The following is a 45886-nucleotide window of genomic DNA, read 5'->3' as shown; positions in this document are numbered from 1 at the left end:
CCCGCCCCCCCGCCCCGCCCCGGGGGGGGGGGGGGGGGCGCCGCGGGGGGGGGGGGGGGCCCGCGGGGGGGGGGGGGGGGGGGGCCGGCGCGGGCGGGCCCCCCCCCCCCCCCCCCCCCCCCACCCCTCTGAGCTGGCGGAGGATAGGGGATTTGAACCCCTGATAGGTTGCCCTGTACACGCTTTCCAAGTCTGTGGACCTTCGTTCGCCGCCGGTCATCGGGATTTCCAACTGCGGCATCGGCTCTCATGCTGACCTCGGTGAGGAGCACGTAACGGCCTCGATCTGTCACGTCCTCGATGACCAGGCCGGACAGGTGAGGGAGGAAGATCTCCAGGCGGGCATCGCCCGCTGGTTGCTCGATCTGCTGCACAATGACTCCGCGGCCGTTTGTTGAGCACACACTTTTGCGCCAGAGCCACTTTTACATGGCCACGGACAATCAGTCTCAGTCCGTCAACCCCCGAGAGACTTCCGGGCGGCACCACCTAGCCATAAGGTCAGTCCGGCCACGATCCTGCCCGTCAGAAGGTTGCCGTCCTCCGGATTGCCGTCGGTGGTCTTCCTCTCCCCGCGCACATGCAGTAGGTGCCACCCGTGTCCTTGCCCGGAGGTCGAGCACCGTGGCGTACTCACGCGGGATCAGGAAGGTGGGCGCGTGAACGGCGTTCAACGCGAGGGAGACGCTGACCGTGCGGACCAGCGGCTCGGTCAGCACCGCCGTCGCCGATTCGAACGCGCCCGCGATCGGTAGCTACGGCGGGTCACCTGGCCGCCGGAGACCGACGGCACCATGGAATCACTACTGAAGGTTGGAGGAAATCTCGCCGGAGGGAGTGACGTCGTAGATTTTGTCCGCGGCGGAGGCGGAAGAGGCGGTCGCAGCGCCAAGGCCGAGCGCGAGAAGACCGGCTGCGGCCACAGCGGCGAGCTTCTTGAGCAGTCTGACGTGTGTCACGAGACCTCCCGTGCGATACGAAGACACAAAGGTGATGGTATTGGACACAGAGATCGCGAGACAAACCTCCATACAGGCTGGGGTATGAGCCTGTGTACGGCGAGAATCGGTCTCCGCGTCAAGGGGCGGGCCGTTTGCGGGTGAACACCTTGCTTGACGACTTGCAGGCCGCCTTCAACCGGAGGTGGAAAGTGCCCCGCGCAGTAGAAGCGCTCATGCTGTCTCGACCCGACGGCGACGCATCCGGCGAGCATCGCTCCGAGCGGCCCGCCCGCACTGCGCAGCGCCAGCCCGATCCCGCCGTGTGGTCAGCCGGTACGGATGCCGTGGGGCAGTCCTGCCGTGCTCTCTCCTGGTGATCAGTAGCCTGACGAGTCTGATGCAAGTCACATGTAAGCCTGCACGTCTAGACATGCATATGTGAACCAAGACGCCGGAAGCCTGCACGAAGACGGCGTTCCACTAGCAATCGCCACAAATGGGCTCGATCATCCTGTTCAATGCCGACTTCGTTGAAGGAGGGCAGCGCTCCTCGTGACGCTGGAGATCAGATTCCTCGGCCCGTGGCAGGTCCTGGCCGGTGACGAACCGGTCCGGTTCGCCGGGCGACGACGAATCGGTGTGCTGGCCAGGCTCGCCCTGAACGCCGGGCAGGTCGTCCACACCGAGCGGATCCTCACCGACATTTGGGGAGACAGCTCCGCGGCGACCGCGGGCAAACAACTCCACATCGTGATCTCCAAAATCCGCGAAATCCTTGCACCGCACACCACCGGAGAGATCATCCAGACCGTGCCCGGCGGCTACCGGCTCGCGCTCGAACCCGACCACATCGACGCCCACCTGTTCGCCCGCCTGGCCAAACGCGCCCGCACCGCCCAGGCGCAAGGCGGCAGCGCCGCCGCGGACGCCCTGTTCCGCACGGCCCTGCAGTTGTGGCGAGGCGAACCACTGGCCGGGCTGACCGACCCCTGGGCACGCATCGAAGCCACCCGCCTGGAAGAGGAACATCGCACCGTCCTGGAAGACCACGCCGATCTCCGCCTCGCCGCCGGCGACCACCACGCGCTGGCCGACGACCTGGCCGTACACGTGCGGGCCCACCCACTACGCGAACGCCCCGCCGCCCAGCTCATGCTCGCCCTGCACCGTGCCGGCCGCCCATCCGAAGCGCTCGCCGTCTACCAGGACACCCGCCGGATCATGGTCTCCGAACTCGGCATCGAGCCCAGCGCAGAACTACGCCGCCTGCACCAGGCCGTCCTGGTCAAGGACCCCGCCCTCGACCTGAGCACCCCGGCCCAACAGGTCACGCTCAGCGAGCCGTACATCCCGGCCGAACTGCCCGCCGACATTCAGGCCTTCACCGCTCGCGCCACCGAGATCGGCTGCCTGCGCACCGCGCTCGGCCCCGCCAGCGGACCTACCCGCGGGCCTGCCATCACTGTGATCGACGGACCTGGCGGCATCGGCAAATCCGCCCTGGCCGTTCACGTCGCTCATGCCATGGCCGCCCGATTCACCGACGGCGTCATCTACCTCAACCTGCACGGATCCACCCCCGGCCTCGACCCGCTGACCCCGGCCCAAGCCCTGCGCCACCTGCTGCACTCCCTCGGCCTGGACGGCACCGCCATCCCCGCCGACCCCGGCGAGGCCGCCGCCCGCTACCGCTCCCTGACCGCGACCTGCAACCTGCTGGTCATCCTGGACAACTCCCGCGACGCCCGCCAGATCCGCCCGCTCATCCCCGCCGGCCCCGGCTGCCGGGTCCTGATCACCAGCAGGGACCCGCTGGCCACCCTGGACAACGCCCACCACCTCCACCTGGGCACCCTGAACGCCGCCGACGCCGCCGCGCTACTGTCCCGCCTGGCCGGACCCGACCGAGTCCACGCCGAACCACAGGCTGCCGAGCGGATCGCCCACCTGTGCGGCGGCTCCCCCCTCGCCCTGCGCATCGTCGGCGCCCGCCTGGCCGCCCGCCCCGACTGGACCCTGTCCGACCTGGAAGTACGGCTGGCCGACGCGACCCGCCGCCTGGACGTGCTGGAATACGCCGACCTGGCCGTCCGCGCCAGTATCGCGGTCAGCCACCACCACCTCCGGGAAGAGCCCGCCGGCCGTGACGCCGCGCATCTGCTGCCCCTGCTCGGACTGACAGGTCTGCCCACCCACACCCCGGCCGCCACCGCCGCCCTGACCGGCTGGCCCCACCACCGCGCCGAAGCCGCCCTGGAACGCCTCCAGGACGCCCGCCTCCTCGAACCCGCCGGACCCGACCGCTACCAGTTCCACGACCTGGTCGGCCTCTATGCCCGCGAACGGGCACACCAGGACCTGCCGGAGGAGGACCGCACCACCGCCGTACGGCGCACGCTCCACCACTACCTGACCACCCTCTGGATGGCGAGCACCCTGCTCAGCGGCGATGCCGTGCTGCGATGCCCGGTCGAGTTGCCCGACAGCACCTTCAAGGACCTGGCGGAGGCGGAACGATGGGTCCAGGACGAGCGGGACAACCTGCTCGCCGCCGCGCAGCAGGCGTTGGTCGGCCCGGACCCGGCGACCGCCGTCGGCCTGGTCATCGGACTCCACTGGCCCTTTTGTTACCAGGGCTGGCACACCCAACTGGCCGACCTCTACGCGCACGCCATCGAGGTAGCCGATCGCATCGAGGCATGGGAGGACAAGGCCCAGCTCCGCAGCTTCCTCGGCTGGGTTTACCGAGACCAGGGCCAATACGACGCCGCGATCGCGCACCTGAAGACAGCTCTCACCGACTGGGACCGCGCGGAACTGCCCCGAAGGAAGGCCGGAGCCCTCAACAACCTCGGCGTCATCAACACGATCGTGGGCCGTCTCGACGACGCGCTCGGCTACCTGGAGTCCGCTTTGACGCTCAACGACGACGCCGAACGCCCTGAGGCCACGGTCGTGCTCCGCAACAACCGGGTCCACGTCTACTACCGTCAGGGGCGCTTCGACGAGGCGATCGCTGAAGCACGCCAGTTGGTGGAACTGGGACCGAAGGTGGGCCCGCTCGCCGATGCAGGCATTGCACACGGTTCGCTGGGCGACGCCTACCGTCATGCCGGTCGGCTGACCGAGGCGGTGGAGAGTTACACGACGGCCGTGCGGCTGCTCCGCGAGTCGGGATATCGCCTGAAGGAAGCCGTGTCGCGCTGGTGGTTCGGCACCACGCTGCACGACCTCGAACGGCACGGCGAAGCACGGCAACAGTGGGAGGAGTCCGTCCGCCTCCTGCGCGACGCCCGCCTGCTCACACCACGGGAGGCGACCGAAATCCTCGCCCAGGCCGTGCCGGAACCACCCCAGCCGATCAAGAATATGCTCTGACCCTCACCCCGGCGCGTGTCACCCATGCCCGGCATTTCGAGCTGTACGAATTCTGGGTGACGGCGGCCGGGCTACGAGGACACTCCGCTCGCCACCGGATCAAGTGCAGGTCCAGCGGTCGGAATGAACCTGTACAAGAAGCTTGGGGTCTCCTCTCGAAGAGAGCTCGAACGGGCTTTCCGTCACACTCCGCCTGAGGGGATGTGAGCGTTGTGGGCGGCGCAGGCGATCTCTTGTCGGCCCGGTTGTGACATGTCCTGGGCGCCGCGATGGTGCCAACTGAGACCGGAAAGCCGGAAGGGGTGTGCCATGATCATGGCACACCCCTTCTGAGCTGGCGGAGGATAGGGGATTTGAACCCCTGATAGGTTGCCCTATACACGCTTTCCAAGCGTGCGCCCTCGGCCACTAGGCGAATCCTCCGCCGACGAGCTTACCGGACTCACAAGGGTGTGCGGACCACGATTTCCGCCGTGGCCTTAACCGTGACCCCCACTGTGGCGACAGGGGAGCGAGCACTGCCGGATCCGGTTAGACTGTCCACGGACCCCTCGCGCGGCGTCATCCTGTGAACCTCCCCAGGGCCGGAAGGCAGCAAGGATAAGCGGGCTCTGGCGGGTGTGCGAGGGGTTCTCTTCGTTGTGAGCCCCTCGCAGGCGGGATGGTCGCATGAGCCTTGCGCTTTACCGCAGATACCGCCCTGGGACCTTCGCCGAGGTCAAGGGCCAGGAGCACGTCACCGATCCGCTGCGGCAGGCGTTGCGTACGGGGCGCATCAACCACGCCTACCTCTTCAGCGGCCCGCGCGGCTGCGGCAAGACCTCCAGCGCCCGGATCCTGGCGCGCTCGCTCAACTGCGAGAAGGGCCCGACACCCGACCCGTGCGGTGTGTGCGAGTCGTGCGTGGCGCTCGCCCCCACCGGCCCCGGCCACCTCGACGTCATCGAGATCGACGCCGCCTCGCACGGCGGTGTGGACGACGCGCGCGACCTGCGCGAACGGGCCTTCTTCGCCCCCGTGTCCGCCCGCTACAAGATCTACATCATCGACGAGGCGCACATGGTGACCCGCGAGGGTTTCAACGCGCTGCTCAAGCTCGTCGAGGAGCCCCCGCCACACCTGAAGTTCATCTTCGCGACGACCGAGCCCGAGAAGGTCATCGGCACCATCAAGTCGCGGACCCACCACTACCCGTTCCGGCTGATGCCGCCGGCGACGCTGCGCGCGCTGCTGGAGGAGATCCTCACCTCCGAGAGCGTTCCCTTCGAGCCGAACGCCCTGCCGCTCGTCGTCCGCGCCGGAGCCGGGTCGGCCCGTGACTCGCTGTCCATCCTCGACCAGCTCCTCGCGGGTGCCGACGACGACGGCATCACCTACGCCAAGGCCGTCTCGCTGCTCGGCTACACCGACGGCGACCTGCTCGACGAGGTGGTCGCCGCGTTCGCCGACCGCGACGGCGCCCGGGTCTTCCACACCGTCAACCGGGTGATCGAGGGCGGCCACGACCCGCGCCGGTTCGCCTCCGACCTGCTGGAACGCTTCCGTGACCTGGTGATCCTGGCCAACGTGCCGGAGGCTGCGGGCAGCGGGCTGCTCGACCGGCCGGCCGACGAGCTGGAGCGTCTGGTGGGGCAGGCCGCGTCGATGGGGCCGGCCGAGCTGACCAGGGCAGCCGAGGTCTTCAACGCGGGTCTCACCGAGATGCGCGGGGCCACGTCTCCGCGGCTGCTGCTGGAGCTGATGTGCGCGCGCGTGCTGCTGCCGGGGGCGGCGCAGGGCGAGGAGGCGCTGCTGGCCCGGCTCGAACGGCTGGAGCGCGGCGGCGCCGTCGCCGCCATGGCCGCCCGCGCCGCGGGCCCCGGTGTCCCGCCGCAGGCGCCCGCCCACCAGCCGCCTCCCGCGCAGCCCTCCCCGCAGCCCTCCGCGCAGTCCTCCGCGTCCGCTCCGTCGCCGTCCGGCGCCCAGGGCGGCTCCCCGGCGGGGCCGCCGTCCGCCGCCGTGGGCGCGGCCGCCGGAAGCGGGCCGGGGTCCGACGGCGCGCAGGCCGGGCGCGTCCCGGGCGGCTCCGGAGGGCAGGACGACTGGCCCGAGCCGGTGCGCCCCGGCGCGGCCACCCCGGCCACCCACACCCCGGCCACCCACACCCCGGCCACCCACACCCCGGCCGCCCACACCCCGGCCGCCCACACCCCGGCCGCCCACGCGCCGGGCCCGGTCGCGTCCGGCACTGGCGCGTCCGGCACCGCCCCGTCCGGTACCGCCCCGTCGGGCACCGGCTCGTCGGGCACCGGTCCGTCGGGCATGGGCACGGGGGCGATCCAGCAGCAGTGGCCCGCGGTGCTCGCCGCGCTCAAGCAGCGCAGCATCGTCGTCTGGGCCAACGTGAGCACCAACGCCCAGGTCGTGGGCGTCGAAGGCAACCTGGTGACGCTCGGGTTCACCCAGGTCGGCGCGATGAAGAACTTCACGGGTGGCGGCAAGGACGCCGTGGTGGCCACCGCGCTCGGCGACGTCCTGGGCGGCACCTGGCGGGTGGAGGCCGTGGTCGGCGGCTCGCCGTTGCCCTCGGGCGGCAGAGGCTCGCACACCGGCCCGCCGCCGGGCCCCGCGCGGTCAACCCAGCAGCAGCCGTCGTCGTCCCAGCCGTCGTCCCAGCAGCCGCCCGTCGCCTCCGGGCCGCACGCCGAGGCGGGGCGCACGAGCTCGCACGGGGCGGCGGGGCGGACGAGCTCGCACGGGGTGGCGCCCGTCGAGGGCGGTGGGCAGGAGCCGGGTCCACCGGTCGGCCGGGCGGCGAACCGGCCGACCACCGACGAGTCGTGGCCTGACGCCCCCGACGACTTCGCCCCCGGCTCCCCGCCCACGCCCGACCCCACCGGCACCACGGGCGCCCTCGGCAGAGGCGCGGTCCCGGCCGGCTCGGGCGGCGCCGCCCCTGCGGACGGGCTGGCTGTCGGAGTGGCCGCGGGTGCCGGTGTGGCCGCCGCGGGCGGGGCGGCTCCGGGCGGGGTGGCTGGTGTGGCCGCCGGTGCGGCCAGCTCGGCCGTGGCCGCGGCGCGGTCGGCCGCCAAGGCGGCCGCTCAGGCCGGTCCGCGTGCTCCGGCACCCCGCCAGGGCGGCTCCGCCGGCTGGCCGGCCGCCGTGCCCGGCCGCCGTCGCGGGCCCGACGCCGACGACGTGGACCCGCTCAACGACGCCGACGCCGACGTGGACGAGCTGTCCGGCATGGCCCTCCTGCAGCGCGAGCTGGGCGCCCAGGTGATCGGCGAGATCGACCACACCTGACCACGGCACCCGGCGGGTTTCTGCGAACCCGGGTGGACGAGTCGTGCCCCTTCGCCGCGTGGGATCCGCTTTCGCGGTCATTCGGCGAAGAGGCGGACCCGGGCCGCGACGGCGCGGTGGTCGGTGGAGGGCAGGCAGGCGGCGATGCGTTCGAGGACCTGGAAGTCGGCCCGGCCGTTGGAGGTCTGCGCGTAGGTCCACAGGTCGTCCGGTGAGCCGCGCAGCAGCAGGCAGGTGCGTACCTGGACCTCCAGCTCGTCGCGTTCGCGGCGGATCTCCGGCGACTCCGAGCGCGGCAGCAGCGGGCCGGGGTAGGCGCGGGCCAGCACCGCCGGGTCGCCGGCCGCCAGCAGGTGGCGCACCTGCAGGAAGTCGGCTTCGACGGGTGAGGTGAGCCGGTACGGCTTGGCGCCGATCGTGCCGCGCAACTGGGTGCGCAGGCGGTGGATCTCGGCTCGGATGGTGACGGGGTTGCCGTCGTCGCCGTACAGGTGGAAGGAGAGCTGCTCGGCGCTGAGGCCGCGCGGGTGGAGGGCGAGCAGGGCGAGGATCTCGGCGTGCCGGAGGGAGAGCGGCAGGCGGCGTTCGTCGAGGACGGCCGTCGGCGGGCCGTCGCCGAGGAGGGCGAGCCGGAGCGTGGGGGGCGCGGCCGAGGGGGCGGAGCGCAGCAGGTAGCCGTCGGCGAACGGTTCGAGCACCGCCACCCGGCCGTCGCGCAGCAGCAGGCGCCCGCCGGGCTCAGGGAGGGGCACGCGCTCGCCGGCCAGCCCGCCGGGGTCGCCGGCGAGGACGCGGCCGGTGGCGGAGAGCAGGATGCCGGGCCGCGAGCGCGCCGACTCGTGGCGGCGGCGCAGCCGTTCGTCGTGCTCGTGCATGCGCAGCGTGAGCTGCGCCTCGGCGAGCCGGGCGGTGGCGCTGACCAGCGCCACGGTGGACGGGTGCAGGCGGGACGCCGTGCCGCTGACGTCGAGGCAGCCGAGCACCTCGCCGGAGTCGGGATCGACGATCGGGGCGGCGCTGCACGACCAGACGTGCAGGACGTGGACGAGGTGTTCCTCGGAGTAGACGTGGACCGGCCGCAGCATCGCCAGGGCGGTGCCGATGCCGTTGGTGCCCATGTGTTCCTCGGTCCAGGCGTGGCCGTCGGCGAGCCCCACCCGGTCGGCGCGGCGCATCACGCCGCGGTCGCCGTCGCGCCACAGGACACGGCCCTCGCGGTCGGTGACCACCATGATGTGCTCCGCCTCGTCGGCCATCCCCGCGAGGGTCTCGGTGAGCATCGGCAGCAGGGCCCGCAGCGGGTGGGAGGCGCGTGCGTCGGCCAGGCCCGCGGCGCCGAACGCCTGGGGAGCGGCCGGGGTGGCGGGGTCGACGCCCGCGTCCAGGGAACGCCGCCAGGAGGCGCCGATCAGCCGCCGCGGCCCGGCGGGCCGCGCCTCCCCCGTCGTGGCCGTCTCGTGAGCGCCGCGAAGGACGCGGGAGTACGCGGCGAGGTCGGCGTAACTCATCGGACACTCCAAGTAGTCGGACCCGTATGGCGAGCATCCGTGCCCGAAGGGGTCCGTGCAAGTCGTTAGAGCCGATCGCGAAACGTGATTGAACGATAGCAACCTGTGTGCAACGTGGGCGGGCCTATGGTTCCATCCAGGCGTCGGCATGGTGCGGCCGCTCCGGTCGGCGTTGTGGCCGGGTCTCGGACACTGGAGGGGGGCCGGGATCCGGCCAGCACATCGGGCCGGTGGCATCCGCCGTTGACCCGCCGGACGGGGGCGTCCGGCGGGCCGATCCCGTTCCGGGGCGAAACACCGGCAGGGCTCCAGTACATGACCAGGCCCAAACACCGTAGGCTCGTGGAGTCAAGAACGCGGAGCCACGAGGAGCGCACGACGGTGAACCCAGGGGATGTCAACCTGCAGCAGCTGCTGGAGCAGGCCCAGCTCATGCAGCAGCAGCTCGTGAGCGCCCAGCAGGAGCTCAACGACGCGCAGATCGAGGGCTCGGCCGGCGGCGGCCTGGTCACGGCCGTCGTCAACGGCTCGGGCGAGCTGCTCGAGCTCAAGATCGATCCGAGCGTGATCGACGCCGCCGACCCGCAGGACACGGCCGACACGATCGCCGACCTGGTGATCGCGGCGGTCCGCGACGCCGTGCGGGCCGCGGCCGACATGCAGCAGGAGAAGCTCGGCCCGCTGGCCCAGGGGCTGGGCGGCGGCGGTCTCGGCCAGCTGCCAGGGTTCTAGGCCATGTACGAAGGGGTCGTCCAGAACCTGATCGACGAGCTGGGCCTGCTGCCCGGCGTCGGTCCCAAGAGCGCGCAGCGGATCGCGTTCCACCTGCTGGCGGCCGACCCGGCCGACGTCAAGCGGCTGGCGCACGCGCTGCTGGAGGTCAAGGAGAAGGTGCGCTTCTGCCGGGTCTGCGGCAACGTGGCCTCCGAGGAGGAGTGCCGCATCTGCCGTGACGCGCGCCGCGACACCCACGTGATCTGTGTGGTGGAGGAGCCGAAGGACGTCGTCGCGATCGAGAAGACGCGCGAGTTCCGCGGCACCTACCACGTGCTCGGGGGCGCGATCAGCCCGATCGACGGCGTCGGGCCCGACGACCTGCGCATCCGTGAGCTCATGACGCGGCTGGCCGACGGCCGCGTCACCGAGCTCATCCTCGCCACCGACCCCAACCTGGAGGGGGAGGCCACGGCGACGTACCTCGCCCGGCTGGTCAAGCCGATGGGCGTGAAAGTGACACGATTGGCCAGCGGTCTGCCTGTGGGCGGTGACCTCGAGTACGCCGACGAGGTGACCTTGGGCCGCGCTTTCGAAGGACGGAGGCTGCTGGATGTCTGACCAGTGGACCGCGCTGGCAGAAGAGATCGCCGGGCACGCGCAGAACTATCTCGACGGGCTGACCAGGGTGGCGGGCGGCGAGGGCGGTGACGCCATCTGGTCGCTGCTGCTCGTGGAGGTCGCCCAGGTGAGCCTCGCGGGCGCCAAGCTGGGCGCCAACGAGGACGTGATCCTGTCGGGCAACTACGAGCCGCCGCTGAGCGAGGACCCCGACATCGACGGGGTGCGCACCGCGCTGGCCGAGCGGCTGGAGGCGGTCGACGACTACGCCGAGGTGTTCGACCCGTACAAGGACACGGGGGTCACTCCGTACCGGCTGTCCGACGACCTGACGGCGGTGGCGGCCGACCTCATCCACGGGCTGCGCCACTTCCAGGCGGGCCGGCCGCACGAGGCGCTGTGGTGGTGGCAGTACTCCTACTTCAACACCTGGGGCAACCACGCGGGGGCGGCGATGCGGGCGCTTCAGGCGCTCGTGGCGCACTCGCGGCTGGACGTGGCGGAGGAGACCACGACGGTCTGATCGCGTCCCACATAGTGGTATGAGCCAGCGGTGTCATGAGAGGCCCCCAGTAGACTGGCAGCTCACAGTCCGAACCGGGAGACTCTCGTGGCGCTCGTTGTGCAAAAGTACGGTGGTTCGTCCGTCGCCGACGCGTCCTGCATCAAGCGGGTCGCGCAGCGGATCGTCGCGACGAAAAAAGCCGGCAACGACGTGGTCGTGATCGTCTCCGCGATGGGCGACACGACCGACGAGCTGCTCGACCTGGCCGAGCAGGTGTCGCCGCTGCCTCCGGGCCGCGAGCTCGACATGCTGCTGACCTCGGGCGAGCGCATCTCGATGGCCCTGCTGGCGATGGCGATCGCCAACCTCGGCCACGAGGCGCGCTCGTTCACCGGCTCGCAGGCCGGTGTGATCACCGACTCCACGCACGGCAAGGCGCGCATCATCGACGTGACGCCGAGCCGCATCCGCGAGGCGCTCGACCTCGGGAGCATCGCGATCGTGGCCGGGTTCCAGGGCGTCTCGCAGGACACCAAGGACATCACCACGCTGGGCCGGGGCGGCTCCGACACGACGGCCGTGGCGCTGGCGGCGGCTCTGGAGGCCGACGTCTGCGAGATCTACACCGACGTCGACGGCGTCTTCACCGCCGACCCGCGCATCGTGCCGGCGGCCCGCAAGATCCCCAGGATCTCGTACGACGAGATGATGGAGATGGCGGCCTGCGGCGCGAAGATCCTGCACCTGCGGTGCGTCGAGTATGCTCGCCGATTCGACCTGCCGATTCACGTACGCAGCTCGTTCAGCACCAAGGAAGGCACGTGGGTCGTCTCCGACCCTTACACCGAAGGAACCGAGATGGAGCAGCCGATCATCTCCGGCGTCGCGCACGACCGGAGCGAGGCCAAGATCACCGTTGTCGGGGTCCCCGACAAGGTCGGAGAGGCTGCCGCGATCTTCAAAACTCTGGCGGACGCCGAGATCAACATTGACATGATCGTGCAGAACGTCTCGGCGGCGGCCACCGGCCGCACCGACATCTCCTTCACGCTGCCGACGGCCGACAGCTCGACCGCGCTCGCGGCGCTGAAGAAGATCCAGGGCGAGATCGGTTACGAGTCGCTGCTGTTCGACGACCAGATCGGCAAGGTGTCGCTGATCGGCGCGGGCATGCGCTCCCACCCGGGCGTCACCGCGACGTTCTTCGCCGCCCTCGCCGACGCGGGGGTCAACATCGAGATGATCTCCACCTCGGAGATCCGCATCTCAGTGATCGTCGGGCAGGACGGCGTCGACGAGGCCGTGGCGGCCGCGCATCGCGCCTTCGATCTCGACGCCGACCAGGTCGAAGCCGTGGTGTATGGAGGTTCCGGACGATGAGCAGGCCCAATCTCGCGCTGATCGGCGCCACCGGTGCGGTGGGCACCGTCATGCGCGACATCGTGTCCAGCCGTGACGACATCTGGGGCGAGGTCCGCCTCGTCGCCTCGCCCCGCTCGGCGGGCAAGGTGCTGTCGGTGCGCGGCGAGGACGTCGTCGTGCAGGCGCTCGCGCCGGAGGTGTTCGACGGCATCGACATCGCCATCTTCGACGTGCCCGACGAGGTGTCGGCCGTGTGGGTGCCGATCGCCGCCGAGCGCGGCGCGATCGCGATCGACAAGTCGGGCACGTTCCGGATGGAGCCCGACGTGCCGCTGGTCGTGCCCGAGGTCAATCCGCTCGACGCGCGCCGGCGGCCGCGGGGCATCGTCTCCACGCCCAACTGCACGACGCTGTCGATGATGGCGGCGATGGGCGCGCTGCACGCCGAGTACACGCTCAAGGAGCTCGTCGTCGCCTCCTACCAGGCGGTGTCGGGCGCCGGCGTGGCCGGCTCGGCCAGGCTGTACGACGAGGTCGAGGCGCTGGCCGGTGACCGCTCCGTCGGCCAGGCGGCCGGTGACGTGCGCAAGGCGCTGGCCAACAAGCTGCCCGACGACTCGCCGTTCCCGGCGCCGATCGCGTTCAACGTGGTGCCGTGGGCGGGCTCGTACAAGGACGGCGGCTGGGCGTCCGAGGAGCTGAAGCTGCGCAACGAGTCGCGCAAGATCCTCGGCATTCCTGAGCTGAAGGTCTCCGCCACCTGCGTCCGGGTGCCGGTCGTCACGACGCACTCGCTGGCCGTGCACGCCCGCTTCGAGCGGGAGATCACCGTCGCCGACGCCCACCGGGTGCTCCAGGCTGCGCCGTCGGTGGTGCTCATGGACGACCCGGCCAACGGGATCTATCCGACGCCGATCGACGTCGTGGGCACCGACCCGACCTACGTGGGCCGGGTCCGGCAGGCGGTCGACTTCCCCAACACGCTCGACCTGTTCGTGTGCGGCGACAACCTCCGCAAGGGCGCCGCGCTCAACGCGGCGGAGATCGCCGAGCTGGTCGCGGCCGAGCTGGCCGAAGGTTAGGACGCCCGGGGCCCCGCGGAAGCGGGCCTCGTCCCGGGGTCCCGCGCAAGCGAGCCTCGTCCTGGCGGCCGGGAGCGAGCCTCGTCCCGGGCCGGGAGCGAGCTTCGTCCCGGCGGCGCCGCACGTGATCGTGCGGCGCCGGTCGGCGTCGCGTGGCACGGGAGTCCCCGCAACCGGGTAACCGGCAGCGCGGGACAACGCTCACGGCGACGTGGTTCGCGGGTATGGCGCTGGTCGCCGGCCCGGGTGTGCGGGCATGGCGATTCCGGCACCGGGGGCGTGTCGCGGGCGCGTCCTCCAGGCTTCGGCCGGGGTGCGGCGGAGCCCGGCTATCGGGTGCCGTGCGTCGGTGGTTCCGGGCACGGCGGAGCCCGGTGCTCACGGTGGTGAACGCGGCGGACGGGGCGCGGGGACCGGGTTCGGCGGAAGCCGCTACTTGAACATGATGTCCCAGTGGTCCGACTCGTCGGCGTAGATGGTGCCGGAGGGCGCGCGGTAGAGGCGGGCGCCGTCGCCGCGGACGCCGTCCGGCTCGCTGTGCTGGGCGATGTACCTGTCGATGCAGGCGTTGTGCGAGATGTCGAGCTTGTAGCCCTGGCCGTGGCTGAAGCGGCCCGGGGCGTGGCCGACCTCGGTACCACCGGTGACCATGATCGGGCAGTCGCTGGCGTGCTTGAGCGCGATGATCCGGGCGATGGTGCCCGTCCGGACGGCGTCCAGCGACGTGCAGGTGGGCACGTGCCGGTCGGTGCAGCGGCCGGTGGACCGGTAGCGCAGACCGGCGCCGAGCAGGTAGGTCGCCGCGTGGGCGTGCGACATGCGCACGGTGGCGTGGCGGTGTTCGACGCGAGCGAGGTCGAGCGGGGGCAGCGCCCGGCGGGCGGTCGCCGGTGTCGTGTCCGCCCGCTTGCCGGCGGCCCTGTGCTGCCTGCCGTCACGACGCCAGTGGCCGTGCCGGTCGGTGCGCCGGTCAGCGCGCTGGTCGCCGTGCCAGTCGCTGTGCTGGTGGACGTGCCAGTGGACGTGCTGGTGGGGGGCGAGGTGCCGGTGCCGGGCGACGTGCCGGTCCAGCGGGACGCGCGGGTGCAGCGGGACGTACCGGTGCGAGACCTGGGCGGCCGTCGCGAGGTGGTACGTCCGAGTGATTATTCGTGGCGCCAGCCGCAACCCGCCGTCGGGTGTCATGGGAGCGGCGGCTGAGGCGACGGGCGCCAGCGCGATTATGGAGATCTCAATGCCGAGGAGCATGGCCACCAAGGGCCGAGCGGTTCCACGTATCCACATGTCGATGCCTTTTCGCGGAAATAGCCCTTCCGCCTGAAAACATCAATCCCATCCTTCACACCGGTCCACCCCCGCCTCACGGGTATTTTTGCCCTGTGGCGGCGATCACCGTGCGGCTCCATGACCTAACGCCGCATGAACCCGTAAAGTGACGAACGTGTCCGAAGCCCGAAACCGAGGATCGGAGAGCACCCGAGAGGTCATCGTCGAGACGGCCTTGCGACTGTTCCGGGAGCGTGGCTTCGAGGCGACGACCATGCGCGCCATCGCCGCCGAGGCCGGGGTCTCCGTGGGCAACGCCTACTACTACTTCGCCGGCAAGGAGGCGTTGATCCAGGCGTACTACGACCGCGCCCAGGCGGAGCACGAGGCCGCCTGCCGCGAGCTGCTCGCCAAGGAGACGTCGTTCGCGGCCCGGCTCAGCGGAGTGCTGCGCGAGTGGGTGCGCGTCTCCGAGCCGTACCACGAGTTCGCGGTGAAGTTCTTCAAGCACGCGGCCGAGCCGACCAATCCGCTCAGCCCGTTCAGCGCGCAGAGCTCGCCCGCGCGTGAGGCGTCGATCGCCATCTACCGGCAGGTCGTCGAGGGCTCGGCCGACCGGATGAACGCCGAGTTGCGCGAGGAGTTGCCCGAGCTGCTGTGGCTGCTGTCGATGGGCATGGTGCTGTTCTGGGTGCATGACACCTCGCCCGGCTGCGAGCGGACGCACCGGCTGATCGACGTCACGGTGCCGCTGGTGGACCGGCTGGTCGGCCTGTCGCACCTGCCGGGGCTGCGGGGCATCACCAAGGACTTCATCGCGGCGGTCCACGAGCTGCGCGCCTGACGCGCTCCCCGGCCTGAAGCCGGAGGCCGGAGGGCTGCCGGCGATTCCGGTGGCGGTGCCCGACCATGGCATACCGCCCGGTTGGTATGGTCCCCCTACCGATGCCTAGGTGGAGGCCGCATGACGCAGAACTGGGGCATGACGATCCCCTTCCAGGACCGCTCGCTCGCCGGCTCGCGCGAGCTCGTCGAGCAACTGCCCGAGCTGGGGTACACCGACGTGTGGTCGGCGGAGGTCAGCGGCGTGGACGGCTTCGTGCCGCTGGCCCTGGCGGCGCAGTGGGCGCGGGGGCTGCGGCTGGGCAGCGCGATCGTGCCCGTCTCGACCCGCGGTCCCGGCCTGCTGGCGATGTCGGCGGCGACGCTGGCCGACCTCGCCCCCGGCCGGTTCACGCTGGGCATCGGCTCGTCGTCGCCGGTGATCGTCGAGCGCTGGAACGCGGGCACGTTCGCCAGGCCGTACGCGCGGACCCGTGACACGCTGCGCTTCCTCAGGCGGGCGCTGGCGGGGGAGAAGGTGTCGGAGACGTACGAGACGTTCGAGGTGGACGGGTTCCGGCTGGAACGGGCGCCGGAGGTGCCGCCGAAGATCGTGCTGGCGGCGTTGCGTCCCCGGATGCTGCGCCTGGCGGCCGAGGAGGCGGACGGAGCGATCACCAACTGGCTGTCGCCGGAGGACGTGCGCACGGTGCGCGCCGAGATCGGACCGGACACGGAGCTGATCGCCCGCCTGTTCGTCTGCGTCAGCGAGGACGCCGGGCGGGTGCGCGCGCTGGCCCGCCGGATGCTGGCGGCCTACCTGACCGTGCCGGTGTACGCGGCCTTCCACGACTGGCTGGGGCGCGGCGAGGTGTTGCGGCCGATGCACGAGGCGTGGGCGGCGGGCGACCGGCAGGGGGCGCTGCGGGCCATCCCGGACGAGGTGGTGGACGCGCTGGTGGTGCACGGCGACGCGGCGACGTGCCGGGCGCGGATCAGGGAGTACGTCGCGAACGGGCTGGACACGCCGGTGCTCGCGCCCGTGGCCGGCGGTGAGGTGCCGATCGCCGAGGCCGTCCGGGCGCTGGCACCGGACGCCCGGCGGGCGGACGCGAGCGGCTGAGGGGAGTCGGGCGGTGGACGACGTGCTGCTGATGGACGCGGTCGGGCAGGCGCGGGCCGTGTGCGAGGGGCGGGTGTCGCCGCGCGAGCTGGTCGAGGCGGCGATCGCCCGGATCGAGGCGCGCGACGGCGAGCTGAACGCGGTCGTCCACCGCCGGTTCGAACGGGCGCTGGCCGAGGCGGACGACCTGCCGGAGGGGGCGCCGTTCCGCGGCGTGCCCATCCTGCTCAAGGACCTCGGCTGGCGGCAGGCCGGCGAGCCGTACAGCGGGGGCTCGCACGTCCTCGACGGGCTGCGGGTCGAACGCGACGGGTACGGAGTCGCCCGGCTGCGGGCGGCCGGGTTCGTGGTGCTGGGCCGCACCAACACGCCCGAGCTGGGCAGCACGATCACCACCGAGCCGGTGGCGTTCGGGCCCACCCGCAACCCGTACGAGCCGGGCCACTCGCCGGGCGGGTCGAGCGGCGGGTCGGCGGCGGCGGTCGCGGCGGGGATGACGGCCCTCGCCACGGCCAGCGACGGCGGCGGGTCCATCCGCATCCCCGCGTCGATGTGCGGGCTGGTGGGGCTCAAGCCGAGCAGGGGCCGGGTCAGCTTCGGACCCGACGGTGGCGAGGGGTGGAGCGGGTTCTCCTGCCCGGGGTTCGTGACGCGGACCGTGCGGGACACGGCGGCGGCGCTCGACGTGGTCGCCGGGTTCCGGCCGGGCGACCCGTACGACGCGCCCGCGCTGCCGGGGCCGCTGGCCGGCGAGGTGGGGGCGGATCCGGGACGGCTGCGCGTCGGGTTCGTCACCCGTCACCCGAGAGGCGACGTGCCCGAGGACCCCGAGGTGTCCACGGCCGTGACCCGCGCCGCGGGGCTGCTGGAGGCGCTCGGTCACGACGTGGTCCCGTCCTGGCCGGAGGCGCTCGGCGACCCGCACTTCCCGCGCCGCTTCGGCGCCGTCGTGGCGAACAACATGGCCGCCGAGATCGACAACATCGGCTTCTGGCGCGGCCGGCCGGTCGCGCCGGAGGAACTGGAGCCGCGCAACGCCGAGCTGGTACGCGTCGGGCGGACGCACAGCGCGGCCGAGCACATCCGCGACGTCCAGTGGATCGACGCCTTCCGCCGGCGGATGGCCGCCTGGTGGGAGTCCGGGTACGACCTGCTGCTGGCGCCGTCGCTGGGCGTCGCGCCGTTCGAGCTGGGCTGGCTCCCGCCGCACGACCTGAGCGTGGCGGGCGGCCGGACGGCACGCGCGGTCGCCTACACCTCGCCGGTGAACGCGACCGGCCAGCCGGCCGTCTCCCTGCCGCTGCACATGTCGCGGGCGGGGCTGCCGGTGGGCGTCCAGCTCGTCGCCGCCGCCGGTCGGGAGGACCTACTGGTCCGTGTCGCGGCGCAGGTCGAGGCGGCCCGGCCGTTCACCCACGCGGCCCTGGCCTGACCCGCTGCCTGACCCGCGCGGAACCAACCGCTGACCAAACACGTTATGTCGTGAGAAGCCAGGGTATGGGGGTGGGCATGAAGGCGAAGGCAGCACGCGCGGCGGCGGCCTGGCGCACGTACCAGGACGTGACCAAGCCCGGCACGCCGGGACTGATGGCGCGGGTGCGGGCGATCCCGCGCCTGATCGGAGCCGTGACGCGCGGCGAGTACGGCGAGATGGGCAGGGGCAAGCTGGCCCTGATGGCGCTCGGCGTGGTCTACCTGATCTCGCCGATCGACGTGGTGCCCGACTTCCTCGTCCTGGTCGGCCTGGCCGACGACTTCGGAGTCTTCCTCTGGCTCATGGGGTCGCTGCTGGGCGAGAGCGGGCGCTACCTCGACCACGAGCGCCGGGTCGTCCAGGGCACGCTGGAGGGTTAGATCTCCTTTCTGCGCGGCCCGTCCAGGGCACGCTGGAGGGTCAGATCTCCTCCATCCGCAGCCACGCCCGCGAGGGCAGCGGGTGGCCGAACAGGCGCGCCGCGTTGCCGTAGGCGACCCGGGCGATGTCGGCGGGCGGCAGCGCGCCGAGGTTGCGGGCCACGGCCTGCTGCGTGTCGGGCCAGGTGGAGTCGGAGTGCGGATAGCCGCTCTCCTGGAGCACGTGGTCGAGTCCGACCGCCAGGCGCACCCCCGACAGGGCGTGGTCGTCGAGCGTGCCGAAGAAGAAGTTGCGGCGCAGCACCTCGCTCGGCTTGAGCCCGCCGTCCCACGCCGCGTCGCCCGCCACCGGGTGGTCGAGCGCGTAGTCGGCCCGTTCGGCCAGCAGCGGCAGCCAGCCCACCCCGCCCTCGACGATGAGGATGCGCAGGTTGGGGAAGCGCAGCGGCACGCCCGACCAGAGCCAGTCGGCGCAGGCGAACATGGCGCTCGTCGGGATCAGCGTGGTGATCGCCTCGATGGGCGTGTCGGGCGAGGGCACCGGCGCCCAGCTCGACGCGCCGGTGTGCAGGGCCACGACCGTGCCCGTCTCCTCGCAGGCGGCGAAGAACGGATCCCAGTGGCCGCTGTGGATCGACGGCAGCCGCACCCGGGTCGGGAACTCGGGGAACACCACGGCCTTGAACCCGCGGGCCGCGTTGGCCCGGATCTCCTTGGCGGCCACGTCGGGATCGGGCAGCCAGGGCAGTTGCAGGCCGATGACGCGCTCGGGGTAGGTGCCGGCCCAGACCTCGATGTGCCAGTCGTTCCACGCCTTGACCAGGGCCAGCCCGAGGTCCTGGTCGCGGGTCCTGGCGAACGGCATGCCGGCCTGACCGGCGAGCATGCCGGGGAAGCAGAGCGCGGCCCAGATGCCGGCCAGGTCCATGTCCTCGACGCGGGCCTCGATGTCGTGGCAGCCGGGGCGCATGTGCTCGAAGCGGATCGGCTCCAGGGTGCGCTGCTCGCGCGGCAGCCCGGCGCCCACGTCCATGGCCGCGCACGGGTAGGTGGCCCCGCCGTAGCGCCACACCTGGTGACCGGCCTCCGTCTCCACGACCTTGGGCGCGACGTCGGCGTACTTCTCGGGTAACCGGCCCTCGAAGACGTCCGGCGGCTCGATCAGGTGATCGTCGGCGGAGATGATCACATAGTCGCGCCGCCTCGGATCGGGGTCGGGGAGCAGCGGCGTAGTCACGCAGGTAACCGTACGACGGCGGGATAACGTCGAACAAGCTGCGACGTCTCCGTTGGATATCCCTGTGACGGATATCCCCGTGTCCTTGCGGACCCGGGATCGCCGGGAGGGGGATGGCGGGCGACCCCGGGCCATCGGGGTCCGCCGTGATGAGGATGCTGCTCGTGCGGACCCTGCCGCCCCCTACCCCGTCGTGATCGATGTAGTCAGCCGGCGGACGCTGACGTCTCCTCGGACTCCCCGGCGCTCTCCTCGGCCTCGGTCCGTGCGGCCCTGGTCCGTGCGGGGCCGGTCTCCTCGGACTCCCCGGCGCTCTCCTCGGCCTCGGTCCGTGCGGCCCTGGTCCGTGCGGCGCCGGTCTCCTCGGCCTCGGTCCGGCGGTCGGCCGCCTCGCGCCGGATCAGCAGGATCCAGCCGCCGACGGCCACGCCGATGAACAGCCACCACTGCACGCCGTAGGCCAGGTTGAGCCCGCCCCCCGCGCCCACGTCGGGCGCCGGCACCGGCTCGGGCGCCGGGTCGGAGGCCGGCTGCTGTTCGGTGAGGTCGACGTAGCCGCCCAGCAGGTCGTACGGCAGGAGCTTGCCGATGGAGTCGAGGTTGATCAGCAGCACCTGGCCGGCGGGCAGGCCCTGGCGCTCGCGGATGCCGCTCGACTCCTCGGTCTCGGTCAGCCGTAGCCGTCCGGTGACAGTTACCTGACCTGTGGGGGGCGGTGGCACCTCGGGCGGGCTGTCGGCGGTCGCGCCGGCCTTGACCCAGCCGCGGTTGACGAGCACGGCCCGCCCGTCGGCCAGCACCAGCGGCGTCAGCACGTAGAAGCCGGGCCTGCCCTCCTGGGGCCGGCGGCGTACCAGCAGTCCCCGCGCGGCGTCGTAGCTTCCGGAGGCCGTCACGGACCGGTAGCGGTCGTCCTCCCTGACCGCCGGCCCGGCCAGGCTCTCCACGGGCACCGGGGGAGCGGCCAGGTTGGCGGTGACTCTCTCGCTGTTGGCCGACCTCTCCTCGAACCGCCCGAACTGCCACTGCCCCAGCAGGACGAAGGCGGGGATCACGAGCAGGACCACGACATGCAGCGCGATCCAGCGGGGCGTGAGGAGGAACCGGTACACCCTTCCAGGGTAGGCACCGCACCAGGTGCTCCCTTACGCGGCTCCCGGACCTGCGGTGGTGCCGAGGGCGTGATCAAATCGCAATCTGGTCGAAACCCTTACCAGGAAGCCGTTCATCGCGTACGGTCATGAACCGTGCCGTGAGCCTCCTCCCCGGGCCTCGCGCAGACCCCCGCCGTCGAGAGGCCCTCGAAGAGCTCCATGACCGTGCTTGCCGCGCCCCCCGAGGGGCACGTGTTCGAGCCTCCCCGGCTCGCCGCCCTGGTGCGACACGCCGTGCCGCGGATCGTCGAGAGCATGATCCTGCCGGTCGCGGTCTTCTACGTGGGGCTGCTCGCCGCCGGGCCCGCGGGTGGCGTCGCCGCGGCCGTGGCCTGGGTGTACGGCGGAGCGCTGGTCAGGCTGGTCGCGGGCCGGCGGGTGCCGGGCGGAGTGCTGCTGGCCGCGCTCATGGTGACCGTACGGGCGGTGCTGGCGTTGCTGACGGGCAGCCCGTTGCTGTTCTTCCTGCAGCCGACGCTGGGCGTGTTCTGCGCGAGCGCGGCGTTCCTGGGGACGGCCCGGGTGCGCCGGCCGCTCGCGCGGCGGATGGCGGAAGACCTGGTGCCGCTGCCCGAGGACGTGATGGAACGGCCGGTCATGCGGCGGTTCTTCGCGCGCCAGTCGCTGGTGTGGGGGTGTGCCCAGCTCGGCAACGCCACGCTGAGCCTGTGGCTGCTGCTCAGCCAGCCGATCGAGACGTACCTCGTGGTGCGCACCTCGGCGGTGGCCGTGCTGCTGACGGGGGCGGCGCTGCTCACCCTGGGTGATTTCCGGCGCTGCCTACGCGCTCTTCAGCGCGGCGCCTGAGCCGGGCAGGGCGGTCACCTCGCGGGGTCCGGTGACCTCGTGGCCTTCGGCGCACCGGAAGTGCTGCTCGATGGGCGCGCCGCAGTCGCGGTGGGTGAGCAGCACCGGCGGCCCGTCCTCGTCGGCCAGGTATCTGTCGCCCCAGTGCATGAGTGCGACCAGCAGCGGATAGAGGTCGCGCCCCTTCTCGGTGAGCCGGTACTCGTCACGCTGGCGCTGGCCGGGTTCGCGGTAGGGCTCCTTGCGCAGCAGGCCCTCGTCCAGCAGCCGGGCCAGGCGGGCGCTGAGCACCTGGCGGGGGGCGCCGGTGTTGGCCTGCATGTCGGCGAACCGGCGCACGCCGCTGAACGCCTCGCGCAGCACGAGGAACGTCCACTTCTCCCCGACGACGTTGAGGGTGCGCTCGATCGAGCAGTTGGTGACCCGGAAGGGCACGTTCATGCGCCCCATCATATCTGAGTTCGGTTGACAGACTCAGCTCGGTGAGGGCAGGCTGAGTCCATGCAAGGAACTCAGATCCGGCCGGCCCGGCCCGACGACGACGAGCGCGTCAGAAGCTTCCTGGCCGGACTGTCCCTGCACACCCGGACGCTGCGCTTCTTCACCGGCTTCAGCCGCCCGGCCGCGAGCCTGGTCCGCACGCTCCTCGCCGTGGACGACCGCCGTGACGCCCTCGTCGCCACGCTCGACGGGGAGGTCATCGGCCACGCCATGAGCTATCGTGGCGGCACGGCGGACGTGGAGATCGCCGTGGTGGTGACCGACCGGTGGCAGGGCCACGGGCTCGGACCCCGCCTGGTCGGCGCGCTCCTCCTCCGGGCCGCCGGCCGGGGCGCCACGACGGTCGGCATGGACGTGATGGGCGAGAACCGGCGGGCCCTGCGGATGGTTCGCCGCCTGTGGCCCGACGCCACGATGACGGTCGTCTCCGGGGTGGTCGAGGTGACCGCCGTGATCGACCGGGCGGCGCCATTTGCGGAACAAGGTTCTGCTGCCTCACCATTGACGGTGTGAAGAGTGTCAGGAACGGACGCGACGGGCGAACCCGCATCATCGAGGGTGCCCTGCGCCGATTCAGCCAGGACGGGGTCTCGGCGACCACGCTGAGCGACCTCCGCAAGGAGAGCGGCGTCAGCGTCGGCAGCTTCTACCACCACTTCACCGGCAAGGACCACGTCTTCGGCGTGCTCTACACGGAGATCCTCACGGCCTACCAGGAGGCGTTCCTCGCCGAGCTGGAGAGCCACGAATCGGCCCGTGACGGGATCGAGGCCGTCGTCGCCTTCCACATGCGCTGGGCCGGCGAGCATCCCGAGCGGGCCAGGCTGCTGGTCAGCGAGCGGCCGCCGCGCAAGCACGAGCAGGGCGGCGCCGAGGTGGCCGAGGCCCGCCGCGCGTTCTTCCGCCGCGTGTCCGACTGGTGGCGGCCGCACATGGACGACGGCCTGCTCCGGCAGGTGCACCCGACCATGTGCTACGTCCTGTGGCTCGGACCGGCGCAGGAGATGTGCCGCCTGTGGTTCGCCGGAGCGCACACGCCGACCGACGAGGAGATCAAGGGGCTGGGCGAGGCCGCCTGGCAGAGCCTCCGCCGGCACACCGACTGACGTCCGAGTCTCCTGCCCGGCCGCGGCTAGGCGAGCTGGCGGACGCGGGTGTGCACCCGCCAGCTCGCCTTGTCGAGGGAGATGTCGAGCCGCAGCTCGCCCCGGTGGCGGCGCAGGCCGGGCACGCGGACGCGGTCGTGGACGGCGAAGCGGCCCCGGCGCGTGTAGCCGAAGCCCAGCTCGCCCGGCAGCACGCGCACCTCGTCGTGGTTGCCGCAGCGCGGGCAGGTCCACAGCACGAGATCGAGGCCGCGGTTGTAGGCCGAGCAGGCGCGGAAATACTCGTCGGGGACGAATCGGGACTCACAGGCCAGGCAGGGGATGAGCATGGGGCCGCTCCTCTTCGAACAGGTCCCGACGTCGAAACTGATCCCTCGGACGGGGTCCACCAGAAATACCGCTTACCGGTTGCGAACCGCTTACAGATCGCCGCGTTCCCGGGTAACAGTACGATCACTGTAGGTATTGGATCATGCGCGGGTGTATGCGGTGAAAGGATGGGGTGCGTGGAACGACTGCGCGATCACCTGCACGAAACCGGCTACACGATGGACGGCGTCCGCGACCGGCTGGGCGACGTGGCGGCCTCGGCCCTGGCACGCGAGGAACTGGTCCCGGCCCTGCGTGCCACGGCGGCGGGCGAGCCGCTCGACGCGCTGATCCGGCTGTGGTGGCTGGGCGTGGCCGTTCCGCGGTCGTGGCTGGACCCGGCCGTGCTGGAGTGCGGGCTGGTGACCGTGGCCGGCGAGCAGGTCACCGCCGACGTGCACCTCCAGCCGTGGGAGACCGGGGGCTACGTGGTCTCCGACCGCAAGGTGCGCCCCGGCGACCCCGCGCTGCGCCCCGACCACGTCGTGGGCGCGGGCGGCGCCTCGGCCAACCTGGCCCAGCTCGTCAGCCGCCGCCCGGTGGGACGGGCGCTCGACCTCGGCACCGGCTGCGGCGTGCAGGTGCTCCACCTGGCGGGCCGGGCCGAGGAGATCGTGGCCACGGACCTCAACCCGCGCGCCGTCGAGCTGGCCCGGCTGAGCTGGGAGCTTTCGGGGGTGCGCGGGGTGGAGACCCGGGTGGGCTCGATGTTCGAGCCGGTCCGCGACGAGCTGTTCGACCTCGTCGTCGCCAACCCCCCGTTCGTCATCTCGCCCGCCGGGCACCTGACGTACCGCGAGACGGGCGAGGACGGCGACGCCTTCTGCCGCGACCTCGTCCGGCAGGCGCCCCGCCACCTCACCCCCGGCGGCCAGGCCCATGTGCTGGCCAACTGGCTGCACGTCGAGGGAGAGGACTGGCGCGACCGCGTCGGCGGCTGGCTGGCCGACACCGGCTGCGACGCCTGGGTGGTGGAGCGCGACGTCCAGGACCCCGCCGAGTACGTCGAGCTGTGGCTCAGGGACGCCGCCGAGCAGGGCACCCCCCGCTACGCCGAGCACTACGACCGCTGGCTCGCCTGGTTCGAGCAGCGCAAGGTCGAGGCCGTCGGCTTCGGCTGGATCACCCTGCGCAACTCCGGCGCCCTCGACCCGGTGGTCCGCGTGGAGCGGCTCACCCACCGGGTCACGCTCCCGGTGGGCGACTACGTGGACGACGTGCTCGACTCCATCGCGGCCGCGCACCGCGTCGAGGACCTCACGTCGGCCTGCCTGCGCACGGCCGACGGGCTGCTCGACGAACGCATCGGCCTGCCCGGGGCCGAGGACCCGATGCGGATCGTGCTGCGCCAGACCACCGGCCTGCGCCGCAGCAGGGAGGTCGGCACGGTCGAGGCCGCGCTGGCCGGCGTCTGCGACGGCGAGCTGGCGCTCGGCCCGCTGCTCAACGTGATCGCCGAGCTGGTCGGCAACGGCGACATCCCGCACGCCGACGCGGTCCGCCCCCTCATCGCCGAGGGCTACTTCCACCTCTGACCCCTCCCGCAATCGGCTGTTGATCCGACGGCAAGCCGCCCCGCGGAGACTGGGCACCACGACACGGACCCGGGGGGTTCGAGGCCCGTGTCAGAGTCCGGCCGGCCGTCGACGTGAGGCGGCTAGCCGTCACGTGGAGCAACCGGACAACCGGGCCCCCTGGCGACGCGTGACGGTCACGATGGCCGGCCGGGCTGCACCACCGCCGCAAGGCTCCAGGACCGCAGAGGACAGCCTTGATCAACCACGTGTGGATGACGCCTCTGGACGACGCGCTCTACTCAGGACTCGACGACCTGGGCGGCGTCGAGGAGGACCTTGAGGTCCCCGGCCTCGGGGGCGCCGAGCCGGGAGAAGATGTCGAAGGCCTGGCGTAGGCAGTCGACGCTGCGCGTGGCGCTGCCGAGGCCGTTGAGCGCCTTGCCGAGGACGGTCAGCGACAGCGCCTCGCCGTACGGGTGGCCGATGTTCCGCGACACCAGCAGGGCCTGCTCGGCGTGCCGTACGGCGTCGGCGTAGCGCTCCGCGGCGATGAACGTCTCCGCCAGCCGGGAGCACACCCGCTGCTCCCAGACGCGCTGCTTGCCGGCCCGGAAGAAGGCCAGGCACTCGGCGTGGTGGTGGACGGCCTCGGTGAGCCGGCCCACCCGCGACAGCACGATGCCCAGGTGGTAGCGGGCCCGGGCGGTGCCGGCGCCGCTGCCGAGCTCGGTGAAGATCTCCAGCCCCCGCTCGGCCGCCGCGACCGCCTCCTCGGGCCGGCCGAGGCCGAGGTGGTCACGGGCGGAGTAGCTGAGCACGAGCGCCTCGCCGGCGGGGATGCCCTGGTCGCGATAGTGGCGCATGGCCGCCTCGAACCACGACAGGGCCTCGGTGTGGCGGCGCTGCCTGCCGACGACCACGGCCAGCGCGTTCATCACCTCGCCGGTGACGACCAGCTCGCCGCGGGCCACCGACAGCTCGTGCACGATCCTGAACTGCCTTTCGGCCTCGGTCAGCCGGTTGCCCGCGAACAACACCCGGCCCAGCACGTAGCGGGAGCGCAGCTCGCTGCCGGCGTCGCCGATGCCGCGGGCGGCGGCGAGCACGGCGCGGGTCGCGTGGTCGAACTCGCGGGTATGGGTGCCCGACTCCAGCAGCGGCTCCATGGCCACCAGCAGGTCGGCGGCGGGCAGCAACTGGTCGGCCGTGGGGGAGGCCGCCGCGGCCTGGTTGATCGCGGCGAACAGCGAGTCGCCCTCGGCGATCAGCCACGCGACGGCCTCCTCCGCGCTGCCGAAGCTCCGCCCACTGCCGATCTCCACCAGGTTGTCGGCGATGGAGCTGCCCTCGTAGGCCAGCCGGTGGGCCGACTGCGCGGAGGCGAGGTAGTAGCCGAGCAGCCGCCGCAGCACCGGCGTGCGGGCCTGGGGCTGCTCGGTCTTGTCCATGGTGCGCCGGGCGAACAGCTTGAGCAGGTCGTGGTAGCGGTAGCGGCCCGGCGCCGGCGCCTCCAGCAGGCTGGCGTCCACCAGCGACTCCAGCACGTCCTCGGCCTCGAACGCGTTCATCGCGAGCACGGCCGCCGCGGCGCCGGCCGAGATGTCGGGGCCGTTGGGCAGCGACAGCAGCCGGAACGCCCGCTGCTGGCCGGCATCGAGCTGCCCGTAGCCCAGCGCGAACGTCGCCTCCACCGCGAGGTTGCCGACCCGCAGCTCGTCGAGGCGGCGCTGCTCGTCGGCCAGCCGCGGCACCAGCGACTCGACCGTCCACGACGGCCGGGCGGCCAGCCGGGCGGCCACGATGCGCACGGCCAGCGGCAGGAACCCGCACGCCGCCACCACGTCCATGGCGGCACCGTGCTCGGCGGCGACCCGCTCGGGCCCGGCGACCGCCGCGAACAGCGACAGGGCCTCGTCCGGCTCCATCACGTCGAGGTCGATGAGCCGGGCCGAGGGCAGGTCGGCCAGCTTGACCCGGCTGGTGACGATGGCCGCGCAGCCCGCCGAGCCCGGCAGCAGGTGGCCGACCTGCTGGGCGTCACGGGCGTTGTCCAGCAGCACGAGGATGCGCCGGTCGGCGAGCAGCGACCGGAACAGCGCCGAGCGTTCGGCGAGCCCTTCGGGGACGACGTCGGGCGGGACGCCGAGCGCGCGCAGGAACGCGCGCAGCGCCGACTCGGGCGCGGTCGCCTCGTCGGTGTAGCCGCGCAGGTCGGCGTAGAGCTGCCCGTCGGGGAACAGGTCGTCGGCCGCGTGGGCCACGTGCACGGCCAGCGTGGTCTTGCCCACGCCGCCGATGCCGCAGATGGTGACCACCGGCACCCCCTCGGCCGACGACTGCGCCGACAGCAGGGCGCGCAGCCGTACGGCGATCTCCTTGCGCCCGGTGAAGTCGTTGACCGCGGCGGGGAGCTGCGCCGGGCGGGGCAGCTCGTGGACCGGCTCCTCCACGACCGGCGGCTCCGGTCGCACGGGGCCGGCCGTGGCGGAGCCGGCGGCGACCGGGGCGGCCGCCGCGCGGGCGGGGGAGGGAGCGAGGGCGGGGTCGGCCGCCAGGATGCGCCGGTGCAGCGCCGTCAGCTCGGGACCGGGCTCGACGCCCAGCTCCTCGACCAGCGCCTCGCGGGTCTCGGTGAACACGGCCAGCGCGTCGCCCTGCCGGCCGCATCGGTAGTAGGCGAGCATGAGCTGGGCGCGCAGCCGCTCGCGCAGCGGGTGCTCGGCGGTCAGCGCGATCAGCTCCGACACGACCGCGGCGTGCCCGCCGCGTTCGAGGTCGACGTCCATGAGCGTCTCGATCACGCCGATCCGGCACTCGACGAGCCGGTCGCGCTGGTGTTCGGCGTACGGGCCCACGGTGCCCGTCAGCGGCTCGCCGTCGAACAGGGCGAGCGCGGCCCGCAGCGTGTCGGCGGCTTCGGCGAGGTGACCGGCCCTGCGCGCCGCCTCGGCGTCGTGGACGGCCCGCTCGAAGCGGGTCAGGTCGAGCGCCCCGTCGGTCAGGCGCAGCGCGTAGCCGCGGCCGACGGAGGTGAGGATCTCGGGCCGCGAGCGGGCGCGCCGGTCGGGTTCGAGCACTGTGCGCAGCCGGGAGACGTACGTGCGCAGCGCACCGAGCGCCCTCGGCGGCGCGTCCTCGCCCCACACCGCGTCGATCAGCTCCGTCGGGCTGACCGCCCGGCCCTCCCGCAGCAGCAGCATGCCGAGGATGGAGCGCTGCAACGGCGTGCCCAGATCGAGTTCCTCGCCATCACACCACGCGCGCACGGGACCGAGCACGGCGAAGCGCAACCCGCTTTCGACGCTCTGACCAGCCATGCCGTACGTCTCCAAGGCAATGGAACGATTTGTTACCAAATCATAGAACCTTCCCTGCCGCACACCTAGGCACGGAGCAGGGCGTTAACCGAAGCGTTGATCGGGCGTCAATTCCGCGTTGAGTGTCCCGGCGGATGCTGAGGGCGTCAGCAGGCATGGTCCCAGTCAGCGGGGGCGACCGTGCCCGCCTCACCATAGGGCACCACAAAGACAAAACGGGAGGCCCCGCTCCTTTTCCGGGCGGGGCCTCGACGGATGTTTCTAGGCTGCCTCGACCGCCGCTTCCAGCGGCGCGAGTCTCGGCAACAGCCGTTCGCGGACGGCTGGCCATTCTGAATGCAGAATCGAGTAGAACGCCGTATCTCGGACCGTGTCGTCGGCGCCCCGGCTTTCCGCTCGCCGCACCCCGTCGAAGTGTGCGCCGAGGGCCTCGATGGCGGCCCTGGACCGGACGTTGCGTACGTCTGCCTTGAGCGTGATGCGGTGGACGTTCCACGTGTCGAAGGCGTGCGAGAGCAGCAGGAACTTGCTCTCCCGGTTGACACCCGTGCCCTGGGCGGAAGCGCCCAGCCAGGTGTAACCGATGTCCGCCACGGACGGGATCTCGCCCACCACACCCAGCGAGCCCGGAGGCCACGGCAGGGGCCCCTGCCAGTACTCCAGGTGCATGAGACGGGTGGCACCGACCAGGCGGTCGGTGGCCAGCCACCGGATGGCGAAGGGCAACGTGCGGCCCTCCGCCTGCTCAGCCAGGGCGGCCTCCACATAGGAGACCATCTCGTCCCGACCGTTCGGGACGCGAGTGAAGGCATACGTGGAGCGGTCTTCACTCGCCGCGGCGACGAGGTCGTCGATCGCCGCGTGGCTGAGAGGTTCCAGGCGCACGAGGCGCCCGGACAAGGTGACAAGAGCGGGCATGAGCACATGATGGGGGCTGCCCGCCCCCGCTGTAACCAGGCGGCGACAGAGAACTTTCGCGGCCTGCCACACCACCCGTGTCTGTGCAGGTCAGAGCGGTGATCAGAGGGGTGCCGGCGGTGCGCCGGAGGAAGATTTCGCCTAACCGTGACACACGGTCGGCACGAGCGCCGGCCGGCGTTCACGGGCGGCGCCCGGGCGGACCAGCGACAGCTCCTTCAGCCCCATCGTCAGGTGGTCGAGACCGGCCGAGATCCACGGCAGGTGCAGCGGGTCGGAGCTGTCCAGCGCGGCCTGGCGCTCCTCGGCCGTCTCTCCGTACAGGAGGCTGACGGCGACGCGCACCCGGGCGGCCGACGGGTCGTCGCCGAAGGCGTGGCCCGGCAGCACGCCGATGCCGTGCTCGTCGAGCAGCACGCGGGTGATCTCGGCCGAGCCGCCGAGGCGGAGGTGGCTGAGGTCGGGATAGAGGTAGAAGCCGCCCTGCGGGGCGAGCACGGAGGCGCCGATCTCGGTGAAGGCCGCGTGGGCGGCCCGCGCGACCGCGCCGTGCAGCCGGCGGCTGCGCTCGACCCGCTCGACCAGCTCGGGCGGCTCGGTGAAGGCGTACGCCGCCGCCTCCTGCACCGGCGCGGCGGGCGCCGACCAGATCTCGCTGGCCACCGCGAGGAGCCTGGCACGCAGGTCGTGCGCGCCGTCGGGCAGCCGGGCCACGCCGATCCGCCAGCCGCCCAGCGCGAGGCTCTTGCTGAGCCCGGTGGTGATGACGGTGCGCTCGGGCGCCGGCTCCGCGGGCGAGGTGTACGGCGGAGCGGGGTCGTGCAGCAGGTCGCGGTAGATCTCGTCGGAGATGATGACGAGGTCCAGCTCGCGGGCGACGTCGGCCAGGCGGGCGACGGTGCCGGGCGTGGCCAGCCGGCCGGTGGGGTTGTCGGGCATGGTGACGACCACGGAGTTGACGGTCCGGCCCTGGGCGCGGGCGTGCAGCACGGCCGAGACCAGCCGGTCGGGGTCGGGCGCCCCGCCTTCGCCGGCCGGCGGGGGCACCAGGATGGGGCGGGAGCCCACCAGGCCGGCCTGGGCCGCGTAACTGACCCAGCTCGGCGCGGTCAGCACCACGTCGCCGCCGAGGGCGAGCAGCAGGCCGTACAGGAGCGACTTGCTGCCTGGGCCGCTGACGACCTGGTCGGGGTCGGTGGGCAGGCCACGCCGGGTCCAGTAGCCCGCCGCCGCGTCGCGCAGCGCGGAGGCTCCGGCGACCGGCCCGTAGCCGTTGTTCCCGGCCGCGGCGACCAGCCTGTCGCGCAACGCCGGGTGGACGGGCAGACCGGCTTCGCCGAAGGCCAGGTGCAGCACCCGCGCCCCGGCGCGTCGTCTTCGCTCGATGTCCTCGTTCGCCGCCAGCGTGGCGGACAGCGTCACCGTCATGTTTGTCACGTTCCCAGCGTGGTTGGATGAAGGCATCAGTACAAGCGAGGCTTTTTGTGGGTAGGCGTAAGGAAGTCCGATGCTCGATCTGCGGCGTCTGGTGTTGATCTGCGAGTTCGCCCGGCGCGGCAGCATCGCCGCGACCGCCGAGTCGCTCGGCTACAGCCCCTCCGCGGTCTCCCAGCAGCTCGCCGCGCTCGAACGCGAGGCCGGCACGGCCCTCATCGACCGGACCGCGCGCAGCGCCGAGCTGACCGACGCGGGCCGCCGCCTGGTCCTGCACGCCGAACGCATCCTTTCCCTCGTCGAGGAGGCCGAGTCGGACCTCTCGGCGCACCGGGGCACGCCTGCCGGACGGGTCGTCGTCACCGCCTTCCCCACAGCGGCCGTCGCATTCGCGCCGGCGCTCGCCCGGTCGCTGCGCCGCCACACCGAGCTCACGCTCCGCCTGCGGCAGAGCCGGTCGGGGCGGGGGATGCGGGAGGTGCAGTCGGGCGAGGTGGACATCGCGCTCGTGGACGACTGGTACGGCCGCGCCCGCGACAGCGAGAGCCTGCGGGTCTTCCCCCTGCTGCACGATCCGCTCGTGCTGGTGGTGCCGCGCAGGCACCGGCTGGCCGATCCGGGCGTGCCGTTCGAGCTGGCCGAGCTGCGCGAGGAGCCGTGGATGGCCACGCCCGACGGCGAGCCGTCGCGGCTGGCGGTGGACCGGCTGCTGGCGGACGTGGGCGGCACCAAGCCGCAGCCGTGGGAGTTCGAGGGGCTGGGCACGATCCTGTCGCTGGTGGCCAAGGGGCTCGGCATCGCCGCCGTGCCGGCGCTGGCGCTCGCGGCGGGGGTGCGCGGGGTCGCGGTGCGGCAGTTCCCGGGCAACCCGGTGGGGCGCGACGTGCACGCCGTCGCGCGGGGCTCCAGCGTGCACCGCCCCTCGGTGTCGGTCACGCTGCGCGCCATCCACGTGGCCGCCCGCTACATCGCCGCCGACCTGGAGCCGCTCCGGCTCGCCGACCGCCGGCCGGGCTCCGCGGCGGACGAACGGGTTCCGGTTCCGGGTCCGGAACGGCCCGCGGACCGATAGCGTCTGGGGCCATGGCGCCGACGTACGACATCGAGCACCTCCTGCTCGCGCAGCCCAGCACCCGCACCGTGGCGGGCGTCGACGAGGTGGGCCGGGGCGCCTGGGCCGGTCCGGTGACCGTCTGCGCGGTCGTCACCGACCTGTCCGAGCCGCCCGCCGGGCTGACCGACTCCAAGCAGCTCACGCCCGCCAGACGCGAGACCGTGGCCGCCGAGCTGCTGTCGTGGGCCGCCGGCATCGGCTTCGGCGAGGCCACCCACACCGAGATCGACACCGTGGGCATGACCGAGGCGCTGCGCCGCGCCGCCCGCCGGGCGCTGGAGGCCCTGCCGGTCAGGCCCGACGCGGTGATCCTCGACGGCTCCCACGACTACATCGGCGCCCCGTGGCCGGTGCGCCTGGAGGTCAGGGGCGATGCCGCCAGCATCTCGGTGGCGGCGGCCTCGGTGCTGGCCAAGGTGCGGCGCGACGCCCAGATGGCGGCGCTCGGCTGCGCGGAGTACGGCTTCGCCGACAACGCCGGCTATCCGTCGCCGGCGCACCAGGAGGCGTTGGCCCGGCTCGGGCCGACCGAGCACCACCGGCTGTCGTGGTCCTACCTCGACGACCTGCCGCGCTGGCGGCACCTCAGGCGGCACCGCGATCCGGCGGTGAGCGAGGGGCAGGTCAGCCTGTTCGGATAGCCGCGCCTCGATCCCGTGTCGCCGTCGCGGGCGGCCACGTCGGGCCCGCCGGACCCACGAGGCCCTGTTGCACCGGGCGCTACCTGGATCGTCGGCTGCTCCGCGCCGGTCGACGATCCGCAGTCGGTGTGGTGATGGTGACGGGAATCCCCGAGGGGGCCTGGGCGCCCGTGATACGTCCGAGTTCGGCCTCGCCCGAACGGACCTGGCTGGTCTGCGGGACGATGCCGGCGTGGGCCATCAGGCGGGTCATGTCACGACGCTGGTTGGGCAGGACGAGGGTGACGACGCTACCGGACTCACCGGCGCGGGCGGTGCGGCCGCCACGGTGCAGGTAGTCCTTGTGGTCGCTCGGCGGGTCGACGTTGACGACGAGGTCGAGGTTGTCGACATGGATGCCGCGGGCCGCCACGTTGGTCGCCACCAGCACCGTGACGTGCCCGGTCTTGAACTGGGCGAGGGTGCGGGTGCGCTGGGGCTGGGACTTGCCCCCGTGCAGCGCGGCGGCGCGCACGCCGCTGTTCAGCAGCTTCTCGGTGAGCCGATCCACGGCGTGCTTGGTGTCCAGGAACATGATCACCCGGCCGTCGCGAGCGGCGATCTCCACCGTGGTGGCCTGCTTGTCGGCACCTTGGACGTACAGCACGTGGTGCTCCATCGTGGTGACCGCGCCCGCCGAGGGGTCGACGGAATGGACCACCGGGTCGGTCAGGTAGCGGCGGACCAGCAGGTCGACGTTGCGGTCCAGAGTGGCGGAGAACAGCATCCGCTGCCCTTCGGGGCGCACCTGGTCGAGCAGATGGGTGATCTGGGGCATGAAGCCCATGTCGGCCATCTGGTCGGCCTCGTCCAGCACGGTGATGCCGACCCGGTCCAGGCGGCAGTCGCCGCGCTCGATGAGATCCCTGAGCCGTCCCGGGGTCGCGACGACGACCTCGGCGCCACCGCGCAGCGCATTGGCCTGCCGGCCGATCGACATACCGCCGACGACGGTGGCCAGCCGCAGCCTCAGCGACCGGGCGTACGGGGTGAGCGCGTCGGTGACCTGCTGGGCCAGTTCGCGGGTGGGAACGAGGATCAGGGCCAGCGGTTGCCGTGATTCGGCACGCTGTCCGGAGACGCGGACGAGCAGGGCCAGGCCGAAGGCGAGTGTCTTGCCCGACCCGGTGCGCCCCCGCCCCAGGACATCCCGGCCGGCCAGGGAGTTGGGCAGCGTGGCCGCCTGGATCGGGAACGGTTCCTTCATACCCTGGCTGGTGAGCGTCTTCATCAGCGCGGGCGGCATGTTCAGTTCGGCGAATGTCGCGGCTGCGGGCAGGGCCGGAGTGACGGTGGCCGGCAGTGCGAACTCCCCCTGCGGCGCGGCGGGACGCCGCCCGTGACGACCGGAACGGTTGGGGGCGCCCGAACGGCCCGGAGCCGACGAGCCGAATCGGTCACCCCTCCCGGGGTTCGTGGAGCCGCCCGTGCGGGTGGGGGAGTAGCGGTCGTGCGTGCGAGTTGCCTGGTTCATGCAGAACCTTCCTCGATACGGCACGTGGCAAGTGATTCTCGGGTGCGATGAAGGGCACCAGGAACAGCGAGCACGAACCGAAGAAAAGACGAGCCGCGCCGGCGGCAGAACAGCCTGGCCTCGGTCGTCGAAATGGTCGGCGTCAGCCGCGGACAAGCGGCTGCCATGCCGGTGAGATGGCTGCGGCGGACTCCGTGTCCGAACCGGCGCCATCGGATACCGCGCAAGCAACGCGCTGGGGCCCACACCCTACGGCGCGGGCCCCAGTCGCGTGGTGCCTCGGTGTCAGGCGGAAACGATGTTCTCGGCCTGCGGGCCCTTCTGGCCCTGGGTGACGTCGAAGGCGACCTTCTGGCCCTCGTGCAGCTCGCGGTAGCCGCCCTGGGAGACGATGTTGGAGTAGTGGGCGAAGACGTCGGCGCCGCCGCCGTCCTGCTCGATGAAGCCGAAGCCCTTTTCCGCGTTGAACCACTTCACGGTGCCGGAAGCCATGTTGATCTCCTTTTGATAGGTGCAGAGCCGAAATCCGCATCGGACGGATTTCGCGTCGCCGCGATAGGCCCACACCCGGAGGAAACCGGAAAACAAAAATGCACCTGAGGCTACGTACCGTCAGGTGCACACAAGTTCTTATGGGTACCACAACTGCAACTGGACCCAACGTAGCACACGTTCAGTCGTGCTGCGCGTGCCCAGTCGTGCTGCGCGTGCCGCGCCGTCCCCGCGCCGTCGTCGCGGTCGGCGGCCACGGGCCGGCGCCGCACGGCCGCCCGACGTCCTGATCGCGGGGCCAGGCCGTCTTCAGGGTCCGGCCGGGCGGGCGCGTGCCTCGTTGATGCGCAGCGCCTCGGCGAGTTGGTCCTCCAGGACAATGATCCGGCAGGCGGCCTCGACGGGTGTGCCCTGGTCGACGAGTTCACGGGCTCGGGCGGCAAGGCGTAGCTGGTAGCGGGAGTAACGGCGGTGGCCGCCGCTGGAGCGTCGCGGTTCGATCAGCTTGGCGGCGCCCAGGGCGCGCAGGAACGTCGGGGTGACCCCGAGCATCTCCGCGGCCGCGCCCATGCTGTAGGCGGGGTAGTCCTCATCGTCGATCCGCTCTTCGGCGCCGCCCGTGGATCCGGCGGAAGCGCGGTGGTCGTCGCCGACTGGGGAGGGTTGATCCATAGATGCCTTTCATCACGCGAACAGGGGGCCCCGACGCCTGCTGCGCCGGGGCCCCGAAGAGGTTCAACACCATCTACCGGCCATCCGGCCGGCTTACCCTTTTCCGCACCCGCCGTACTGTGCGGCGGTGATGCGTGGATCGCGGATGCGTGACCGTAGACCACCTTCCTATCTGTGGAACTGCGGTACCCGAGCGGCGAGACTCAGCCGGCGCCGGGCGATCCTGATGGCGTTCAACGCTCCCTTCATCTCCGTCCGGACCGACCGTCCGGCTCCATCTTCAGCAGCGCGTCCACGATCAGGACCCCTACCTACTGCGCTGGCCCATCACGTCCGACCTTCTGCCCTCAACCTTGACTTCGTCCTGTCCCGGGCAGTTCGTCGTGGTGCCAGTGTTGTTCGCTGCCCGGGAGATCTGTTCTTTGCGCTGAGAGAAACAGTAGACCCATCAGCTCCAGATGTCTACTACGGCCACTACAGATTTTCTGGCGCGCGGAGTGAACGTCGACGCGACGGGTCAGGCCTCTTCAGGGCAGACGAGCCGGAGCTTGGGGAAGTAGGTGCGAAAGCGCCGGGCGTCGCGGGTCAGCAGGCGGTAGGACCGGATGGCCGCGTGCGCGCCGATGTAGAAGTCGGGCAACGGCGCCCGCTTCTGACCGCCCCGTCTCTTGTACGCGTTGAACGCCTGTCCGGCCAGAAAGGCCGCCTCGTAGGGAAGATCCTCGCGGCCGAACTCCTCATGGGGCAGTGTGTCCTCGAGTTCTTCGATGCTGGGGAAACGGGGAGTGACCTCGGCGTAGATGATCGGATTGATGACGACGCGACCCGTGTCGCTGGCTCGTTCGAGTTCTTTCCCGGACCACTTGGCCCAGTGGGGGTCCTCGGTGAAGATGTCGAGCAGCACGCATGAGTCGACCAGGGTGATCTCACTCGGAGAGTGGACGGCTCGAAGCATGGGTCAGGCCTCGCCCCAGTCGTCGCCGCGCATCATTTTCATGATCTCAGCGGTTGTCATCGTGCCCTTTCCGCGTCCACGCATGCGCTGGACGAGTCGCTCGCCGCGGGTCTCGCTGCCTTCGCTGCGCACGATCCGCAGGGTGTTGGCGACCTCGATGACCTCGACCTCGTCGCCCTCATGGAGGTTGTGCTTGGCGCGGAGCCGCGCGGGGATGGTCACCTGGCCCTTGCTGTTGATCTTCATGTGATCACCGGTTCGGGTTGTCATGTGTCACTTCTACAAGCCGATACTAAGCACTGTCCTGACTTCGGAGAATCGGTCATTATCGGTGGGGTGCGAATCGGGATCTTTCTGGTCGCGGCCCAGTTTCCGGCTCGGGAATCGGGGCGGGTGCTGGCCGACGCGGTGGAACTCGTCGTGGCGGCCGAGGAGGCGGGGTTCGACGACGCCTGGATCGCCGAGCACCACTTCATGTCCTACGGCGTGTGCCCGTCGGCGACCACGTTCGCGGCGGTGGCGGCCGGGCGGACGACGCGGATCGGGCTCGGGACGGCGGTCAGCGTGCTGTCCACCCGGCACCCGGTCGCCCTGGCCGAGCAGGCGGCGATGCTGCACCACCTGTCGGGCGGGCGGTTCACGCTGGGCGTCGGGCGAGGCGGGCCGTGGGTGGACCTGGAGGTGTTCGGCACCGGGCTGGAGCGGTTCGAGCGGGGGTTCGAGGAGTCGCTGGACGTGCTGGTGCGGGCCCTGTCGGGGGCGCGGGTGTCGGCCGGCGGGGAGTTCTTCAGGTTCCGGGAGGTGCCGATCGTGCCCGCGGCGACCATGCGGCCGGTCGTGGCGTGCACCTCGGAGGCGACGCTGACGCTGGCGGCGCGGCGCGGGCTGCCGATGCTGCTCGGCATGCACGTGGACGACCGGGAGAAGGCCGCGGCCGTGGCGGCGTACGAGCGGGTGCGGGAGGAGCGCGGGACGGCCGGACGGGCGGGCGGGCAAGCTGACCCGGCGCACGGCGGCGCGCCCGGCGGGGCCGTGGAGCACGTGGAGCACGTGGAGCACGTGGCGGCGGCGGTCGGGTTCGTGGCTGATTCGACGCGGCAGGCGGTCGCGGAGCTGACGGAGGCGATGCCGCGCTGGCTGGAGCCGGGCCTGGCCGGCTACCTGCCGGTGGACGGCCGGCCCCGCCCGGCGCGGGACGTCGGCGCGTACGTGGACTTCCTGACCCGCGTCCACCCGGTCGGGTCGGCCGCCCGCTGCGTGGAGACGATCCTCGCCACGGCCGAGGCGACCGGCCTGCGGCACCTGATCCTCATGGTCGAGGGCGGCGGCGACCACCGGCGCACCCTGGAGAACATCCGCCGCCTCGGCGCCGAGGTGCTGCCCGCGGTTCGCGGGCGGCGGTGAACCGGAGCCCCGGCGCACCGCCGCTCGCGGCCGGTCAGCAGTCGACCAGCTCGGGCTTCTGGTTGAGTATCTGCGCCCGCGGGGTCACGAAGTCGCGCAACGCCTCGGTGGCCGCCGGGTCGAAGACGGCGACCCGGTGGCAGTTCTGGAAGGCGAGCCGGACACCGAAGTGCCGCTCCAGCGCGCCGCGCATCGCGTCGCTGGCGAGACAGCGCAGGAGCTGGCCGCGCGCCTCCTCCGACGGCGGCGGCACGTGGTTGTCGGCGAACTCGGCTCCACTCGAGTCACGCTGCTGGACCAGCTCGCTGATCACCGACCACGCGTACGGCAGGGAGTCGCGGACGCAGGCGACGAACGCCGCGTCGTCGATCTCGCCTGCCCTGGCCTGGTCGAGAAGATCGTTCGGAACGGTCAGCGACATGCTGTCTCCTCTCGGAAGGGATCTCACCGACGCTATGCGGCGACGGCGTGGCGCTCCAGATGTCTGGAGGGGGACACTCGTGTGATCAGGGGCCGTAGACGAACTCGGGGTCGATCTGGTCGGCCAGGTCGAGCCCGGTGCGCTCGTTGCCCCAGGCGCGGGCGTTGCGCAGGTGGAACTCCGCGGCCTGGCGGCCGAAGCGCGCCCAGTCCTTGTCCTGGGCGTCCACCTCCTTGAGCAGCACGGCCAGGGCGTCGGAGTTGGCCGGCTCCAGGTCGTCGAGGGCGAACGGGCGGCCCTGCTCCATGGCGCGGACGGCGGCGGAGTGCTCCATCCAGGTGAGCAGGTCGTCGCCCGCGTGGGAGCGGAGGAAACCGACGTCGGCGTCGTCGTGCACCTTGTTGCCGACCACCGCGATCCGCACGCCGAACTCGGCGGCGTAGTCGAGATACTGCCGGTAGACGCCGATGCCCTGCCGGGTGGGCTCGGCCACGAGGAAGGTCATGTCGAAGCGGGTGAACAGGCCGGAGGCGAAGGAGTCGGCCCCGGCGGTCATGTCGACCACGACGTATTCGGACGGCCCGTCGACGAGGTGGTTGAGCAGCAGCTCCACCGCGCCGACCTTGGAGTGGTAGCAGGCCACGCCCAGGTCGTCCGCGCTGAACGGGCCGGTCGCCATGAGCCGGACGCCCTCCGGGGTGGTGACCGCGAACTCGCGTGCGCCGATGCGGGCGGCGGCGAGGTCGTCGAAGCTCAGCAGTCGCGAGCCGCGGCCCGGCGGGGTGGTCTTGACCATGGCCTCGGCCGAGGGGATGCGGGGGTTGTCGCCCCGCAGGTGGTCTTTGATCGAGGTGAGATGGGAGCCGAGCGGCTCCGGCGGCTCCCCGACGCCGAGCACCAGGGCCAGGTGCTGGTTGATGTCGGCGTCCACGGCGACCACCCGGCCGCCCTGGCTCGCCACGTGTCTCGCGAACAGGGCCGACATCGTGGTCTTGCCGCTGCCGCCCTTGCCGACGAACGCCACCCTCACACGCGCTCCCGATGATTATGAAAACCGTTGTCGAATGGATCGCTGGCAATCATGCCACACTCGGTCCGTGCGCGATGACGAATTGACGGAGGCCGTGCGCCTGCGTGCGGCGGGGAGCCTCGATGAGGCTCGCGAGCTGCTGCTGGGTCTGGCCGCCCGGCATCCCGCCGACGCGGAGATCGCCTACCAGACCGGATGGGTGCACGACGCGCTCGGCCTGGAGGCCGAGGCCGTCCCCTTCTACGAACGGGCCCTGGACGGCGCGGACCTCGCAAGCGCGGACCGGCTGGGCGCCTTCACGAAGCTCGGCAGCACGCTGCGGGTGCTCGGACGCCACGACGAGGCGCTGGAGGTCTTCCGGCGCGGGCTCGCGGAGTTCCCCGGCGACCAGGGGCTGCGCACGTTCATGGCGATGGCCCTCTACAACGCCGGGCAGTCCCGTGAGGCGGTCGGCACGCTGCTCAAGGTCCTCGCCGAGACCGACGCGGCGGGCGGCTACCGCCGGGCGATCGCGTACTACGCCGACCACCTCGACGAGATCGTCTGACCCCGGGCCCGCCGCCGGGCTACCCGCAGGCGGCGTCGAGGGCGACGGCCCGGTCCGGGCTCTGCGGCGGCGACGCCGGGGCGGTGGGCGCTCCCGTGCCGGGCGCGGCGCCGCGCGGCGTGCGGTGCGCCGGGCGGTCCGCCAGGGCCTCGGCCACCTTGTCCCTGATCAGGTCCCAGTCGGGGTAGGCGGTGTTGACCAGTGGCGGCACGAAGTTCAGGCTCCTGATCCTGGCGTCCTTGACCTTGTGGGCCAGGTCCACCAGCGGCGGGAGGAGGTCCTGCGGGATGTCGGTGGAGATGGCCCGCTTCGTGGCCGTGGCGAGCTGCTCGAAGCTGTTGATCACGGTGATCGGGTCGGCCTGCTTGGCGACGGCGTTGAGCAGGCACTTCTGCCGGCCCATGCGGACGTAGTCGTCGCTGTCGGTGCGCGAGCGGCCGTACCAGAGCGCCTCGGAGCCGCTCAGCCGCCGCGTGCCCGGCGCCAGCAGGCCCTCACGGTACCTGCCGTAGACGATCGGCTCCTTGATGGTGACCTTCACGCCGCCCATCGCGTCGATGATCTGCGCGAACCCCCGCATGTCCACCAGGGCGTAGTAGCTCACCGGGAGCCCCAGGATGTCGCCGATCGTCTGCTTCAGCAGGGCCGGGCCGCGCTCGCCGCGCCGCACGCCCGGCACCACCTCGGGATGGTCCTCGGCGTACTGGAAGACCTCGTTGAGCAGCCCGGGGGTTTCCGGTCCCGCGCCGGCGAAGCCGCTCGGGAAGCGGTCCCTGGCCGGACCGCTGGGCAGCGGCACCCGCTGCAGGTTGCGGGGCAGCCCGAACAGGACCGCGGCGCCCGTCGCGGTGTCCACGCTGGCCACCGTCATGCTGTCGGTGCGCACCCCCGGCCGGCTGGGCGCCGAATCGCCGCCCAGCAGCAGGAAGTTGATCCGGCCGGCACCGTTCCACGGGTCCTGGGCCACGACCGGCGAGGTGCTGGTGAACAGCGTCTGCACCACGTCCCGCGACAGGTACGCCATCCGGGCCGCGTACGCGGTGGGCGCGAGGACGAGCGCGCACAGCCCGGCCGCCACGATCGCGGTCAGGGCGCGGCCCACGGTGTCGGACGGCGCCGGCCGGACCAGGACGAACGAGCGGACGATCACCAGAGACCAGGCGAGCGCGATCAGGCCGAGCGCCGCCGAGAGCGTGGTCAGCCAGGCCGGCTGCACGGCCAGCGCCAGCAACTGCGGGCCGAACCCGGTGACGGCCGTGATGACCACCGCCAGCATGAGCACGTAGGCGGCCATGAGGGCGAGGCCGGTCCGGCGGCGCTCGGTGGCGAGATGGGCCACGCCCCACAGCAGGGCGGAGCCCAGGGTCAAGGCGATGCTCGAGACGGGGTTGAAACCACGTTCCGTGCCTGTCATCCCTGGTCAACCCCCTGCTTTCGAGCACGACCACTTCAGGTTAGTAACGGTTTGTGGTCGATTGGGATTGGGACAGGGAAGTGTCGCCCCAATTCCCGGGCAAGTCATGGTGGTGAGTGTGCGACGCGGAAACTACGGGTACGACGCGCCCTGGGCCCTGGCGGGCCTCGTCTTCGGCGGCCTGGCGCTGCTGGGGCTGGCCGCGGTCTCCTTCACCTTCGACGTGCCGGCTCCCGGCGCGGTCTTCCTGCTGGGCGGCCTCTACACGCTGGCCAGCGCGGGCAGCCACCTGTACACGACCCGCCGCGGCAAGTTCGCCGTCTGGGCGGGCGAGCTCCACCGGCTCAAGGGTGACGAGCGGGTGCTCGACCTCGGCTGCGGCCGGGGCGCGGTGCTGCTGCTCGCCGCCGGACGGCTGCCCGAGGGGCGGGCCGTCGGCATCGACGTGTGGCGCTCGCGGGACCAGTCGGGCAACGCCGGGCAGGTCACCCGGGCCAACGCCGCCGCCGAGGACGTCACCGCCGATCTGGTGACCGGCGACATGCGCGACCTGCCGTTCGGCGACGGGACGTTCGACGTGGTCGTCTCCAGCCTGGCGCTGCACCACGTGCACCGGGCCGAGGAACGCGCGCGGGCCGTGCGCGAGGCGTACCGGGTGCTGCGCCCCGGCGGGCTGATCCTGCTCGCCGACCTGCGGCACACGGCCGCCTACGAGGACGTCCTGCGCGACCTCGGCATGACGGAGGTGCGCAGGCGCGACCTCGGCTGGCGCTACTGGTACGGCGGACCGTGGGCGGACATGTGGATGCTGGAGGGGAGGAAGCCGGTGCTCACAGCAGCCTCGGCAGACAGGGTCGCATGACACGCAGCACCTGGGTGCTGTCGGACAGGTAGAGGTGGGGCACGTCCACGAAGACCCGCATCGGCCCGGTCTGCACACCGAGCCGGTGCGCCATCCCCGCCTGGACGTCGGCCAGCGGCACGTAGTTCAGGTAACTGGTGAACGCGTTCTGCGAGCGGAACACCGCCGTCATGACCAGCGAGTCGTCGCGCAGCCGGAACGCCAGCCCGCTCAGGCAGGGCACGGCGTCGTACGGCTCGCCCGGCGTGGTCAGCGAGATCCACGCGCTCTTGCTGTACGGCTTGGCCCGGAGCAGGTCGGCCGCCCACCGTAACTGCCCCTTGATTCGGGCCCCGTAGCTGTACTTGAACGGCGGCACCACCGTGTCCTGGGTGAACTTGCGGCAGTAGAGGGCCAGCCGGTCGGCGTCGCCGTACCTGCCGATGATGGGGTCGTCCCGGCGGACCTCGGCCATCTCGAACAGCACGGGCGGCCCTTCCATGACCGGGCCGCGGTCGTCGTCGCCGAGCGCGCCGGTCGTCCACACATGGCGCATCAGCCACAGCCACGCCTCCCCACAGGACGCCCACGCCTCCGGGTCGGTCATCAGGTCTCCACGTTCGGGAACTGGTAGGGGTTGTGCGGCAGCCGGCGGCGCCTGGTCACGTTGCAGCGCACGTAGTAGACGGAGTAGTGCACGAGCGCGACCAGCAGGACACCGGTCAGCAGCAGCGGCGCGTTGGGCTGCTGCCCGCTCAGCCCCGTGACGCCGACGGTCAGGTAGGCCGAGTTGACGACCGCCAGGACCATGACGTTGATCCCCGGCCAGGAGAGTGGCGCGTACGTCTCGGGGAAGCGCGGATCGACCGGCAGGTTGGGCGACCAGGCCAGCTCGTCCTTGAGCTGGGTGGCGTACAGCAGCCGGAAGTTGTTGATCGCGCGGGCGGTCCTGGCGCAGGCGTTGACCGCCTCGATCAGCCGTAGGAACGGCAACACGCTGAGCAGCCCGAACGCCGCCACCAGCGCGAAGAGATACCACGGCACGGTGTGCCAGGCGGCCAGGTCCTCCGGGTTCACCACCTTGGCGCTGGTGAGCGCGATGGTGGCCAGGAACGGTCCGGCGAGCAGGCTCATCGCGAGCCTCGTCATCTTCAGGCGCTCGTCCTTGGCTGCGAGGTGGACGGCGTAGATGCCGGTGAAGTCGACTGCTGCGAGTTGCAGGAACTGGCTCGACGGCAGCCCTTCCTCCGGCGTCATGCGTGGGGGTGTCTTCCGCATGAGGCGCTCCTGTAGGGCCAGCTGACTCCAGTATGAGCACACTTCGGGGACCGTGTCGGGCATTTCTGCCATTCATTCCAACAAATCCCGACTGCGTGCCGTCAACGACCGTGTACGGGCCATCACCGCCAGGCGGCGACCAGGTCCTCCGGCCCCCAGCGCATGTCCAGCGGCAGATCGGTGGCGTAGCCGGCGCGGGAGACGGCGATCTTGGGGATGTCCGGCCCGGCCCCTGGGACGGCGCCGGCGTCGCGCACCAACTCGTCGTAGTCGTGCCGGTCGAACGGGCGGTTGTCGAGCCACTTGATGGACCCGACGAAGTGGATGCGCCCGGCGACCGGTCCCCGGTCGGCGCCCACAAGGTCGATCTCCGGGTTGTTCTGCCGGTTCCACCAGCCGCCGATCTCCTCGGTGTCAGGCCAGGCGTCGTCGGGCAGCGCCCTCGACAGCGACTCGCGGACGACAGGCTCCACGGCGCGTCCCCGCCAGGCTGTCCAGGATCGTTCGATGCGGCGCAGCGCCACATCCGGGCGCCCGCGTTCGCTGTCGGCCACCGCACGCCGTAGGAAGCCCAGCCAGAAGCGCAGGTAGTGGTCGGCTATCCAGTACCGCTTGTTCTTCGTGTCGGCTCTGGTGGACAGGGGCACCTCGGCGGCGATCACCCGCTTGGCGGTGAGGTTGGCCAGGAGCGGCGCGAGTGTCCCCGCAGCCAGCGGGACGTTGCCGCCGGCCCTGGCCGCGATGTTGCCGAAGGTCCGCTCGCCTGCGCCTACGGCTTCCAGCACCGTACGGGCATGCGTTCCGGCGGGGAACTCGCCCATCAGCGACAGTTGCCCGGCGGCCAGAAGAGGCGACAGCGGCGAGTCGAGGCTGTCGCGCAGGAACTCCAGACGGGACCGGCCGGGCTCCCATGACTGGACGATCTCCGGGAAGCCGCCGGTGATCAGGAGCGCGTCGACGGCCGCCTCGGCGGGCAGCCGGGTCAGGGCGGCGACGTCCGCCAGGTGCAGAGGCTGGACCGTCATGCTCGCCGCCCGTCCGAAGAACGGCCGCCCGTACTCCTGCAGGGCCTCCATCATGGTCAGATCGCTCCCCACCAGGATGAGGAGGATCGGCTTGGCGGAGAGGAACCTGTCCCAGACGGTCTGGAGGGCGCCTTCGAACTCGCCGTCCTGCTCGACCAACCACGGCACCTCGTCAAGGACGACGATGCAGGGTGAATCGCCTACGGCTGTGGCGAGCGTACGTAGGGCGTGATGCCAGTCAGTGGGCCGCGTTCCCTGCACCAGGTCGGTGGCGGGCAGGCCGGCGCATACGGTCGCCTCGACGAAGTCGAGTCGCTCTGCGGTCGGAGCGCGTCCGCGTGAGGCCTGGAAGACGACGTACGGGATGTCGGCACGGTCGCAGAACTCCTGCACGAGACGTGACTTGCCGACCCGGCGCCGGCCCGTCACGATCAGCGCCCGGCCTCTTGTCGCGAAGTCCCCGGCCAGCATGCGCCGTAGCTGAGTGTCGAGCGTTCGGAGATCACGAGCCCGCCCGGAGAACGACATCGAACGCTCCTGAGTAAGACATGGCCTTAGTTAGATGTGATCTGACTTTACAGCAATGGGTTGGCCCGCACGCCGTGACAAGTGCTAGTTCTACGGAGGTTGCCGACTGTAGGAGGGATCATGGGGATCGCCGCGCGGATCGACGGGCTGCTCAGCGACGGAGAGGCGCCCGGCCTGCACGGGCTCGTCGTCCTGCGGAGCGGGCGGGTCGTGCTGGAGCGGTACGGCGCGGGGGAGGACTTCCGGCTCGACCAGTCCCTCGGGCACGTCGTCTTCGACGCGGGCACGCCGCATGACGTCCGGTCGGTGACCAAGAGCGTCGTGGCCCTGCTGTACGGCATCGCGCTGGCCGAGGGGGCCGTGCCGGAGCCGGGGGAGAAGCTGCTGGCGCGGTTCCCGGAGTATCCGGACCTGGTGGCCGACCCGGCACGGGCGGGGATCACGGTCGAGCACGTGCTGACCATGACGCTCGGGCTCGAATGGGACGAGACGGCCCCGTACACCAGCACCGCGAACAGCGAGATCGCCATGGAGGTGGCGCCCGACCGGCACCGCTACGTGCTGGAACGGCCGGTCGTGGCGGAGCCGGGACGGCAGTGGGTCTACTGCGGGGGCGCGTCGGCGCTGCTCGGCAGGCTGATCGCGAAGGGCACGGGCCGGCCGCTGGCCGAGTACGCCGGGGAGCGGCTGTTCGGGCCGGCCGGGATCTCCGCGTTCGAGTGGATGACGGGTGCCGACGGGGTCGAGATGGCCGCGGCGGGGCTGCGCCTGACGCCGCGCGACCTGGCCGCCCTGGGCGCCCTGGTGCTCGACGGCGGGCGCGGGATCGTGCCGGGTGAGTGGATCGCGGAGATGACGCGGCCCCGGGTCCGGCTCGGTGACGACACCTCGTACGGCTACCAGTGGTACGTGGGCGGCGGGCCGCGCCGGTGGATCGCGGCGCATGGGAACGGCGGGCAGCGGATCTACCTGCAGCCGGAGCGCGAGCTGGTGGTGGCGGTGACCGCCGGGGAGTACAACGCCGAGCAGCGCAGCACGGCCGCAGTGCTGCGGGCCGTGACCGAGGACGTCACGACCGGCTGAGCGGCGGCCCCGGGCCGGCGGGGGCGGCCGGGCCCGCGGGAGGGGGGGGCGGGGGCGCGGGGGCCGGGCGGGGGGGGGGGGCGCAGCGCCCCCACCAACCCCGGTGG

43 protein-coding genes, 1 tRNA gene and 1 other RNA gene are annotated in these 45886 nt (G+C 71.9%); 23 read left to right on the top strand and 22 right to left on the bottom strand.

Going from position 1 to position 45886, the window contains the following annotated elements:
* Positions 1-194: 194 nt before the first annotated feature.
* A complete protein-coding gene (locus ACGF0J_RS30985) occupies positions 195-398 on the top strand; it encodes a hypothetical protein (RefSeq protein WP_393151451.1) in 204 nt (67 codons plus the stop codon).
* Positions 399-803: 405 nt separating this feature from the next.
* Here the strand turns inward: ACGF0J_RS30985 and ACGF0J_RS30980 are convergent, their stop codons facing one another.
* Positions 804-959 (bottom strand): hypothetical protein, encoded by a 156-nt coding sequence (locus ACGF0J_RS30980; protein ID WP_393151449.1) that lies wholly within the window; start codon positions 957-959, stop codon positions 804-806.
* A 534-nt stretch (positions 960-1493) separates the two neighbouring features.
* On the opposite strand from ACGF0J_RS30980, the gene ACGF0J_RS30975 reads away from it, so the two are divergent.
* Positions 1494-4319, top strand: a complete 2826-nt coding sequence (locus ACGF0J_RS30975) for a BTAD domain-containing putative transcriptional regulator (protein ID WP_393151447.1) — start codon at positions 1494-1496, stop codon at positions 4317-4319.
* Between the two features lie 335 nt (positions 4320-4654).
* Here the strand turns inward: ACGF0J_RS30975 and ACGF0J_RS30970 are convergent.
* A tRNA-Ser gene (locus ACGF0J_RS30970) sits at positions 4655-4742 on the bottom strand.
* Between the two features lie 118 nt (positions 4743-4860).
* On the opposite strand from ACGF0J_RS30970, the gene ffs reads away from it, so the two are divergent.
* Together ffs and ACGF0J_RS30960 are read left to right on the top strand one after the other, a co-directional pair.
* Positions 4861-4958, top strand: an RNA gene (gene ffs, locus ACGF0J_RS30965) — signal recognition particle sRNA small type.
* A gap of 30 nt (positions 4959-4988) precedes the next feature.
* Positions 4989-7604: a DNA polymerase III subunit gamma and tau gene (locus ACGF0J_RS30960; RefSeq protein WP_393151445.1), complete on the top strand. Its 2616-nt coding sequence runs from the start codon at positions 4989-4991 to the stop codon at positions 7602-7604.
* 77 nt (positions 7605-7681) lie between these two features.
* On the opposite strand, the gene ACGF0J_RS30955 is transcribed toward ACGF0J_RS30960, so the two are convergent.
* A complete protein-coding gene (locus tag ACGF0J_RS30955) occupies positions 7682-9112 on the bottom strand; it encodes a GAF domain-containing protein (protein WP_393151443.1) in 1431 nt (476 codons plus the stop codon).
* 381 nt (positions 9113-9493) lie between these two features.
* Here ACGF0J_RS30955 and ACGF0J_RS30950 point away from each other — a divergent pair, with 381 nt between their 5' ends.
* From ACGF0J_RS30950 to ACGF0J_RS30930, 5 genes are all read left to right on the top strand, one after another.
* Entirely contained in the window at positions 9494-9844 is a 351-nt protein-coding gene (locus tag ACGF0J_RS30950; RefSeq protein WP_393151441.1) for a YbaB/EbfC family nucleoid-associated protein, read from the top strand.
* Positions 9845-9847: 3 nt separating this feature from the next.
* Positions 9848-10447, top strand: coding sequence for a recombination mediator RecR (gene recR, locus ACGF0J_RS30945; RefSeq protein WP_101787599.1), 600 nt, complete (start codon positions 9848-9850; stop codon positions 10445-10447).
* Positions 10440-10970: a DUF5063 domain-containing protein gene (locus tag ACGF0J_RS30940; protein ID WP_101787600.1), complete on the top strand. Its 531-nt coding sequence runs from the start codon at positions 10440-10442 to the stop codon at positions 10968-10970. Before recR ends, ACGF0J_RS30940 begins: the two co-directional genes overlap by 8 nt.
* 87 nt (positions 10971-11057) lie before the next feature.
* On the top strand, positions 11058-12332 hold the full coding sequence (locus tag ACGF0J_RS30935) for an aspartate kinase (RefSeq protein ID WP_393151439.1): 1275 nt from the start codon (positions 11058-11060) through the stop codon (positions 12330-12332).
* Positions 12329-13396 (top strand): aspartate-semialdehyde dehydrogenase, encoded by a 1068-nt coding sequence (locus ACGF0J_RS30930; RefSeq protein ID WP_393151437.1) that lies wholly within the window; start codon positions 12329-12331, stop codon positions 13394-13396. The genes ACGF0J_RS30935 and ACGF0J_RS30930 overlap by 4 nt, the downstream gene beginning before the upstream one ends.
* 432 nt (positions 13397-13828) lie before the next feature.
* Here the strand turns inward: ACGF0J_RS30930 and ACGF0J_RS30925 are convergent, their stop codons facing one another.
* Positions 13829-14644, bottom strand: coding sequence for a hypothetical protein (locus ACGF0J_RS30925; RefSeq protein ID WP_393151435.1), 816 nt, complete (start codon positions 14642-14644; stop codon positions 13829-13831).
* A 193-nt stretch (positions 14645-14837) separates the two neighbouring features.
* On the opposite strand from ACGF0J_RS30925, the gene ACGF0J_RS30920 reads away from it, so the two are divergent.
* The 4 genes from ACGF0J_RS30920 (at position 14838) to ACGF0J_RS30905 (ending at position 18461) form a co-directional block, all read left to right on the top strand.
* Positions 14838-15506, top strand: a complete 669-nt coding sequence (locus tag ACGF0J_RS30920; RefSeq protein ID WP_101787725.1) for a TetR/AcrR family transcriptional regulator — start codon at positions 14838-14840, stop codon at positions 15504-15506.
* Positions 15507-15626: 120 nt separating this feature from the next.
* Positions 15627-16607 (top strand): LLM class F420-dependent oxidoreductase, encoded by a 981-nt coding sequence (locus ACGF0J_RS30915; protein WP_393151433.1) that lies wholly within the window; start codon positions 15627-15629, stop codon positions 16605-16607.
* Positions 16608-16620: 13 nt separating this feature from the next.
* Positions 16621-18039, top strand: coding sequence for an amidase (locus ACGF0J_RS30910; protein WP_393151431.1), 1419 nt, complete (start codon positions 16621-16623; stop codon positions 18037-18039).
* Between the two features lie 77 nt (positions 18040-18116).
* Complete coding sequence (locus ACGF0J_RS30905) at positions 18117-18461, top strand: YkvA family protein (RefSeq protein ID WP_393151429.1); 345 nt, start codon at positions 18117-18119, stop codon at positions 18459-18461.
* Positions 18462-18501: 40 nt separating this feature from the next.
* Here ACGF0J_RS30905 and ACGF0J_RS30900 read toward each other — a convergent pair whose 3' ends face one another.
* Entirely contained in the window at positions 18502-19698 is a 1197-nt protein-coding gene (locus tag ACGF0J_RS30900; RefSeq protein ID WP_393151427.1) for an amidohydrolase family protein, read from the bottom strand.
* Positions 19699-19904: 206 nt separating this feature from the next.
* On the bottom strand, positions 19905-20810 hold the full coding sequence (locus ACGF0J_RS30895) for an SURF1 family protein (RefSeq protein ID WP_393151425.1): 906 nt from the start codon (positions 20808-20810) through the stop codon (positions 19905-19907).
* Between the two features lie 201 nt (positions 20811-21011).
* Here ACGF0J_RS30895 and ACGF0J_RS30890 point away from each other — a divergent pair, with 201 nt between their 5' ends.
* The gene (locus tag ACGF0J_RS30890; RefSeq protein WP_393151422.1) at positions 21012-21659 is read left to right on the top strand and encodes a VC0807 family protein; all 648 of its coding nucleotides are present in this window, start codon (positions 21012-21014) and stop codon (positions 21657-21659) included.
* On the opposite strand, the gene ACGF0J_RS30885 is transcribed toward ACGF0J_RS30890, so the two are convergent.
* On the bottom strand, positions 21633-22100 hold the full coding sequence (locus ACGF0J_RS30885; RefSeq protein WP_393151420.1) for a winged helix-turn-helix transcriptional regulator: 468 nt from the start codon (positions 22098-22100) through the stop codon (positions 21633-21635). The two genes, ACGF0J_RS30890 and ACGF0J_RS30885, sit on opposite strands and share 27 nt — an antisense overlap.
* A gap of 60 nt (positions 22101-22160) precedes the next feature.
* Here ACGF0J_RS30885 and ACGF0J_RS30880 point away from each other — a divergent pair, with 60 nt between their 5' ends.
* Together ACGF0J_RS30880 and ACGF0J_RS30875 are read left to right on the top strand one after the other, a co-directional pair.
* Positions 22161-22673 (top strand): GNAT family N-acetyltransferase, encoded by a 513-nt coding sequence (locus ACGF0J_RS30880; protein ID WP_393151418.1) that lies wholly within the window; start codon positions 22161-22163, stop codon positions 22671-22673.
* Positions 22670-23266, top strand: a complete 597-nt coding sequence (locus tag ACGF0J_RS30875) for a TetR/AcrR family transcriptional regulator (protein ID WP_393151416.1) — start codon at positions 22670-22672, stop codon at positions 23264-23266. The genes ACGF0J_RS30880 and ACGF0J_RS30875 overlap by 4 nt, the downstream gene beginning before the upstream one ends.
* A 26-nt stretch (positions 23267-23292) precedes the next feature.
* On the opposite strand, the gene ACGF0J_RS30870 is transcribed toward ACGF0J_RS30875, so the two are convergent.
* Positions 23293-23595: a hypothetical protein gene (locus ACGF0J_RS30870; RefSeq protein ID WP_393151414.1), complete on the bottom strand. Its 303-nt coding sequence runs from the start codon at positions 23593-23595 to the stop codon at positions 23293-23295.
* Between the two features lie 168 nt (positions 23596-23763).
* Here ACGF0J_RS30870 and ACGF0J_RS30865 point away from each other — a divergent pair, with 168 nt between their 5' ends.
* Positions 23764-25170 carry a methyltransferase gene (locus tag ACGF0J_RS30865; protein ID WP_393151412.1) on the top strand — a complete coding sequence of 469 codons (1407 nt, stop codon included), beginning with the start codon at positions 23764-23766 and terminating at the stop codon, positions 25168-25170.
* Positions 25171-25451: 281 nt separating this feature from the next.
* Here ACGF0J_RS30865 and ACGF0J_RS30860 read toward each other — a convergent pair whose 3' ends face one another.
* The 3 genes from ACGF0J_RS30860 to ACGF0J_RS30850 all read right to left on the bottom strand — a co-directional run bounded on the left by ACGF0J_RS30860 (position 25452) and on the right by ACGF0J_RS30850 (position 30815).
* Entirely contained in the window at positions 25452-28469 is a 3018-nt protein-coding gene (locus ACGF0J_RS30860) for a BTAD domain-containing putative transcriptional regulator (RefSeq protein WP_393151410.1), read from the bottom strand.
* Positions 28470-28730: 261 nt separating this feature from the next.
* Positions 28731-29387, bottom strand: coding sequence for a GNAT family N-acetyltransferase (locus tag ACGF0J_RS30855; RefSeq protein ID WP_393151408.1), 657 nt, complete (start codon positions 29385-29387; stop codon positions 28731-28733).
* 141 nt (positions 29388-29528) lie between these two features.
* Positions 29529-30815 (bottom strand): pyridoxal phosphate-dependent aminotransferase, encoded by a 1287-nt coding sequence (locus tag ACGF0J_RS30850; RefSeq protein ID WP_393151473.1) that lies wholly within the window; start codon positions 30813-30815, stop codon positions 29529-29531.
* A 79-nt stretch (positions 30816-30894) separates the two neighbouring features.
* Between ACGF0J_RS30850 and ACGF0J_RS30845 the strand changes: the two genes are divergently transcribed.
* Together ACGF0J_RS30845 and ACGF0J_RS30840 are read left to right on the top strand one after the other, a co-directional pair.
* The gene (locus tag ACGF0J_RS30845; protein WP_393151406.1) at positions 30895-31893 is read left to right on the top strand and encodes a LysR family transcriptional regulator; all 999 of its coding nucleotides are present in this window, start codon (positions 30895-30897) and stop codon (positions 31891-31893) included.
* An 11-nt stretch (positions 31894-31904) separates the two neighbouring features.
* Positions 31905-32576 (top strand): ribonuclease HII, encoded by a 672-nt coding sequence (locus ACGF0J_RS30840; protein ID WP_393151404.1) that lies wholly within the window; start codon positions 31905-31907, stop codon positions 32574-32576.
* Between the two features lie 79 nt (positions 32577-32655).
* On the opposite strand, the gene ACGF0J_RS30835 is transcribed toward ACGF0J_RS30840, so the two are convergent.
* From ACGF0J_RS30835 to ACGF0J_RS30815, 5 genes are all read right to left on the bottom strand, one after another.
* Positions 32656-34089, bottom strand: a complete 1434-nt coding sequence (locus tag ACGF0J_RS30835) for a DEAD/DEAH box helicase (protein WP_393151402.1) — start codon at positions 34087-34089, stop codon at positions 32656-32658.
* A 285-nt stretch (positions 34090-34374) separates the two neighbouring features.
* Entirely contained in the window at positions 34375-34581 is a 207-nt protein-coding gene (locus ACGF0J_RS30830) for a cold-shock protein (RefSeq protein ID WP_101787240.1), read from the bottom strand.
* Positions 34582-34890: 309 nt separating this feature from the next.
* Entirely contained in the window at positions 34891-35151 is a 261-nt protein-coding gene (locus ACGF0J_RS30825; protein ID WP_393151471.1) for a MerR family transcriptional regulator, read from the bottom strand.
* 619 nt (positions 35152-35770) lie between these two features.
* A complete protein-coding gene (locus ACGF0J_RS30820; protein WP_393151400.1) occupies positions 35771-36208 on the bottom strand; it encodes a type II toxin-antitoxin system VapC family toxin in 438 nt (145 codons plus the stop codon).
* 3 nt (positions 36209-36211) lie between these two features.
* Complete coding sequence (locus ACGF0J_RS30815; protein ID WP_393151398.1) at positions 36212-36454, bottom strand: AbrB/MazE/SpoVT family DNA-binding domain-containing protein; 243 nt, start codon at positions 36452-36454, stop codon at positions 36212-36214.
* Positions 36455-36544: 90 nt separating this feature from the next.
* Here ACGF0J_RS30815 and ACGF0J_RS30810 point away from each other — a divergent pair, with 90 nt between their 5' ends.
* Positions 36545-37612, top strand: a complete 1068-nt coding sequence (locus ACGF0J_RS30810; protein ID WP_393151396.1) for an LLM class flavin-dependent oxidoreductase — start codon at positions 36545-36547, stop codon at positions 37610-37612.
* 34 nt (positions 37613-37646) lie between these two features.
* On the opposite strand, the gene ACGF0J_RS30805 is transcribed toward ACGF0J_RS30810, so the two are convergent.
* Together ACGF0J_RS30805 and ACGF0J_RS30800 are read right to left on the bottom strand one after the other, a co-directional pair.
* On the bottom strand, positions 37647-38033 hold the full coding sequence (locus ACGF0J_RS30805) for an SCO5389 family protein (protein WP_393151394.1): 387 nt from the start codon (positions 38031-38033) through the stop codon (positions 37647-37649).
* 85 nt (positions 38034-38118) lie between these two features.
* The gene (locus ACGF0J_RS30800; protein ID WP_393151392.1) at positions 38119-39063 is read right to left on the bottom strand and encodes an ATP-binding protein; all 945 of its coding nucleotides are present in this window, start codon (positions 39061-39063) and stop codon (positions 38119-38121) included.
* A 67-nt stretch (positions 39064-39130) separates the two neighbouring features.
* Between ACGF0J_RS30800 and ACGF0J_RS30795 the strand changes: the two genes are divergently transcribed.
* Positions 39131-39610 carry a tetratricopeptide repeat protein gene (locus tag ACGF0J_RS30795; RefSeq protein WP_393151390.1) on the top strand — a complete coding sequence of 160 codons (480 nt, stop codon included), beginning with the start codon at positions 39131-39133 and terminating at the stop codon, positions 39608-39610.
* Positions 39611-39629: 19 nt separating this feature from the next.
* Here ACGF0J_RS30795 and ACGF0J_RS30790 read toward each other — a convergent pair whose 3' ends face one another.
* A complete protein-coding gene (locus ACGF0J_RS30790) occupies positions 39630-41024 on the bottom strand; it encodes an LCP family protein (RefSeq protein ID WP_393151388.1) in 1395 nt (464 codons plus the stop codon).
* 118 nt (positions 41025-41142) lie between these two features.
* Here ACGF0J_RS30790 and ACGF0J_RS30785 point away from each other — a divergent pair, with 118 nt between their 5' ends.
* Positions 41143-41886 (top strand): class I SAM-dependent methyltransferase, encoded by a 744-nt coding sequence (locus ACGF0J_RS30785; RefSeq protein WP_393151386.1) that lies wholly within the window; start codon positions 41143-41145, stop codon positions 41884-41886.
* Here ACGF0J_RS30785 and ACGF0J_RS30780 read toward each other — a convergent pair.
* The 3 genes from ACGF0J_RS30780 to ACGF0J_RS30770 all read right to left on the bottom strand — a co-directional run bounded on the left by ACGF0J_RS30780 (position 41855) and on the right by ACGF0J_RS30770 (position 44696).
* Positions 41855-42472, bottom strand: coding sequence for a hypothetical protein (locus ACGF0J_RS30780; RefSeq protein ID WP_393151384.1), 618 nt, complete (start codon positions 42470-42472; stop codon positions 41855-41857). The genes ACGF0J_RS30785 and ACGF0J_RS30780 overlap by 32 nt on opposite strands.
* Positions 42472-43143 (bottom strand): hypothetical protein, encoded by a 672-nt coding sequence (locus ACGF0J_RS30775; RefSeq protein WP_393151382.1) that lies wholly within the window; start codon positions 43141-43143, stop codon positions 42472-42474. The genes ACGF0J_RS30780 and ACGF0J_RS30775 overlap by 1 nt, the downstream gene beginning before the upstream one ends.
* Positions 43144-43265: 122 nt before the next feature.
* Entirely contained in the window at positions 43266-44696 is a 1431-nt protein-coding gene (locus ACGF0J_RS30770; RefSeq protein ID WP_393151380.1) for an ATP-binding protein, read from the bottom strand.
* 120 nt (positions 44697-44816) lie between these two features.
* Here ACGF0J_RS30770 and ACGF0J_RS30765 point away from each other — a divergent pair, with 120 nt between their 5' ends.
* Complete coding sequence (locus tag ACGF0J_RS30765; RefSeq protein ID WP_393151378.1) at positions 44817-45779, top strand: serine hydrolase domain-containing protein; 963 nt, start codon at positions 44817-44819, stop codon at positions 45777-45779.
* Positions 45780-45886: the final 107 nt, after the last annotated feature.

The organism is Nonomuraea sp. NPDC047897 (assembly GCF_043204415.1).
Classification (GTDB): Bacteria; Actinomycetota; Actinomycetes; order Streptosporangiales; family Streptosporangiaceae; genus Nonomuraea.
The sequence above is the reverse complement of the archived record's forward strand: the minus strand, read 5'-3'. Positions and strand labels throughout refer to the sequence as shown.

Coding starts and splice junctions, on each gene's coding strand:
- ACGF0J_RS30960 (WP_393151445.1), top strand. CDS start 4,989: ATGAGCCTTGCGCTTTACCGCAGATACCGCCCTGGGACCTTCGCCGAG.
- ACGF0J_RS30955 (WP_393151443.1), bottom strand. CDS start 9,112: ATGAGTTACGCCGACCTCGCCGCGTACTCCCGCGTCCTTCGCGGCGCT.
- recR (WP_101787599.1), top strand. CDS start 9,848: ATGTACGAAGGGGTCGTCCAGAACCTGATCGACGAGCTGGGCCTGCTG.
- ACGF0J_RS30940 (WP_101787600.1), top strand. CDS start 10,440: ATGTCTGACCAGTGGACCGCGCTGGCAGAAGAGATCGCCGGGCACGCG.
- ACGF0J_RS30930 (WP_393151437.1), top strand. CDS start 12,329: ATGAGCAGGCCCAATCTCGCGCTGATCGGCGCCACCGGTGCGGTGGGC.
- ACGF0J_RS30925 (WP_393151435.1), bottom strand. CDS start 14,644: ATGCTCCTCGGCATTGAGATCTCCATAATCGCGCTGGCGCCCGTCGCC.
- ACGF0J_RS30915 (WP_393151433.1), top strand. CDS start 15,627: ATGACGCAGAACTGGGGCATGACGATCCCCTTCCAGGACCGCTCGCTC.
- ACGF0J_RS30905 (WP_393151429.1), top strand. CDS start 18,117: ATGAAGGCGAAGGCAGCACGCGCGGCGGCGGCCTGGCGCACGTACCAG.
- ACGF0J_RS30890 (WP_393151422.1), top strand. CDS start 21,012: ATGACCGTGCTTGCCGCGCCCCCCGAGGGGCACGTGTTCGAGCCTCCC.
- ACGF0J_RS30885 (WP_393151420.1), bottom strand. CDS start 22,100: ATGAACGTGCCCTTCCGGGTCACCAACTGCTCGATCGAGCGCACCCTC.
- ACGF0J_RS30880 (WP_393151418.1), top strand. CDS start 22,161: ATGCAAGGAACTCAGATCCGGCCGGCCCGGCCCGACGACGACGAGCGC.
- ACGF0J_RS30870 (WP_393151414.1), bottom strand. CDS start 23,595: ATGCTCATCCCCTGCCTGGCCTGTGAGTCCCGATTCGTCCCCGACGAG.
- ACGF0J_RS30865 (WP_393151412.1), top strand. CDS start 23,764: ATGGGGTGCGTGGAACGACTGCGCGATCACCTGCACGAAACCGGCTAC.
- ACGF0J_RS30860 (WP_393151410.1), bottom strand. CDS start 28,469: ATGGCTGGTCAGAGCGTCGAAAGCGGGTTGCGCTTCGCCGTGCTCGGT.
- ACGF0J_RS30855 (WP_393151408.1), bottom strand. CDS start 29,387: ATGCCCGCTCTTGTCACCTTGTCCGGGCGCCTCGTGCGCCTGGAACCT.
- ACGF0J_RS30850 (WP_393151473.1), bottom strand. CDS start 30,815: ATGACGGTGACGCTGTCCGCCACGCTGGCGGCGAACGAGGACATCGAG.
- ACGF0J_RS30845 (WP_393151406.1), top strand. CDS start 30,895: ATGCTCGATCTGCGGCGTCTGGTGTTGATCTGCGAGTTCGCCCGGCGC.
- ACGF0J_RS30840 (WP_393151404.1), top strand. CDS start 31,905: ATGGCGCCGACGTACGACATCGAGCACCTCCTGCTCGCGCAGCCCAGC.
- ACGF0J_RS30835 (WP_393151402.1), bottom strand. CDS start 34,089: ATGAACCAGGCAACTCGCACGCACGACCGCTACTCCCCCACCCGCACG.
- ACGF0J_RS30830 (WP_101787240.1), bottom strand. CDS start 34,581: ATGGCTTCCGGCACCGTGAAGTGGTTCAACGCGGAAAAGGGCTTCGGC.
- ACGF0J_RS30825 (WP_393151471.1), bottom strand. CDS start 35,151: ATGGGCGCGGCCGCGGAGATGCTCGGGGTCACCCCGACGTTCCTGCGC.
- ACGF0J_RS30820 (WP_393151400.1), bottom strand. CDS start 36,208: ATGCTTCGAGCCGTCCACTCTCCGAGTGAGATCACCCTGGTCGACTCA.
- ACGF0J_RS30815 (WP_393151398.1), bottom strand. CDS start 36,454: ATGAAGATCAACAGCAAGGGCCAGGTGACCATCCCCGCGCGGCTCCGC.
- ACGF0J_RS30805 (WP_393151394.1), bottom strand. CDS start 38,033: ATGTCGCTGACCGTTCCGAACGATCTTCTCGACCAGGCCAGGGCAGGC.
- ACGF0J_RS30790 (WP_393151388.1), bottom strand. CDS start 41,024: ATGACAGGCACGGAACGTGGTTTCAACCCCGTCTCGAGCATCGCCTTG.
- ACGF0J_RS30780 (WP_393151384.1), bottom strand. CDS start 42,472: ATGACCGACCCGGAGGCGTGGGCGTCCTGTGGGGAGGCGTGGCTGTGG.
- ACGF0J_RS30775 (WP_393151382.1), bottom strand. CDS start 43,143: ATGCGGAAGACACCCCCACGCATGACGCCGGAGGAAGGGCTGCCGTCG.
- ACGF0J_RS30770 (WP_393151380.1), bottom strand. CDS start 44,696: ATGTCGTTCTCCGGGCGGGCTCGTGATCTCCGAACGCTCGACACTCAG.
- ACGF0J_RS30765 (WP_393151378.1), top strand. CDS start 44,817: ATGGGGATCGCCGCGCGGATCGACGGGCTGCTCAGCGACGGAGAGGCG.